A 56318-nucleotide genomic window follows, 5' to 3' on the forward strand; every position below is an offset into this window, starting at 1 on the left:
GATGCGCTGAACCAGCGGATAGGCTTCGGGGTGAACCGCAGACGAATCCAGCGGGTTGTCGCCGTTCATCACGCGCAGGAAGCCGGCGGCCTGTTCGAAGGTTTTTTCGCCCAGGCGCGCGACTTTCTTCAGCGCCGCACGGGTCTTGAAGGCGCCGTGCTCGTCGCGGTGGCTGACGATGTTCTGCGCCAACGTCGCGTTGAGGCCGGAGATACGGGCCAACAGCGCCACGGAAGCGGTGTTGACGTCGACGCCCACGGCGTTCACGCAATCTTCGACCACAGCGTCCAGGCCGCGCGCCAGTTTCAGCTGCGACACGTCGTGCTGGTACTGGCCGACGCCGATGGACTTCGGATCGATTTTCACCAGCTCGGCCAGCGGATCCTGCAGACGGCGGGCGATCGACACCGCGCCACGGATCGACACGTCGAGGTCCGGGAATTCCTTGGAGGCCAGTTCCGACGCCGAGTAAACCGATGCACCGGCCTCGGACACCATGACCTTGGTCATTTTCATGGCTGGGTATTTTTTGATCAGTTCAGCGGCCAGCTTGTCGGTTTCACGGCTGGCGGTGCCGTTGCCGATGGCGATCAAGTCCACTGCATGCTTGGCGCACAGGGCCGCGAGGACCGCGAGGGTCTGGTCCCATTTGTTGTGCGGCACGTGCGGGTACACCGTGGCGTGATCCAGCAGCTTGCCAGTGGCATCGACCACGGCGACCTTGCAACCGGTGCGCAGGCCCGGGTCGAGGCCCAGGGTGGCGCGCGGGCCGGCCGGGGCCGACAGCAGCAAGTCGTGCAGGTTGTGGGCGAACACATTGATCGCTTCGGTTTCCGCGCCGTCGCGCAGTTCACCCAGCAGGTCGGTTTCCAGGTGAGTGTAGAGCTTGACCTTCCAGGTCCAGCGCACCACTTCGCCCAGCCATTTGTCGGCGGCGCGGTTCTGGTTCTGGATGCCGAACTGCTGGCCGATCATGCCTTCGCACGGGTGCATGGTGCCCGGCAGCTCGTCGCCGACTTTCAGCGCGGAGCTGAGGATGCCTTCGTTGCGACCACGGAAAATCGCCAGCGCACGGTGCGATGGCATGCTTTTGAGCGGTTCGTCGTGTTCGAAGTAGTCGCGGAACTTGGCGCCTGCCTCTTCCTTGCCGGCGATGACGCGGGCACTGAGGGTGGCTTCCTGCTTGAGGTAGCTGCGCAGCTTGTCCAGCAGGCCGGCGTCTTCGGCGAAGCGCTCCATCAGGATGTATTTGGCGCCTTCGAGGGCGGCCTTCACGTCCGCCACGCCTTTTTCGGCGTCGATGAAACGTGCTGCTTCGGTTTCAGGGCTCAGGGTCGGGTCGTTGAACAGGCCGTCGGCCAGCTCGCCGAGGCCGGCTTCCAGGGCGATCTGGCCCTTGGTGCGGCGCTTCTGCTTGTACGGCAGGTACAAGTCTTCAAGGCGGGTCTTGGTGTCGGCGAGCTTGATGTCGCGCTCAAGCTGCGGGGTCAGCTTGCCTTGCTCCTGGATGCTGGCGAGGATGCTGATGCGCCGTTCGTCGAGTTCTCGCAGGTAGCGCAGACGCTCTTCCAGATGACGCAGCTGGATATCATCGAGGCTGCCGGTCACTTCTTTCCGGTAACGGGCGATGAAGGGCACCGTGGAGCCTTCATCGAGTAGCGCGACGGCCGCTTCGACCTGTTGTGGGCGGACACCGAGTTCCTCGGCGATGCGGCTGTTGATGCTGTCCATAAAACCACCTGACAAATTGTGAAAGCAGGCTCGCGGGCACAGGGTAAAAGGCTCGGCGAGTCTGGTTGAGCGGCCTGGCCTGCGCCGCTACCTGGATCAACAGGCTTCCCGTTGACCCGTGAAATCGAACAAATACTGCCGGCGCCATGAAAATAAAAAAGCGGCCGCTGCAGTCATGATCAGACGTTGCCTGACACAAAAGGCCGCGCATTATAACCAGCGTTCGGTCATTCGGGGGCATCAGAGGCTGCAGGCACAATGCCTGTATTCCTGGCGGTGAAGGAAAAATCTGCTAACAATGCACACGGTGCGTATAACGACAGCTACGCCATAATGCGCGCCGAGATCAAAGGAGCATCCAATGAGCAGCACTGCAAACATTGCTGAAGGCGAAAAAATTCTTATCGTTGACGACGATCCGGGGCTCAGCAGCCTGCTGGAACGCTTTTTCGTCAGCAAGGGCTACCGCGCCCGCGCCGTTCCGAACACCGAACAAATGGACCGCCTGCTGGCACGTGAAGTGTTCAACCTGGTCGTCCTCGACCTGATGCTGCCCGGCGAAGACGGCTTGACCGCCTGCCGCCGCCTGCGCGGCGCGAACAATCAGATTCCGATCATCATGCTCACCGCCAAGGGCGATGAGCTGAGCCGCATCAAGGGCCTCGAGCTGGGTGCCGACGATTACCTGGCCAAGCCGTTCAACCCGGACGAGCTGATGGCGCGGGTCAAAGCGGTCCTGCGCCGTCAGGCAGCGCCGGTGCCGGGCGCACCGGGCAGCGAAGACGAAAGCGTGACCTTTGGTGACTACGAGCTGTCCCTGGCGACCCGCGAACTCAAGCGCGGCGACGAAGTGCACATGCTCACCACCGGTGAGTTCGCCGTGCTCAAGGCGCTGGTGATGAACGCTCGTCAGCCGCTGACCCGCGATAAACTGATGAACCTGGCCCGTGGTCGCGAGTGGGATGCGCTGGAGCGCTCCATCGACGTGCAGATTTCCCGCCTGCGCCGGATGATCGAGCCTGATCCATCCAAGCCACGCTACATCCAGACGGTTTGGGGCGTGGGTTACGTATTCGTTCCGGATGGCGCTGCCACCAAGTGATCGGCAATTTGTAGGAGCGGGTCTTGCGGCCGATTTGTCCGCAGACTCGCGAACCGCAATATGCGAGCATCGCTCGCTCCTGCAAGCTTTAACGGTTATTCATGAAAACCCCGGTCTGGTTCCCCCAAAGCTTCTTCTCCCGCACCCTTTGGCTGGTGCTGATCGTCGTCCTGTTTTCCAAGGCGCTGACCCTGGTTTATCTGTTGATGAACGAAGACGTGCTGGTGGACCGCCAGTACAGCCACGGCGTCGCCCTGACGCTTCGCGCCTATTGGGCGGCGGATGAAGAGAATCGCGAGAAAATTGCCGATGCCGTGCCGCTGATTCGTGTAGTGGGTGCCGGTGTGCCGGAAGGCGAACACCACTGGCCCTACAGCGAGATCTACCAACGGCAGATGCAGACCGAATTGGGTCCCGACACCGAAGTCAGACTGCGCATGCATTCGCCGCCGGCGCTATGGGTCCGGGCGCCAAGCCTGGGTGACGGCTGGCTGAAAGTGCCACTGTATCCGCACCCTCTGCGCGGTCAGAAAATCTGGAACGTGCTCGGCTGGTTCCTGGCCATCGGCTTGCTGTCGACCGCTTCAGCGTGGATCTTTGTGAGTCAGCTCAATCAACCGTTGAAGCGCCTGGTCTTTGCCGCAAGGCAACTCGGCCAGGGCCGCAGCGTGCGCTTGCCGATCAGCGACACGCCCAGTGAAATGACCGAGGTGTACCGTGCCTTCAACCAGATGGCGGAAGACGTCGAACAGGCCGGCCGCGAACGCGAGCTGATGCTGGCCGGGGTGTCCCACGACCTGCGCACGCCGCTGACCCGTTTGCGGCTGTCCCTGGAGTTGATGGGCGACCACAGCGACCTGACGGACGACATGGTTCGCGACATTGAAGACATGGACGCGATTCTCGATCAGTTCCTGGCCTTCATCCGCGATGGCCGTGACGAGTCGGTGGAAGAGGTGGACTTGACTGACCTGGTGCGCGAAGTTGCCGCGCCGTACAACCAGAATGAAGAAAAAGTCCAGCTGCGCCTGGAGCCGATCCAACCCTTCCCCTTGCGTCGGGTGTCGATGAAGCGGCTGCTGAACAACCTGATCGGCAACGCGCTGCATCACGCGGGCAACGGGGTCGAAGTGGCGGCTTATGTGTCCGGGGACGTCAGCGCACCCTATGTGGTGCTGAGTGTCATGGACCGTGGTGCGGGGATTGACCCGTCGGAGCTGGAAGCGATCTTCAACCCGTTCACTCGCGGCGATCGTGCCCGGGGCGGGAAGGGGACCGGGTTGGGATTGGCGATCGTGAAGCGGATCGCTTCCATGCATGGCGGCAATGTCGAGCTGCGCAACCGGTCCGGGGGTGGGTTGGAAGCGCGGGTGCGGTTGCCGTTGGGGTTGATGTTGCCTAGAGATGCTGTTTAAAAGGTTTAGAACTTCGTTGCGGCGAGCGGCCTCTTCGTCGGAACGCCGCCTGGGGCAAGCCCGCTCCCACATGAATTGCGTCCGCCGCAGATCAACTGTGGGAGCGGGCTTGCCCGCGAAGGCGGCTTCCCTGCCACCCTAAAGATTGAGGGTTAACCCTTACCTTTGGTCCGAGTCATATTCGGCCCACCATTCTTCTCCAGATGCTCAATGATGATCCCCGCCACATTCTTGCTGGTGGTGGTTTCAATCCCCTCCAGCCCCGGCGACGAGTTCACTTCCATCACCAGCGGACCATGGTTGGAACGCAGGATATCCACACCGGCCACAGCCAACCCCATCACCTTGGCCGCGCGTAATGCCGTCATGCGCTCTTCCGGCGTGATCTTGATCAGGCTGGCGCTGCCGCCCCGGTGCAGGTTGGAGCGAAACTCCCCGGGCTTGGCCTGGCGCTTCATCGCCGCAATCACCTTGTCGCCGACGACGAAGCAGCGAATGTCCGCACCGCCGGCTTCCTTGATGTATTCCTGAACCATGATGTTCTGCTTGAGGCCCATGAACGCCTCGATCACCGACTCCGCCGCAGTCGCGGTTTCACACAGCACCACGCCGATGCCCTGGGTGCCTTCCAGCACCTTGATCACCAGTGGCGCGCCATTGACCATCGCGATCAAATCGGGAATGTCGTCCGGGGAGTGGGCAAAACCGGTAACCGGCAAGCCGATTCCGCGGCGCGACAGCAATTGCAGCGAACGCAGTTTGTCCCGCGAGCGGGCGATGGCCACCGATTCGTTGAGCGGAAATACGCCCATCATTTCGAACTGGCGCAACACCGCGCAGCCATAAAACGTCACCGACGCACCGATCCGCGGAATCACCGCGTCGAAACCTTCCAGCGGCCTGCCGCGGTAGTGGATCTGCGGCTTGTGGCTGGCAATGTTCATGTAGGCGCGCAGGGTGTCGATCACCACCATTTCATGGCCACGCTCGGTCCCGGCTTCAACCAGACGACGAGTGGAATACAGACGCGGGTTCCGCGACAGCACAGCGATCTTCATGCAACACCTGTGGAGGAGGTAGATACCGGGAACACCGGCTTGTCTTGAACGTATTTAATGCCCGGATTGACCACCAACTGGCCATCGATCAGGGCTTTGGAGCCGAGTAACAGGCGATACCGCATGGATTTGCGGCAGGCGAGCGTGAACTCTACCCGCCAGACCCGATCACCGAGGGCCAGGGTCGTGCTGACCACATATCGCATCTGCGCGTGGCCATTGGAGCTCTTGATGGTTTTGCGCGTCACCAGCGGTGCTTCGCAGCGCCGGTGACGCAGTTGCACCACCGTGCCCAGGTGCGCAGTAAAGCGCACCCACTGTTCGCCCTCGCGCTCGAATGGCTCGATGTCGGTGGCATGTAGGCTGGAGGTGCTGGCACCGGTGTCGATTTTTGCCCGCAGGCCTGCGACTCCCAAATCCGGGAGCGCCACCCACTCGCGCAGACCAACAACGGTCAAATGGTCAAATGTCTTCAATAGGAAAAAACCGGCGATTAACGCGTCCAGGCGCCAGGTGAAACCTGGGCCAACGCTTTGAATGCGGGCCTGGCGAACCAGTAACCCTGCATCAGAAATATTCCACAGTCCGCCAGGAAATCCCGTTCTCCAGCGCTTTCAATGCCTTCGGCAATGACTGTAACGTCCAACTCCGCACAGATTGTGACAATCCCTCTCACGATAGCCTGACGAACACGATCGCGGTCGACATCGCGGATCAGTGCCATGTCGAGTTTGATCAGGTCCGGTTGGAAATCAGCCAGCAGATTGAGCCCCGAGTAACCGGCACCGAAATCGTCGATGGCGGTCTTGAAGCCGAATTCGCGGTATTCACGCAGAATATTAGTCAAATGGCGATAGTTATCTACGTGCTCGCTTTCCAGGGTTTCGAAAATCAGCCGCTCGATGGGGAAATTGTGTTTTTTTGCCGCCTCCAGGGTGCTGCGAATACACAGCTCCGGACGGTAAACGGCGTTAGGCATGAAGTTGATCGACAAGTGTGTCTGCATATTTAGATTTGCCGCGCCTTCATTGGCGCGGGTCCGGCAGAGCTGGTCGAAGCGGTAACGGTTGTCGTCGGTGACCCGGTCGAGCACCGACAACGCCCCCTCTCCTGCAACACCCCGTACCAAGGCTTCATGGGCGAAAATCGACCGGTCGCGCAGATCGACGATCGGCTGATAGGCGAACGCAAAGTCGAAACCCAGTGCCTCGCTTTGTTGGCAGCCCTGGCAACCGACCTTGGGCGAGGTCAATGAAGACGGAAATATAGTCACTCGATCGCTCCATGCCGGTGATCCGGCCTTGATCACATTCTATCTGGCGGGCCGGGTTCTTGCGCCCGACAGAAACGGTAGTACAGTTCCGACTATGGGCTGAGAGAGGAATTCAAGTGGCACAAAAACAGGAAGAGGACGACAAGGTCCGTCTCGATAAGTGGTTGTGGGCTGCGCGATTTTATAAAACGCGTGCCTTGGCCAAGGCGGCGATTGAAAGCGGCAAGGTGCATTGCCGGGGCGAGCGCTGCAAACCGGGCAAGGAACCGAGGCTTGGTGACGAGTTTCAGATTCGCCAGGGCTTCGAGGAGCGCACGGTGGTCGTCCAGGCGTTATCCATCGTGCGCCGTGGCGCGCCCGAGGCTCAGGCGCTGTACACCGAGACCGAAGTCAGCATCGCCAAGCGCGAAGCGGCGGCGGCCATGCGCAAGGCCGGCTCGCTGGGCATGAGTACCGATGGCAAGCCCAGCAAGAAACAGCGACGGGATTTGTTCAAGTTTCGCGGCAGTAGCAACGACGAGTAATCCTGTTGAATCTGTGTCGTTCGGGTGAAATTTTACGAAGCCCGACCGGCGCAGGTTCCACCTTGCTTGGAACAAACCGCGGATTGTTCATAAAATGCCTGTCTTGGCTGAACGTTGCGCACCACATGGGTGCAACAGAGGCAATTTCAACGCTGTAACCCTATCGCCATTACTTCAGATACCCAGACCTATGACCGACCTGACGGATACCGACTACACCCAACGCTTCATCTTCGATGACAGCGACACCCGCGGCGAGCTGGTAACGTTGGAGCGAAGCTATGCCGAAGTCCTTGCCAAGCACACCTATCCTGAGCCGGTTAAACAACTGCTCGGCGAACTGATGGCGGCAGCGTCGTTGCTTGTCGGCACCTTGAAGTTCGACGGTTTGCTGATTCTTCAGGCCCGCTCCGATGGCCCGGTGCCGCTGCTGATGATCGAATGCTCCAGCGAACGTGAGATCCGCGGCCTGGCCCGTTACGAGGCCGACAGGATCGCCCCTGATGCGACCCTCGCCGACCTGATGCCCAACGGCGTATTGGCGCTGACCGTCGATCCGGCCCAGGGCCAGCGTTACCAGGGCATTGTCGACCTCGACGGTGAAACCCTGTCGGACTGTTTCACCAACTACTTCGTCATGTCGCAGCAAGTGAATACCCGTTTTTGGCTTTACGCCGATGGCCGTCGTGCCCGCGGCCTGTTGCTGCAGCAATTACCCGCCGACCGTCTGAAAGATGAAGAAGAACGCGCCGCCAGCTGGCAGCACATCACCGCGCTGGCCAGCACCCTGACCGCCGATGAATTGCTTGGTCTAGACAACGAAACCGTACTTCATCGCCTCTACCACGAAGAGCAGGTCCGTCTGTTCGATGTGCAGAAACTGCGCTTCCGTTGCAGCTGCTCGCGCGAACGTTCTGCCAATGCCCTGGTCAGTTTGGGACTTGAAGATGCGCAAGCACTGGTCATCGAACACGGTGGCAACATCGAGATCGATTGCCAGTTCTGCAACGAGCGCTACCTGTTCGACGCCGCCGATATCGTTCAATTGTTCGCCGGCGCGGGCGTCGAGACGCCGTCAGATACCCGTCACTAAAACGGTTCAGCGCAGGTAAATTCACTGGTTAGTGCCGGATTAACGCCGTAACGACGGGAGGGCCCTACTATTTTTGGGCTTTTCTGGCATAATCCGGCCCACTTTTTTCGCGGTAGTAGTGCACGACTTTCTACTACAAAACGTTTGGAGCACACTCGGCCAATGGCCGACGGGGAACCTTATGACGCAAGCCAATAACGCCGTGTACACCGATCTGAGTGTTGATGATCTGGTTAAAGAAGCCCTCAATCGCGGTGAAGGCGAGCTTGCCGATACCGGCGCACTGGTTGTTCGCACCGGTCACCGTACCGGCCGCTCGCCAGTCGATCGTTTCATCGTTGAAGAACCGACCACCCAGGACGCCATCGCCTGGGGCCCGATCAACCGCAAGTTCCCGGCCGACAAGTTCGATGCCCTGTGGGCTCGCGTCGAGGCGTTCAACAACGCGCAAGAGCATTTCGTTTCCCACGTGCATGTAGGGGCGTCGGAAGATCACTACCTGGCCGTGAAGATGACCACACAAACTGCCTGGCAGAACCTGTTCGGTCGTTGCCTGTTCATCAATCCGGCCCGGTACAACCCGGCTGGCCGTGACGAGTGGCAAGTGCTCAACGTTGCCAACTTCGAGTGCGTGCCAGAGCGTGACGGCACCAATTCCGACGGTTGCGTGATCCTCAACTTCGCACAGAAGAAAGTGCTGATCGCCGGCATGCGTTACGCCGGTGAAATGAAGAAAGCCATGTTCTCGGTGCAGAACTTCCTGCTGCCGGCCGCCGACGTGCTGCCGATGCACTGCGCCGCCAACATCGGCGAAGCGGGCGACGTGACCCTGTTCTTCGGTCTGTCCGGCACCGGCAAGACCACCCTGTCCGCCGATGAAAGCCGTTACCTGATCGGTGACGACGAGCACGGCTGGGGTGAAGGCGTTGTCTTCAACATCGAAGGCGGCTGCTACGCCAAGTGCATCGACCTGTCCGAGAAGAACGAGCCGGTCATCTGGAAAGCCATCAAGCACGGCGCAGTCCTGGAAAACGTCGTTATCGACGACGCCAAGCACGCCGATTACGCTGATGTCAGCCTGACCCAGAACAGCCGCGCCGCCTACCCGCTGGAGCATGTTGCCAAGCGTTCCGAGAAAAACCTCGGCGGCGAGCCAAACGCGGTGATCTTCCTGACCTGCGACCTGACCGGCGTGCTGCCGCCAGTGTCGATCCTCAGCGAAGAACAAGCGGCCTACCACTTCCTGTCCGGCTACACCGCGCTGGTGGGCTCGACCGAAATGGGTTCCGGCAGCGGCATCAAGTCGACCTTCTCCACCTGCTTCGGCGCACCGTTCTTCCCGCGTCCGGCCGGCGAATACGCCGAGCTGCTGATCAAGCGCATCCGCGGCTTCGGCTCCAAGGTCTACCTGGTCAACACCGGCTGGACCGGCGGCGGCTACGGCGTCGGCAAACGCTTCAACATCCCGACCACTCGCGGCGTCATCGCAGCGATCCAGAGCGGCGCGTTGATCGGTGCTGAAACCGAACACCTCGACACCATCAACCTCGACGTGCCACTGGCCGTACCGGGCGTTGAGACTGGCCTGTTGAACCCACGTAACACCTGGGCTGACAAGGCTGCTTACGATGAGTCCGCTAAAGCACTGGCTGGGTTGTTTGTTGAGAACTTCAAGAAGTTCGATGTGAGCGACGCGATCAAGGCGGCTGGGCCGAAGTTGTAAGGGTTGGTTTGATGTAAGGAAAAGCCGCCTTTAGGGGCGGCTTTTTTGTGGGCGCTAGAAGGGCATACACGAGATTTGTGTCATTGATTACCCGTACCAGGTTTTGTGTTTTTCTTGGTTAGCAAATTGGATAAAGAGTGAGTGTTCCAAGGGAAATCAGCAGCAAGGTCCGAGCTTGGTTGCTGCTGGCAGGAGCGGCGCTGTTTTCCTAGGCATGTGCCATTATTCCTCCATTTTTAAGCGTAAACTGCCAGAATAATGGCACTCTGTATTCGGCCAAGTGCTTCCAAGTCTGTGTATCCGCCGCCGCACTTCGATCGCTTTTGTAGAGCATACCAATGGTCAACGGGTTTTGTTGCCTCGACCCTTCACCCAGCGCAAATATAAAACCTTTTAGGTTGGATGTAGTGATTGGGTCGTAATTGATTAAGTCGATTGCGAATTGTTCAGTGCGAGCGCAGAGGCATACTAGAGTCAAATAAAGAAGTAAAATTTTATTCCTAATAAATATAATAAACCTGGTATTTCTGACAGTGGACAAGACTTAGTTAGCGCTCATAGTAGGTGGCGCCAATGCATCGTTCTATAGAGGAAAAACTCCATGAGTGAAGAAGAAATCAGGAAAGTATTTACAACGCTTGACCTAGATGGTAATGGCTTCATAAGTGCGGCAGAATTACGTCATTTTTTTAGTACCTTGGAAGAGATGCTCACCGATGAAGAGGTCGACAAAAGAATCAAAGAGATGGACCTTGATGGTGATGGACAAATAAATTGTGAAGAATTTATTACCGGGATGATGAGTACATGATGATGAATAATCGCTTCTTGTAGGCAATAAATCCATAGGTTCGCCTAATGCTTAGTTGTGAGAACCAGGTCTATTGATCGGGTTGATGGAGTTTTTTCGACCAGAATTTGAATTATGCGGATTTTCTTTGCAGGCAAGCCCGCGCTGACAAGGCGCGACTTGCCTTTTTTTTGTGTGGTGTTAGGCCGGCGCTTTCCAGTTCAGCATGCGTTGCTGGGCGACTTTTAGCAGGTCGCAGCCGTCCTGGGTCAGGAGGTAGAGCGCGTGGGTGATGTGGGGAATGTCTTCGACGTCGCCTTGCTCGAAGCATTGGCAGTGCAGCGTTCGGAGCAGCTCGCTGGAGGCTCGGATGCGCTGGAGGGCGGCTTCGAGTATGTCTTGCGGGTTGGCTTCTGTGTCGATGATCAGTGGCGGGGAATCGGTGAGGTTGGTTTGGAGTGGGCGGTAGCGATTCGGAAACGGATTCAGAGATTGCATATGAATTACTCGGTTTGTTGTTAGGTAACCGCCAGCACCGTGACCAAACGATGGGAGGCGGACTGTGCGCAGGTTGGTCAACCGAGAACAACAACCCGGCTCGCCCGAAGGCGTCCCGCACACAGCCGCCATAGCAATGCACTGCAAGAACATAGATGTCCGCGGCGCGAATGATGGCACACATGTGTGCGTTGTTCTCAGGTGACCAAACCTGATCGCTGATTTTGCAGCGATGAGGAGACAGTAAATGTTTATATCCAGGTAGCGATAGGCGACAAGGCGTCTGTGGTTGTAGGAAGGGGATGAAGAGTTGATAGGCCGTTGCTGACGGACTATTCGCTTTCGTGTTGTGCAGATTTTTATCTGGTAAACCGCGTTATCGTTCTTCGCGAGCAGGCTCGCTCCCACAGGGGCATCGATCGCCGGTGGTTTTTGGCAATCGCTGTCGTGCCACTTCGAGCAGTTCGTGTCCGTCCTGGGTCAGCAGGTACAGTGCGCTCACGATGTTGGGAATATCGCTCGCGTCGGCCTGCTTGAAGCACAGGCAGTACAGAGTTTCGAGCAGGTCGCTGGCGGCGCGAATGCGTTGGTGGGCGGCGTCGAGGATTTCGTGAGGGTCGGCTTCGGTGTCGATGACCAGCACGGGGGTGTCGCTGTAGCTTGTTCTGAGCGGGCGGTAGCGGTCTGTGAGCGGATCGGGGTTGTTCATCGAGGTCTGTCCTGTGAAAAGTCTGGCGGTCTCGCCGGCAGGCCGACACACTGTTTCAGCCTCGCCGGCAACTATAGAAGGGGGACGCTCCTGGGGACAAGACAGCCGCGATGGACAGGTTTTGTAGGGGGTTTACCGGCCCTTTGGGATTCGGCCTACAGGTTTGCGCGGCTTTTTACAGCACAATCCCTGGGGGTAAAAGATCCCACGGGTTTGTCAGGCGAAGCGCGACACCCCTCGGTACGGCGCGCGCCAGACTGTGTACGACTTTTCTACAGTGTCTGGTCGGGATGGTTGGCCGGGGGCTGGCGTGAGGCCGCTTCAAGGTCCATCAATCCTCTACCGTACGCTTCACTGTTGGCATAGAGGCCAGTCCGATTCGCCGTTGCCAGCAAGCGTTCGCGCACTTGTTGCGCGGTAAGTTCTGGATAGCGGCTGTGCAATGCCGCCAGGGCGCCACTGACCAGCGCGGCAGCTGGTGAGGTGCCTGCGGTCTGTACGTAGTCGCCGTCCTTGCCGGTGGTCAGCAGGCCTTGCCCTGCGCCGGAATCGCCACCCGGCACGGCGATGCACCAGGCTGCCGCCACACCGCAATAGTTGGACTTGGCGTTGATGGCGCTGCCATCGCTTTTCAATGCCACCACAGCGATCCAGCCCTTTTCCAGTTCGGGCAGGGCGAGAGGCAAACCGGGTTCGGCCAGGGGTTCGCGTCTCAGTTCGTTGCCGGTCGGGAACACAAATACCGCGCCGTCCTGGACCAGTTTTCGCGCGGTCACCAACGACTCCGGCATGACCTGGTTATAGCGTGCCTCGTTGATCTCGGTCGCCGGGATGGCATTGGCCCACGAGTTGTTGAGAATGCGCGCGCCCTTATCGAAACCGGCTTGCCAGGATTGTGCAATCTCACTGTCAAAGAAAAATGGCTCGTTGTCGTCGCCGAAACGAAAGGGGATCAGTTGTGCGTTGAACGCAACGCCGTGCATGCCATGGTCATCCTTGTTGGCCGCGAGAATGCCGGCCATCTGGGTGCCGTGACCGATCCGGTCGAAGGTGCCGACCTTGTTCTCGACATAATCGAAGCCCGGATCCCGGACTCTTCCCTGAAAGGCCGGCAGGCTGCTGTTCAGGCCGGAGTCGACCAAAGCGACGGCCACCCCCTGGCCGGTGCCGCCGCGGGCATAAAGGGTTGAAGCGTGAATGACTGCCAGGCCCTTCTGGGCTCGATACTCAGGTGTTTCGAACCGGGTCGGATCGATGGCGGGTTGCACGGGGTTTGTGAGACAGCCACTTAACAGTAATGGCAGCGCCAGCGCAGGGGCGAGTGAAAAGCCGGAGGGTTGAAGCATGATCGTTCCTTGATGGATTTGCGCGCGCATCGCATGTCCTGCCGTGATGAAGTTTCGCGCAGAGTGGTTGATTCGAAGGCAAACCTTACCGGTGGAATCGGGCGCACGGGATGGAGGCAAAGTGCCCCGATTGTTTCGACCTGTGGCGAAGGTTGACCCAGTGGACGCTGTATCATCCCGTATCGTTTTTGCCCCAGACCTTTTCTCGACTCGCTGCGATCGCCGGCTAGGCTGTTGGCATCGCAGCAGTCAACGGAGTGACAGCTTATGCACAACACCCTGGAACAGGTTTTCGGGTATCCACAATTTCGGCCCGGCCAGGAAGCGGCGGTGAGCGCGGTGCTGGCCGGGCGCTCGGCGGCGGCGATTTTTCCGACGGGCTCCGGCAAGTCGCTTTGCTACCAGTTGCCGGCCTTGTTGCTGCCGCACCTGACGTTGGTGGTCTCGCCGTTGCTGGCGCTGATGCAGGATCAATTGGCCTTCCTGCAGCGCCACGGTATCGCGGCGGGCAGTATCGATTCGGCCCAGAGCCGCGAGGATGCCAACGATGTGATGGCCCGGGCGAAGTCCGGCGAGCTGAAGATCTTGATGATTTCAGTGGAGCGCCTGAAAAACGAACGCTTCCGCAATTTCCTGCAGCAGGTGCCGATCTCGCTGCTGGTGGTGGACGAGGCCCACTGTATTTCCGAGTGGGGTCATAACTTCCGCCCCGACTATCTCAAGCTTCCCGACTACCAGCGCCAGTTCAACATCCCTCAGGCGTTGCTGCTGACCGCCACCGCGACGCCCAAGGTGATTGCCGATATGGAGGCGAAATTCGCCATCGCCCCGGACGATGTGGTGACCACCGGCTTCTATCGGTCCAATCTCAATCTGCTGGTGGAACCGGTGCGCGGGCAGGACAAACGTCGGCGTCTTGTCGAGTGGATGAGCCAGCGTCCCGGCCAGCCGAGCATTGTCTACGTCACCCTGCAGAAGACGGCAGAGCACATCGCCGAACACCTGGGTCGCAACGGCATTCAAGCCGAGGCCTACCACGCCGGTCTGCCCCATGAGCAGCGGGAAGCGATACAGAAGCGATTCATGGGCGGACAGTCCAATTGCATCGTCGCCACCATTGCCTTCGGCATGGGCATCGACAAGAGCGACATCCGTAACGTGGTGCATTTCGACCTGCCCAAATCCATCGAAAACTACAGCCAGGAAATCGGCCGCGCCGGGCGTGATGGAGAGCCTTCCGACTGCCTGGTACTGGCCAACCGCGACAGCCTCAACGTGCTGGAAAATTTCGTCTACGGCGATACGCCGGAACTGGACGGCATCCGCTGCGTGCTGGATGAGTTGCAAGCCGCCGCGCCCGAGGGGCAGTGGGAGTTTCTGCTGGGGCCGTTGGCGGATCAGAGCAACATCCGTCAGTTGCCGCTCAAGACCTTGCTGGTGCAGTTGGAACTGCGTGGGATCATCGCGCCGCGTTATGCCTATTACGCCGAATACCGTTTCAAATATTTGCAGGAGCCCGAGTTCCTGCTGGCTCGTTTCGAGGGTGAGCGCAGGGATTTCGTCGCGGCGATCGTCCAGACTTCCAACCGTGCACGGAGCTGGGCCACGGTGAATTTCGATGCGCTGTACCAGCAGTATCAAGCCGAGCGCAATCGAGTGGTCAAGGCGTTGGATTATTTCCAGGAGAAGGGTTGGGTAGAACTTGAAAGCAAGCAGATGACCGATGTCTACAGCCTGCTGCAAACGGATTTCGACAGCGAGGCACTGAGCGCCGAGCTGCACGCTTGTTTCACTCAGCATGAACGCACGGAAATCGCGCGGATTCACGCCATGCTCGAGCTGTTCGCCACCGACCATTGCCTGGGTTATCGCCTGGCGGCGTACTTCGGTGACGAGAATGCGCCGCGCCAATGCGGACATTGTTCGGTGTGTCACGGGCAGGTGGCTCGACTGCCGGCACCACCGGCGCTACCGGCGCTTGTGGATAAAAACTTCGAGGCGTTGTGCGGTAATTTTATCCACAGGCATGAGCAGTACACCGGCAGTGCGCCATCGGCCGAGCGTGTGACGCGGTTTTTGTGCGGGATCAGCGTCCCGCTGTTTACCAAGCTCAAGGCCAGGTCCATTTCGGGGTTCTCGGCGCTGGAGGACTATCCCTATGCCGAAGTGCGGGAATGGGCCGAGATGCACCTTTGAGGGCTGTCTTTGGTCAACTTGCTCGTGAAGAACGATATCGCGGTTGCGCCTTAAACCCGCAATCCAACTCAAGGAACCGACACTGATGTCCACCCCGATGCCCCAACGCACCGACTACCTCCACTTCCAGCCCATCACCACCCGTTGGCATGACAACGATGCCTATGGCCACATCAACAACGTCACCTACTACAGCTTCTTCGACACGGCGGTGAATACCTATCTGATCGAAGTCGGCGGCCTGGATATCCATGACGGCGAAGTCGTGGGTTTTGTCGTCAGTTCGGCTTGCGATTACTTTGCCTCCATTGCTTTCCCTGACCGGATCGAGATCGGTTTGCGCGTGGGCAAGTTGGGCAACAGTTCGGTTCAGTATGAGCTGGCTGTGTTCAAGGCCGGGGAGGCGGAGGCTTGTGCGGCGGGGCGTTTTGTTCATGTGTTCGTGGATCGGACGTCGAATCTGCCGGTGGCGATTCCTGCCGCGCTGCGCGGGTCGCTGGAGCAATTGGTGGTTTGAGGGGCAAAAAAAATCGCAGCCCTCGGGCTGCGATTTTTTGATCTACCTGCCAGTGGAGCCGTTCAGGCCTCAGTGACGACGGTAGTGCTTGTGATGTTTGCGATGCCCGTAGGCATGGCCACGACCCGGGTGGCCGTCCCGGGAGTAGCGACGATCATCGCCACGATAAGAGCGACGACGATCATCATCGTCGTCATCGCTCTTGTTGCCCATGTAGTTACCCAGCGCGCCACCGGCACCGCCACCTGCTGCGGAGCCGATCAGGCTGCCAGTGGTGCCGCCCATGCTGCGGCCGACCACGTTACCGCCTGCTGCGCCCAACGCACCACCAATGGCGGCTTCGCCACGGCTGCGTTTGTCTGCGCCAACTGCGCTACCACCCGCGCCGCCCAGGGCCGCGCCAATGGTGGAACCTGTACTGCCGCCTAACGATTGACCGACGACCGAGCCCAGAACCCCGCCCAATGCGCCGCCCACACCTGCTTCGGTGGTGCCGCCGGCAGAAGCGAAGCCACTGACCAGGCCAAGGGACAACAAGAGAATCGAGGAGAACTTCATAGAGAAACCTCAAGGGGATGACGACGCGATCCTGAGGCTGTGTCATGGTTGTTACAATCGAAATCCGACGAGTAACACGACTTCAACACATTTCTCTAAGTTACTGTTTTTTAGGCGGAACTTAATGGTTTTTCGCGGGTCTTTAGTTACTTCGGAATGGCCGTTTTTGTGAAAAAACGGCCTTTTTTGTGGGCGATTGGAAAGTAATTGATCCGGAAGATCCGTTGAATGCTCTATCGCTTTCGCGAGCAAGTCGAATCGTCGCACCGTCGCTCCCACAGTTAACCGAGCTCTTCCAGAAGGAACGCAATCGAAGGTGGGAGCGGCGGTGCGACGATTCGACTTGCTCGCGAAGGCGTCAGATCAGGCTAAGCATCAAGCCGATTTGGCCATGATAAGCCCAGTCTCACTCGCCGCTTCCAACCGGATAGCCACAAACTTCGACGTCGGCGTCTGGCTGCCATCCCCGATGCTTTCCAGCGGCACCAGCGGATTGACCTCCGGATAGTAAGCCGCCGCTTGCCCGGCAGGAATATCAAACGCCAGCAGCGTAAAGCCTTTCACCCGGCGTTCGCGGCCATCATCCCAGATCGAAACAATGTCTGCCTTCTGCCCTGGCTTGAACCCCAGGCGAATGATGTCGGCCTCGTTCACAAACAACACGTCCCGCTGACCCTTGACCCCGCGATAACGGTCATTGAGGCCATAAATGGTGGTGTTGTACTGATCGTGGGAGCGCATTGACTGCATGATCAGGTCCGGCAACACCCCGGTGGCACGCGTGCGTTCGTGCACCAGATCCCTGGGCAAACTGTTCGGGCGGAAATTCGCCCGTCCGGATGGCGTAGCCCAGCGACGGGCAGCGGCGCTGTTGCCCAGGTAGAAGCCGCCTGGATTACGGATTTTCTCATTGAAGTCGCCAAAGCCTGGAATGGTGTCGGCGATCAGGTCGCGGATACGGCTGTAGTCGGCCACCAGCCAGTGCCAGTCCACCGGTTGGCTGCCCAGGGTCGCGGCAGCGATACCCGCGATGATCGCCGGCTCCGAGCGCATCTGGTTCGACAGTGGCTGCAACTGACCGTTTGAGGAGTGGACCATGCTGAACGAGTCTTCCACGGTCACCGCTTGCGCGCCTTCGGTCTGGATATCGATGTCGGTGCGGCCCAGGCACGGCAGGATCAGCGCGTTCTTGCCATGAGCCAGGTGGCTGCGATTGAGCTTGGTGCTGATCTGTACGGTCAGGTCGCAATTGGCCAGGGCCTGGAAGGTGCGGTTGCTGTCCGGCGTGGCTTGGGCGAAGTTACCGCCCAGGCCGATGAACACCTTCGCACGGCCATCGGCCATGGCGTGAATCGCCTCGACCACGTTGTGGCCGTTTTTCCGGGGCACCGTAAACTTGAAGCGCCGCTCCAGCGAATCGAGGAACGCCACCGGCGGGCATTCATTGATGCCCATGGTCCGGTCGCCCTGCACGTTACTGTGGCCACGCACCGGGCACAGACCGGCGCCCGGTCGGCCGATGTTGCCGCGCAGCAACATCAGGTTGGCGATTTCCTGGATGGTCGCCACCGAATGGCGATGCTGGGTGATGCCCATCGCCCAGCACATGATCACGTTCTTGCCCTTGGCGTACATGCGAGCGGCTTGCTCGATCTCCACCAGCGTCAGGCCGGACTGCTCGACGATTTGCGCCCAGGAGGTGCCGTCGATGACGCTGAGGTAGTCCAGCACGTTGACGCTGTGTTCATTGAGGAAATCGTGATCAAACACGGCGGGTTCGCCGGCCTTCTGGGCGTCGCGCTCCCATTGCAGCAAGAATTTGGCCATGCCGCGCAGGATCGCCATGTCGCCACCGAGGGCCGGGCGGAAGTAGGCGGTGTTGGTCGGCTTGTCGCCGTTGGTGAGCATTTCGATCGGGTGTTGCGGGTGCTGGAAGCGCTCCAGTCCCCGCTCTTTCAGTGGGTTGACACAGACCACTTGCGCGCCGCGTTTCACTGCTTCGCGCAAAGGTTCGAGCATCCGTGGATGGTTGGTGCCGGGGTTCTGGCCCCATACGAAAATCGCATCGGCGTGTTCGAAGTCGTTGAAGGTCACGGTGCCTTTGCCGACGCCGACACTTTGCGCCAGCGCCACGCCGCTGGCCTCGTGGCACATGTTCGAGCAGTCGGGGAAATTGTTGGTGCCGTAGGCGCGCACGAACAGTTGATACAAGTACGCCGCTTCGTTGCTGGCTCGGCCCGAGGTGTAGAACTCGGCCTGATCCGGGCTCGACAACCCTTGCAAGTGATTACCGATCAGCGCGAACGCCGCTTCCCAGCTGATCGGCTTGTAGCGATCAGTCTCGGCGTCGTAGCGCATCGGCTCGGTCAGACGGCCCTGGTATTCCAGCCAATAGTCGCTCTGCTCCAGCAACTGGCTGACGCTGTGTTTGGCGAAGAACGCTGCATCGACACGCCGTTTGGTCGCTTCCCAGTTGACCGCTTTGGCGCCGTTCTCGCAGAACATCACCAGGCCCTTTTCCGGAGAATCGCCCCACGCGCAACCGGGGCAGTCGAAGCCGCCGTTCTGGTTGGTCTTGAGCATTATCCGCAGGTTTTTCAGGGCATTGTCGCTGGTCAACCAGGCCTGGGCCACGCTGATCAGTGCGCCCCAGCCACCGGCCGGGCCTTTGTAGGGCTTATAGCGGGGGACGGGTTTCTGGTCGGCTTGACGATGTTGACTCACGCTTGATTCTCCAATGCCGGGCTGTAGACCCGGGGCGCGCTTTTTTGCGGCAGGTGGATGAGATTGAGGTTATGGCGGCGGGCCCATTGCACGGCAAGGCCCGTGGGCGACGACAGGCTGACCAGGGTCTGGATGCCGGCGCGCAGTACTTTCTGGATCAATTCGAGACTGCAACGACTGGTGACAATAGCCAGGCCACCTTCAGTCGTGATCTTCTGCCGGATCAGCCCGCCAATCAGCTTGTCGAGGGCGTTGTGCCGGCCGATGTCTTCACGGCCCAGCAGCAATTCGCCCTTGGCGTCCATGAACACCGCCGCGTGCACCGCGCCGCTGTATTGACCGAGGGGCTGGAACGCGCCGATGCGTTGGCGCAGACCGTCGAGCCATTCCACTGGCGGCAGAGGGGCGCCGGGTAAAACCTTGAGGTCGGGCAACGCCTGTTCGACCGCTTCTACACCACAGAGCCCGCAACCGCTGGTGCCCGCCAGTTGCCGACGCTGCTGCTTGAGATTCCAGAAGGCTCTGTTGGCGATAGTCACTTGCGCGTACTGCGCCGAACCCGAGCCGCTGAGTTGCAAGTCGTAGATGTCGCAGACGTCTTCGATGATGCCGCTGCCAAGGCTGAAGCCGACGATGAAATCCTCGAGGTCCGATGGCGTCACCAGCATCACCGCTTGGCTGATGCCGTTATAGGCGATCGCCAGCGCGACTTCCTCGGCCAGCGCAGTGCTGTCCGATTCGGCGCTTTGCGTTTCGGTTTGGCGCAGGTTGCTGTAGCTGTAGGTCTGGCTGGCAGCGGGCGCGGGCGTTTCGAGGGCAGGCGCCGCGCAATCAGGGCGCTTGGCGTTCATGGGCATCACCGACGGTTTGGTCAGCTTTAAGCCTATGCGCGTCAACTTGTCGCGTCTAATCGCTATTACTGATCTGCCGATAGATGCCGTCGATCAAGAGGCTGCCGACGATTTCTGATAGATCGCGAAACAGGCCTCTGCCAACGCCGAACGTGGCGCGCTGCGACGCATGATCAGCCCCAATTTGCCGAGGGTCTGCGCGTTTTCGATGGGCTGCAGGCGCAAATGATCAGTGAGGTTTTCCAGGCCGCCCTCCAACGGCATCACGGCGCAGCACAAGCCCCCGTGCACGGCTTGTATCAGTTGATGCACGGCGTCGGTCTGTAGCAATGGCTGTGGGTTCAGGCCACGGCTGTGGAAATTGTGGTCGATGGATTGGCGAAAATGCATGCCGCTGGTGAGCATGCCCAGTGGCAATTCGATCAACGATTCCCAGCTCAACGCGGCTTCGCCGAAGGTGTAGAAGCGTTGATCGTAGAGCAGACCCATGCGGGTTTCATTGAACGCCAGGGAATCGAAGCGCTCACCGTCCAGGCGTTCCAGGTACGAGACGCCGATGTCCAGGCGATTGTTCGCCAGTTGTTCGAGGATTTGTTCGGAGCTCAGGGATGAGAGTTCGAAGCGCAGGTTCGGGTGCTCGGCGTGCAGTTGTTGCATCAATGGCAGCGGATCGAAGCTCGATAATGGCACTACGCCCAGCCGCAGCGTACCGACCAGGTTGCCGCGACAGGCAGCCGCTTCGGCCTGCAAGCCGTCGCAGGCGGCCAGTACGGTGCGTGCCCATGCCAGCACCCGTTCGCCCGGAGCGGTGAAGCCTTCGAAGCGCTGGCCACGGTTGACCAATGGCAACTGGAGTTCTTCTTCGAGGCTGCGCAGGCGCATGGACAGGGTCGGCTGAGTGATGTGGCAGCGCGCCGCGGCCTGGCCGAAATGGCGGGTTTCGTCGAGGGCGATGAGGAATTTCAGCTGCTTGATGTCCATCTTCGCTCCAGTGCGCGGTGAGGCTCCGGATTCTAGCGCTTGGGGGGAAGCGGCGTCATTGGTCGGGTGGCAATCGAGGGTTACAACCTTGGTCTAGGCTTTTGGGTCTGGAACCTAAAACCCAAGGAGAGTGCACCATGAGTATTTTTAGCTTTGTGAAAGAAGCAGGCGAAAAGCTTATCGATCTGCTGACGCCGGGCAATGCCAATGCCAGCGAGCAGTTGAAGGAGCACATCAGTAAGGTCGGCCTGGGTAACCCGAATGTGCAGGCGACAGTGGATGGCGACAAGGTCACCGTGACGGGTGAAGTCGGCAGTCAGGAAGAGAAGGAAAAGATTCTGTTGGCGGTGGGCAACATCGCCGGCGTGGGGAGCGTCGATGACCAGATTACGGTGACCGGGCCGGTGGTGAAGGCTGCTACCTTTGTCACGGTTGTGAAGGGCGACACCCTTAGTGCGATTTCCTTGCGCGTGTATGGCGATGCCAACAAGTATCAAAAAATCTTCGAGGCCAATAAGCCGATGCTCAAGGATGTGAACAAGATTTATCCGGGGCAGTCGTTGCGGATTCCTGAGTAAGGCTCAAGTCTGTGTGATGGCCTTCGCGGGCAAGCCTCGCTCCTACAGAGCGTGGCTTGCCCGTGATGCAGGCGACTCTGTCTAAAGCCCTGCAATGAGCTCCCGATAATCCCCAACCGCCGCAAACTCGGCCGTGTCCTTCGGTCCCTTGCGGCTGTCCGGCTCACTCACCGCCAACAAATGCGCCACACCAAAATCCCGTGCACTGCGCAGGATCGGCAAGGTGTCGTCGATAAACAGGCTGCGCCCCGGGTCAAAACCGATGTCCGCCTGCAAGGCATCCCAGAACTGCGGGTTTTCCTTGGGGAAACCGTATTCGTGAGAGCTGATCAAACGCTCGAAGTACGGTGCCAGTTCGATTTTTTCCAGCTTCAGTGACAGTGAATCGCGGTGGGCGTTGGTGATTAGCACCACGCGCTTGCCGGCCTGCTTGATCGCCGCCAGGAACGTGTCCGCATCCGGGCGCAGGGCGATCAGGTGGGCGGTCTCCAGTTTCAGCTCGCGCACCGACAGCTTCAGTTCGGCGCTCCAGAAATCCAGGCAGTACCACTGCAACTGGCCGGCATGGCGTTCGAACAGTGGCTGCAATTCCATTTCGGCCATGGCCCGGCTGACCCCGTGCAACTCGGCGTAGCGCTGGGGCAGGTGCTCCAGCCAGAAATGATTGTCGAAGTGCAGGTCCAGCAGCGTGCCGTCCATGTCCAGCAGAACGGTGTCGATGTCGTGCCAGGGCAGCAGGGACATAAAAAACTTCTCCAGCGGTAAAAAAGATATCCGGGGTAAACAATCAGGATAGGCCGGGTATAGTAACCCGCTATCACCCAGGAGCCGCTCATGCGCCAGAAACCCACCATCCTCGCCCGCGAGATCGTCGCCACCAGCCGTTTATTCTGCGTCGAAGCGTTGCAGTTGCGCTTTTCCAACGGTGTGGAGCGCACTTATGAGCGACTGGTCGGGAAGGGCGCCGGGTATGGCGCAGTGATGATCGTGGCGATGCTGGATGCGGACCATGCAGTGCTGGTCGAAGAGTATTGCGGTGGCACCGATGAATACGAGTTGTCCCTGCCCAAGGGCTTGATCGAGCCGGGCGAAGACGTGCTGGCGGCGGCCGAGCGTGAGCTCAAGGAAGAGGCCGGGTATGGCGCGCGGCAACTGGAGCATCTGACCGAGTTGTCGTTGTCGCCCGGGTACATGAGCCAGAAGATTCAGGTGGTACTGGCCACCGATCTGTATGAAGAGCGTCTTGAAGGCGACGAGCCTGAGCCAATGGGTGTGGACAAGATCAACCTGCGTGAATTGTCGTCGTTGGCGCAGAACCCGCGATTCACAGAAGGGCGTGCCTTGGCGTCGCTGTATCTGGCCCGTGATCTGCTGACTCAGCGCGGGGTATTTTTGCCATGAATTTCCCTCATCCGCTGATGGCGCCTGTGGTCGAGCTGGCATTGAAGGCCGGGGAATCGATCCTGCCGTTCTGGCGCATAGGCACCGCGGTGACCGCCAAGGCTGACGACTCGCCGGTCACTGCCGCAGACCTGGCAGCCCACCATCTGATTCTGGCCGGGCTGACCGCGCTGGATCCGACGATTCCGGTGTTGTCTGAAGAAGACGCCAACATCCCGCACAGCGTACGCGCTGGCTGGCAGCGCTGGTGGCTGGTGGACCCGTTGGACGGAACCAAGGAGTTCATCTCGGGCAGCGAAGAATTTACCGTCAACATCGCGTTGATCGAACAGGGGCGGGTGGTGTTTGGCGTGGTGTCGATGCCGACCAACGACCGCTTTTATGTCGGTGGCGCAGGGCTGGGTGCCTGGCGGGGCGACAAGGGGCGCGAGCCGGCGCCAATTCAGGTGCGTGACGTGCCCGCTACGGGCGAAGCGTTCACGGTCGTGGCCAGTCGTCGGCATTCGAGTCCGGAGCAGGAGCGTTTGCTGGCCGGGTTGAGCGATAGCCTGGGTGAGCTGCAATTGGCCAATATCGGCAGTTCGCTGAAGTTTTGTTTGTTGGCGGAAGGGGCGGCGGATTGTTACCCGCGCCTGGCGCCGACTTCGCAGTGGGACACGGCCGCGGCGCAGGGCGTATTGGAAGGGGCTGGCGGTGAGGTACTGGATTTGCGCGGTCAGCCGTTCTGCTATCCGGCGCGGGAGTCATTGTTGAATGAGTATTTCCTGGCGCTGCCGGCCAAGGCTGCATGGCGGGAAAAACTGCTGCAGCTGGCACGCTCCTGACGCGGACGAGACAACTTGCCCAAATGCCAGCCAGCTCCCACATTTGGTGTTGTGGCATTGCGATTTACCGGTGCAGAACGTACTGCCCGGTAAACCTCACCGCATCCTCCTCACTCCCCGCATTCACAACCCTTGAATGCAACGTCAACCGCGCCCGGCCATACCGCTCATACGTCGCCAGAAACTTCTTCCAGAGCGCCGCACTCGGCGCCTGGCAAATCGCGATGGCATCGCGGGTCACCGGCAGCGGATAGCTGATGTGCCCTTCCTGAATCACGATATGCCCGTCCTCGACGCCGGCTTCACGCAGGCGCAAATGCAGCCAGCCCCAACCGGCCAGCACCGCGCCGCAATACAGGCTGCCACCGAACATGGTGCTCTTGTGGTTGACGTTGGCTTCCAGCGGCAGGTGCAGGCGCAGTTGCTGGTCATGCCAGTCGAGTACTTTGAGACCCATGTCCCGCGTCAGGGGAATGTCGTGGTGAAGGATCGATTCCAGGTGACGGCTGTCGCGGTTCATTAACGGGCCTCAGGCATGAAGATGATGGTTTGACGATAGCTCAGTCGAGCTCCTCGTTGGTGGTGTGGGCCGCGCTGTCGGCGAAGTTCAGCCCGTGCTTGCGCAGTTTGTCGTGCAGGGTTTTGCGCGGAATGCCCAAGGCTTCGGCGAGGCTGCGCACGGAACTGTGAGAGCGTGCCAGTTCCGCAGCAATCAGGCTCTTTTCAAAGTGTTCAACTTGCTCGCTGAGACCGCCGCCGATCACCTCTACCGTACTGCCGGCAGCCGCGTCAGGCGCGCTGTTGTCCAGCGCAAGTTCCAGGCCCAGGGCAAAGCGTTCCGCAGCGTTCTGCAGTTCACGCACGTTGCCAGGCCAGGTGTGGCGCAGCAGCAGGGCACGTTGTGCCGGTTGCAGTTCATGGGGGGGCAAACCATGGCGGGCGCTGGCTTCATCGGCAAAATGCTGGAACAGCATCAGCGCATCTTCACCGCGCTCACGCAGGGGCGGAATGCGCAGCGGCGCAACGTTCAGGCGGTAATACAGGTCGGCACGGAAGCGCCCCTGATCGGCGGACTGGCGCAGGTCTTCCTTGGTCGCGGCGATGATGCGGATGTCCAGCGGGATCAGCTGGTTGCCGCCCAGGCGCTCGACCACGCGCTCCTGCAGCATGCGCAGCAATTTCACCTGCACGTCCAGGCTCATGCTTTCGATTTCATCGAGGAACAGGGTGCCGCCGTTGGCGAATTCGAACTTGCCGATCCGGCGCTTCTGCGCGCCGGTAAAGGCGCCAGGCTCATGGCCGAACAGCTCGCTTTCAACCACCGACTCGGCCAGGGCCCCGGCGTTGATCGCCACGAACGGACCGTTACGCCGACTCGAGAGGTCATGCAGCGCCCTGGCCACCACTTCTTTGCCGGCACCGGTTTCGCCGAGGATCAGCACATCGGCCTTGGTCGCCGCCAATGCCCCGATCTGTTCGCGCAGGCGCAGCATCGGCGCCGATTGCCCGACCAGTCGCGCGCTCAGCTCATTACGATCACTCAGCGCCAGACGCAGGCTACGGTTGTCCAGCACCAGTCGGCGCAAGGCCAGCGCGCGACGCACGCTGTCGAGCAGTGCGTCACTGGCGAAGGGTTTTTCCAGAAAATCATAAGCCCCGGCGCGCATGGCCTGCACCGCCAGCGGCACATCGCCGTGCCCGGTGATCAGCAGCACCGGCAGCTCCGGGTCCTGGGCGTGAAGCTCGGTCAGCAGTTCGATACCGTCCATGCCGGGCATCCGGATGTCACTGACGACCACGCCGGGCCAGTCGCGCTCCAGTTGCCCGGCCAGGCCCTTGGCTTCGGCGAGCGGCAGGATCTTCAGCCCGGCCAGATCCAGGGTCTGGCTCAGGGCCTGGCGCAAGTGGGGATCGTCGTCGATCAATACCACCTGGGTGCGGTTATCGATGGTCATGCACTTCGGTCCTCGGACGGTTGCAGGCTCACGCCCGGTGCGCCTGGGCGCAACTTCAGGGTAATCAGGGCGCCGCCTTCCTTGTGGTTGGAGAACGACAGTTCCCCGCCAAAGGCGCGCATGAGGGTTTCGCAGATCGCCAGCCCCAACCCAAGACCCTGGGTGCGGGTCTTGGTGGTGTAGAACGGCTCGCTGGCGCGACCCAGTGCCTCCAGGCAGAAGCCGGGGCCGTTGTCGCGAATGTACAGCGTGACACCGTCGGCGGTGGATTGGGCACTTATCCAGAGTTTACGCGGCGGGCCTTTTTCCGTCAGGGCATCGAGGGCATTGGCCAACAGATTGCCCAGCACCTGGCGCAGACGGGTTTCCCCGGCCTCAACCCACAGGGCGGCGGCCGGCAAGTCGCGGATCAGTTCGACTTCCATGCTGCGGCGGCGCTTGGCCAGCAGTGCCAGGGCATCGTCCAGCGCCGGTTGCAGGGCGACGCTTTCCGGGGCGTGGCGATCACGTCGGGCGAAGGCGCGCAGGTGAGCAATGATCGAGGCCATGCGCCCGGTCAGTTCGCTGATCAACTTGAGGTTGCCCCGGGCATCGTCGGTGCGCTGGTGGTCCAGCAGGACTTCGGCGTTCTCCGCGTAACTGCGGATCGCGGCGAGCGGTTGATTGAGTTCGTGGCTGATGCTCGCCGACATGGTGCCCAGCGCCGACAACTTGCCGGCCTGCACCAGATCGTCCTGGGCGCGAACCAGTTCCTGTTGGGCCTGTTCGCGCTCGAGCACTTCCTCTTTCAATCGTCGGTTGAGGCCTTGCAGGTCGCTGGTCCGCTCGGCGACCCGGCCTTCCAGTTCGTGCCGGGCCTTGGCTTCGAAAGCGATCCGCTCCAGGTAGTGACGTCGGCGCTGCATCATCAGGCCGAGCAACAGCATCAACACCAACAGTGTCGCGCCACCGATGGCGACCACGGTGCGCACCGGGCGATCGATCAGGGTTCGTGGGGCGAGGATGCTGACGTTCCAACCGGTTTCTTCGATCTGTTGGGTCTGAGTCAGCCAGGCGGCGGGGTTGAGATTCAAGGGTTTTGGATCGCGGGTCGGGTAGGGTTGAATCGCAATGATGGCCTTGCGTTCTTCTTCACTCAATGGCCGGGTCGAACGGAATCGCCACTCAGGCCGCGAGGTGATGATGACCACGCCGTTATGGTCCGTCAGCAGCAGTTGCTCCGGGGTGTTGCCCCAGAGGCTTTCGGTATGGTCCAGGTCAACCTTGACCACCAGCACGCCGAGAATTTTCTCGCCATTGCGCACTGCCGCGGCAAAGAAGTAACCGCGTTTGGCCGACGTGGTGCCCAACCCGAAAAAGCGCCCGAGCCGTCCAGCCATCGCTTCGCTGAAATAGGGCCGGAAGGAAAAGTTACGCCCGACGAAACTGTCGTGTTTATCCCAATTGGACGCGGCCAGGGTCTTGCCGGTGGTGTCCATCAGGTACATGACTTCGGCGCCGGTCTGGGCGCTGATGTTTTTCAGCAAGCGGTTGGCGTTGCCCTGGGTGACGCTATCGTCCGGTGCGCCGAGGACGGCTCGCAGGGCCGGCAGCTCGCCGAGGATCTGCGGCAGCACTTCATAGCGGTGCAGGGTGCCCAACAGGTTGGCGACGTAGAGATCGAGGGTCTGACGGTTCTGTCCGGCCAGTTCGCTGCGGTAATAGCGCTCTGCCAGATGCTCCAGCGGCCACAGCAATGGCGCCAGGCACAGCGCGAGCAGCGCCAGGCTGCGCCAGCGGGGTCTGCGAGGTAGGGTCGAAGTCATGAGCATCAAGCGCCTGTGGGTACAGGCGCATTATGCCTAGGCTTGCGGGCGCAGTCTGCGCGTCGTTGGGGGTTGCGTATCGGTCCCGGCAATGGCGATATAGGCGCCTGATAAAATTAAAGGGGTCGTTGTATGCCGCTCGCCACGTTGATTCATCGTGCCAGTTTGCCCAGTCCGCAAGTATCCATGGAGCAAGCGCTGGCGTTGCTTGAAGGGCATTACGGGCTGAGCGGCAGGTTGCAGGCCCTCGGCAGCCAGCAGGACCTCAACTATCGCGTTGACAGTGACCAGGGGCCATTCGTCCTGAAAATCTGCCGTGGCGATTATTCGGCGCTGGAGCTGCAAGCCCAGCATGCAGGGCTCAGGCATCTGGCTGGACATCCCGAGGTGCAGGTGCCGCGGGTTATCCCTGCGAACAATGGTGCAGATCTGCTGACCCTGGACGTCGGCGGCCAATCGGTGCATGTGCGCCTGCTCGATTTCATCGAAGGCCAGTCACTCACGCACCTGGATCATCTGCCCGGTTCGGTGGTGGCCGGGTTCGGTCGACTGTGTGGCGAAATGGCAATGGCACTGGCCAATTTCGACCATCCGGGTCTCGAACGCACGCTGCAATGGGACGCCCGGCATGCCAACGCGTTAATCGCCCATTTGTTGCCAATCATCAAGGACGATCGGCAACGCGCGCTGATCGCCGATGTGGCCGAACGTGCCGAGCGCCATTTACAGCCGCTTGTGGATAAGTTGCCGGTGCAGGCCATCCACATGGACATCACCGACGACAACGTGGTCTGGCAGCGTGATTCGCAACGCCAATGGCAAATGCGGGGCGTGATCGATTTCGGCGACCTGGTTCGCACCTGGCGCATCACCGATCTGTCGGTGACGTGCGCAGCATTGTTGCATCACGCTGGTGGCGACCCTTTCTACATCCTGCCGGCGGTCCAGGCCTATCACCGGGTTAATCCGTTGCAGCCTGCAGAGCTGCGGGCGCTCTGGCCGCTGATAGTCGCGCGGGCGGCGGTGCTGGTGCTCAGCGGCGAGCAGCAGGTCAGTATCGATCCGGGTAATGAATACAGTCGCGACAACCTGACCCATGAGTGGGAAATCTTCCGCGTGGCCACCTCGGTGCCGTTGGCGTTGATGGAGGCGGCGATTCTTGCCGCGGTCGGTCAGGGCCTGCCGGGTATCGACAGCGAAGGTTTTGCGCCGCTGCTGCCGGGGCTGGTGGGTCGTGAGTTTGCCTTGATCGATTTGGGCGTTCTCAGCCCGCATTTCGACGCGGGTAACTGGGAGCAGGCAGGAATCGACCAGCGTCTGTTGGCCGAAGCGGCTGCGACTCACGGTCTGGCGGCCAGCCGTTATGGGCAATACCGGCTGTCTCGCACCCGGCCGGACAGTGCCATTGAACCGGACACGTTCCCGTTGCACGTCGAGTTGCAAGTGCCCCATGGCTCTGCTGTGGAATCGCCGTTTGCCGGCGTGGTGCATCAGCCTGCGCCGAACCTGTTGCAACTGGACGGCCCGCAATTGAGCGTGCGGTTATGGGGCGTGACGCCGTCGCTGCACACCGGTGCGGCGCTGGTCAAAGGCCAGGTGTTGGGTTCGGTCAGCGGGCCGTTGGTGGTGCAGTTGTGCCGAGGCACATCGTTTGATGCGCCGCTTTTTTGCTCGCCATCGCGCGCCGCTGCCTGGCAGGCGTTGTGCCCGTCGCCGGCGGCGTTGCTGGGGCTGGCCTGCGATGCACAAGACGAACTCGATTCGGCGACATTGCTGGCGCGCCGCGACGCCAGCTTCGCCCGCACGCAAAAACACTATTACCTCGACCCGCCGCGCATCGAACGCGGCTGGCGCAACCACCTGATCGACATGCAGGGCCGGTCTTACCTCGACATGCTCAACAACGTCGCGGTGCTGGGCCATGGTCACCCGCGCATGGCCGCGGTCGCCAGCCGTCAGTGGTCGCTGCTCAACACCAACTCGCGGTTCAACTACGCGGCGATTGCCGAGTTCTCCGAACGCTTGCTGAAACTGTCCCCGGACTCCATGGACCGCGTATTCCTGGTCAACAGCGGCAGCGAGGCCAATGACCTGGCGATTCGCCTGGCGTGGGCCTACAGCGGCGGGCGCGACATGCTCAGCGTGCTGGAGGCTTATCACGGCTGGACAGTGGGCGCGGACGCGGTCTCGACCTCGATCGCCGACAACCCCAAGGCGTTGAGCAGCCGTCCCGACTGGGTACATCCGGTGACCGCACCGAACACTTATCGTGGCGAATTCCGCGGCGCCGGAAGTGCACCGGACTACGTGCGTAGCGTCGAACACAACCTGGCAAAAATCGCCGGGCAGAACCGTCAGCTCGCCGGTTTCATCTGCGAGCCGGTGTACGGCAACGCCGGCGGTATCTCGCTGCCACCGGGCTACTTGCAACAGGTCTACGGGCTGGTTCGCGCCCAGGGCGGCGTGTGCATCGCCGACGAAGTGCAGGTCGGTTACGGGCGCATGGGCAACTTCTTCTGGGGCTTTGAAGAGCAGGGCGTGGTGCCGGACATCATCACCATGGCCAAGGGCATGGGTAACGGCCAGCCCTTGGGCGCAGTCATCACCCGCAGGGAGATCGCCGAAGCGCTGGAGGCCGAGGGGTATTTCTTTTCGTCGGCTGGCGGTAGCCCGGTCAGCTGCCAGATCGGCATGGCGGTGCTGGATGTGATGGAGGAAGAAAAGCTGTGGGAAAACGCGCAGGTCGTGGGCGGGTATTTCAAGCAGCGTCTTGAGGGGCTGATCGATAGTCATCCGCTGGTGGGCGCGGTGCATGGGTCCGGCTTTTACCTGGGCGTCGAGCTGATTCGCAACCGTGAAACCCTGGAACCGGCGACTGAAGAAACCACGGCACTGTGTGATCGTCTCCGGGAGTTGGGCATTTTCATGCAGCCGACCGGCGATTACCTGAACATCCTCAAGATCAAGCCGCCGATGGTCACCTCGCGCCAGAGTGTGGATTTCTTTGTCGACATGTTGGCGAAGGTGCTTGCGGAAGGTCTGTAAACACCCGACCCCTGTAGGAGCTGGCTTGCCAGCGAAAAACGCCAAGGCACCGCGTTCAAGCAGAAAACACGCGTTATCGTTGACGGCCATCGCGAGCAAGCTCGCTCCTACAGGGGAGATGTGTAAGTCGATTATTATCGGTTTATTTTCCTGATAAAAAGACGGAAGGAAGTGATATGGCTTTTAAAGCCGATATTTATCGGATATAAAGTCGTCGTCGCCCCGGTGTGCCTCGCCACACCCGGTGCTCCCATTTCTGTCATCGGTCGACGCCACACTCGACCTTCAAGCATTTGCTCAGGAGCCGATTCATGAGCCGTATCGTTACCGTCGCCGCTACCCAGATGGCTTGTTCCTGGGACCTTGAAGCCAACATCGAGACCGCCGAGAAGCTGGTCCGTGAGGCTGCGGCCAAAGGCGCGCAGATCATCCTGATCCAGGAGCTGTTCGAGGCTCCGTACTTCTGCCAGAAGCCGAACCCGGATTACCTGCAACTGGCGACGACCGTTGAAGACAATGTCGCGATCAAGCATTTCCAGAAAGTCGCCAGGGAACTGCAAGTGGTGTTGCCGATCAGCTTCTATGAATTGGCGGGTCGCGCACGTTTCAACAGCATCGCGATCATCGATGCCGACGGCAGCAATCTCGGGATTTATCGTAAAAGCCACATCCCGGACGGCCCTGGCTATCACGAAAAGTACTACTTCAATCCGGGTGATACCGGCTTCAAAGTCTGGAACACCCGTTACGCGAAAATCGGTGTGGGTATCTGCTGGGACCAGTGGTTCCCCGAATGCGCCCGCAGCATGGCGCTGCAAGGCGCGGAAATCCTGTTCTATCCGACCGCCATCGGCAGCGAGCCACACGACAAGACCATTTCGTCCCGTGACCACTGGCAGCGTGTGCAACAAGGCCATGCCGGCGCCAACCTGATGCCGCTGATCGCCAGCAATCGAATCGGCAACGAAGAGCAGGACGGCTACGACATCACGTTCTACGGCTCGTCGTTCATCGCCAACCAGTTTGGTGAAAAAGTTCAGGAGCTCGACAAAACCGAAGAAGGTATTCTGGTGCACAGTTTCGACCTCGACGAGCTTGAGCATATCCGTAGCGCGTGGGGGTCTTTCCGTGATCGTCGCCCAAACCTGTATGGCGCGCTGAAAACCCTCGACGGTTCCCTGGAGTCCTGATCGCCATGACCACTTTGAACAGCACCCCTCGCGCTGATGGCTTTTACATGCCGGCCGAATGGGCACCACACACCCAGACCTGGATGATCTGGCCCGAGCGCCCGGACAACTGGCGCCTGGGCGGCAAGCCGGCGCAAGCCGCTCACGTAGCGGTGGCCAAAGCCATCGCGCGCTTCGAACCGGTGACCGTGGCGGTGTCCGCCGGCCAGTACGAAAACGCTCGCTCCCGTCTCGACGTACCGAATATTCGTGTGGTCGAGATGTCCAGCGATGACGCCTGGGTTCGCGACACCGGCCCGACGTTCGTGATCAATGACAGCGGCGAAGTCCGTGGAGTGAACTGGGACTTCAACGCCTGGGGCGGTTTCGACGGTGGCCTGTATTCGCCGTGGAATCGTGATTCGCAGGTCGGTGGCAAGATCCTCGAGATCGAGCGCAGCCAGCGCTACCGTACCGAGGGCTTCGTGCTCGAAGGCGGCTCGATTCATGTCGATGGCGAAGGTACGCTGATCACCACTGAAGAATGCTTGCTCAACCGCAACCGCAATCCGCACATGAGCCGCGCAGAAATAGAAGCGGTGCTCAGCGCGAATCTGGCTGTGGATAAAATCATCTGGCTGCCGGACGGGTTGTTCAACGACGAAACCGATGGTCATGTGGATAACTTCTGCTGCTACGTGCGTCCGGGGGAAGTGCTGTTGGCCTGGACCGACGACCCGCAAGATCCGAACTACCCGCGCTGCCAGGCCGCCATGAAAGTGCTGCAAGGCAGCACCGATGCCAAGGGTCGCCCATTCACGGTGCACAAGATGCCGATTCCGGGGCCACTGTATGCGACCGAAGAAGAGTGCGCGGGTGTCGATCCGGTGGACGGCACTCAGGAACGTAATCCGACGGTTCGACTGGCCGGTTCCTACGTGAACTTTCTGATCGTCAACGGTGGCATCATCGCGCCGAGTTTCGACGATCCATTGGATGGCCCGGCAAAAGAGCTGTTGCAGGCGCTGTTCCCACAGCACGAAGTGGTGATGGTACCGGGTCGCGAACTGTTACTGGGTGGCGGCAATATCCACTGCCTTACCCAACAACAGCCTGCCCCACACCAGGAGTGAGTGCGGTTGTAACAGCTTGAGTTACATACCAAATCGACCAGGCTAGGCATTTTCCCCGGCGCCTGGCAACGAGCCCGCAGCCCATCAGGACTGCGGGCTTTTTTGTCTCCGCCCATCGATGAGTCCGAGACCTTGGCACAGCTCTTGTATCTTTTCTGTTGTAAATCAAGGAGGGGAGGGCTGCGATGTTCTGTCATAAACCTTGGATAAGTTAGCCGCTCACGAACCAGGAGAGCGCGTGGAAATGAACGCCGAAGTGAATGTAGTGGGCGAGCGGGCGTTGCATCCCCTGGCGGTAAACAGCGAATCGCTCCAGATCCTGGCGCACTGGTTGAAGTCCAATGGAATGCGTTCGATCGAAGACACTGATCCGCGCCGGACGATGATCGAGCGCTACCCCGCTGGTTTGTTCAGCGAAGCGGAGCTGGAAGCGTTGTGGGATGTGATGGAAGGATAAAAGAACAACAAAGGATTGATAAAAGCGCTGCCGGGATGGCGGCGCTTTTTTATGGGTGAGAAGTTTTTAGGGTGTGGTTTTTATCTGTGATCGACGTTGATCTTAGACGTTATAGATCACGTCAGCCCGGAGTACGTGGTTCACCCGGAGGGATCTGCGCTGTAGTCGTTGCCAAATACATATTTTCAAATAGATAGTTTGTAACCCTTTATATGACTGATCGGCACGACTGCGTTGAAGGTAAAACGATTTAAATCGGACAGACAGTCACCGCAGATAAATCTTTTCTTCGACGATTTCCGCCTATTCACAGACGATTCATGAAATTGACACACTGTTGACGGCGCGGCTACGATTCGCCCAACGCCTGTGGCTAACCGCCATGACTCATAAAATTACAATAAGGCCCGCCGCGACTCGTCGTGGGCGGGCCTTATTGTTTTAAGGTGAAAAAAGAGCGCAAAAGCGCCATTTCAGCCGTTGGACACAGCGCGTACCAACCCGTAATAAGGAAAAGAACAAAATGTTGAACAAGCGAATCAGCCTGATCGCTCTGGGGATGTTGAGTGCCACACAGGCCATGGCTAACGACCAGGCCGAATCCAAGGGTTTTGTTGAAGACAGCAGCCTCAAAGTGCTGCTGCGCAATGCCTACATGAATCGCGACTACAAAGACGGCAACCCGGACAAAGCCGAATGGGGCCAAGCGGCCATAGGTACCTTCTCGTCCGGTTTCACCCAAGGCACCGTGGGTGTGGGCGTGGATGCTTTCGGCCTGTACGCATTGCGTCTGGATGGCGGCAAAGGTCGCAGCGGCGCACAGGGTATCGACTTCTTTAAAAAGGGCGACAGCGGCAGCGCGGCAAATGACCTGTCCAAGGGTGGGGCGGCGGTCAAATTCCGTCTCTCCAGCACAACGCTGACCTACGGCGACCAGATGCCGGCTCTGCCGGTGCTCAATTACGACAACTCGCGCCTGCTGCCGGAAAGCTACACCGGCACCCTGATCACCTCCAAGGAGATCAAGGGCCTGGAGCTGAACGCCGGTCGCTTCACCGCCGAATCGCGCAAAAGCGCGGAGGGCCGTGACAGCGGTGGCTTGAAATCGATCAACGTGCTGGGTGGTAGCTACCAGTTCACCGAGCAGTTCAAGGCAGCGTTGTACGCCTCCGACGTCGAAGACGTGCTGAAGAAGCAATACGTGAACGCCAACTATGCGTTCCCGATCGACAAGGATCAGTCCCTGAGCCTCGACTTCAATGGCTACCGCACCAAGCTGGACGATTCCTACGTCCGCGAAAGCGGCGCCACCGGCGATGACAACAAGATCTGGAGTCTGGCCGCCACCTTCGCCACCGGTCCACACTCGTTCACCCTCGCGCATCAGCGCAGCACGGGCGACAGCAACCTGGGCTACCCCTACGGCGGCTACCAGAAAGGTCAAGGTCGCGTCGGCGATGGCGGCAACACCATCTACCTGGCGAACTCCTACTGGTCCGACTTCAACGCCGAAGACGAACGCAGCTGGCAGCTGGGCTACGGTCTCGACTTCACCACCTTCGGTGTTCCAGGCCTGACCTACAACGTCGCCTATGTGCGTGGCAGCAACATCACCACGTCCACCAGCGAAGGCGGCACCGAGCGCGAAATCTTCAACCAGTTCAAGTACGTCGTGCAAAGCGGCGCGGCCAAAGACCTGAGCGTGAGACTGCGCAGCTCGGTCCTGCGCGTGTCGCAGAAATCCAGCGAATACAACGTCAGCGGCAACGAAGTACGGGTGTTTGTGGATTATCCGATCAACGTTTTCTGATGATCGGTTGCGGTATCGAGGCCTGATTCAAGGCTGAGGAAGAAAAAAGCCCCGATTGGTTCGGGGCTTTTTTGTGGGTGCGATTCAGAGCTCGGCGCTGTCAGAAATTTCCTAGCTATCACCGGCAAGCCGGGCTCCTACCAAAAGTGATCACAGCGCACATGTCGTCAAAATCCCGTTTCGGTAACACGTGTCGCCAACATGTCGTCCGCGGCGACATGTTCCCAAGACGTGTCGCAAAAAGTGGAAAATTGCGACACGTTAAGGCCTCATGTCTACACTGGCGACATGAGTGAAGCCTCTCTCTGCTCAAAAAACATACAAAATGATCAGGAACGCATCCATGACCGAACCGCTTCTGCCATGGCAGGCCGACAGGCCCTACAACCAACTGCCGCTGCTACCGCCAGCAATCGAGCTGGAAACACGTGCAGTCCTCAAAAAATGCATTGAGGCACGCACCGCGCTGGCCGAGTTGAAACAGGCAGCAGAGCTGATTCCGAACCAAACGGTCCTGATCAATACCATTCCCCTGCTGGAAGCCAAAGACAGCTCGGAAATAGAAAGTATCGTCACTACCACGGACTTACTGTTCCAGCATGCTCAAGATACTGAAAACCATGCGGACCCGGCGACCAAGGAAGCATTGCGTTATCGAACAGCGCTGAACCAAGGCTTTCTATCCTTGGCCCAACGCCCGTTGTCCACCAACACCGCCGTAGAAATCTGCCGCACCCTGAAAGGCGTGAAACTGGATATCCGCCGCACGCCAGGCACTCAGCTCGCGAATGACCGCACCGGTGAAGTCATCTACACCCCGCCCGAAGGGGAGGAGCACTTGCGCGACCTTCTCGCCAACTGGGAGCGCTTTCTTCACAACGAAACCGAGCTCGATCCCCTGGTTCGCATGGCTGTCGGGCATTATCAGTTTGAAGCGATCCATCCCTTTATCGACGGGAACGGTCGTACAGGACGGGTCCTCAACACCCTGTTTTTGATCCAGGAAGGCCTCCTGAACCTGCCGATCCTCTACTTCAGCCGCTACATCATTGCCTACCGTGCCGATTACTACCGGCTCTTGCTGGAAGTTACGACCAAACAAGCCTGGGAACCATGGCTGTTGTTCATGCTAAGCGCGGTAGAAGAGACCGCTCGCTGGACGACGGCCAAGATTGCGGCCATCCGTGCATTGTCCGAACACACCATGCAGTTTGTGCGTGAGCAACTGCCGAAAACCTACACGCGCGAACTGGTGGATGTGATTTTCGAGCAGCCTTATTGCCGTATCAGCAATGTGGTCGAAAAGAAAATTGCTCAGCGTCAGGCTGCATCTCGTTACCTGAAAGATCTGGTAGAGATTGGCGTATTGGAAGAGATTCAGGTGGGCAAGGAGAAGCTTTTTATCCATCCGAAGCTGATGCAATTACTCATTCGCGACAGCAACGAATTCAGGCATTACGTTGGTTGAGAGGTGATTTGTTGAACTCCAGAAAGCCCCGATCAATTCGGGGCTTTTTCATACATGCGATTCGCCTATGGAGCGAGGTTGCTGGCTCGGTTGTTACATGGTGCGTCGAGCACCTTCACCACATCATCGATGATCGCCTTGCTCATATCCTGCAAATAATGCGACGCCCAGGCATGCCGGTCGGTGTCGCGAACCATGGCGGCGTCTGATGCCAGAAGCTTGGCGACATGGAGCAGGTCGGAGGCGTGGGAGAGGGCCTGGATGACTGGGACACCGGCGTTGATGCGGAACAGCGGTTCGTTGGCGTGGTAGGAGAAGTGGGTGAGGCCGATGGTTTTCAGGTCTTGGGGGTTGGTCATTGTGCACCTCCGCTTTTTGGACGGTTGTGGACGTGAGCCTTTGTACCAGTAGCGAGAATTTGCAGTGGATTGCAGATATTCATAACGAGAACTCCGATTGGTTCCTGCATCGATTCGAGTTCTCAGGCCCGGTCGCTGAATTGGCAGCGACGGACTGAAGGTAGCTTGAGGGAGATGGATGCGCAATCGTGGCTAGGTGGTGGCGTGGGTTGGAGACCTGAGTGATTTTTATGCCTGGGCAATAATTATTGGCCAGCCATAGTTTGCATAACCCAAAGGCCTGCTGATGGCCTAGTCGACTTGCTGAAGGAGATATCAGGAATGGACGTTGAACTGGATCAGTTTCAAAAGGATTTATTGGAATCTGTACGCGAAATGAATGAGCGCCAAGCCCATCCTATCGCTGAGGTTAGGCCATTAATGCAGGAGCGATTTGACCCAAACATGTCGTCGTCTGCGACACGTGCTCATAACGTGTCGCAGAAATTGAAAAAATGCGACACGTAACAAAACGGACTACATCAGAAGGGGCTGAGTCCTACAGTAAAGTCGTACAACATCTAGCAGGCGTTAGCTTGTGAAATAACGATCTGAGGCGTGGCCCCGGCATCGTTGGACGGCAATGTAAAAGTGGCGCGAAAGCCCAGTTTATCCAGCATGTCCATCATTGCATCGATCGTGAATTTCTCGATCTTCCCAGTGGTGAGCTCTGAAATGCGTGATTGGGTCACGTTCAACCTGGTTGCGGCCGCACTCTGGTTAAGACCAAGGGTTTTGATGCAGTCAGTGATGAACACCGAAAGCTCCATCTTCAGCGCGATTTTACTGGCGACTTCTTTTCCATGCGTGACATGGAATGGACTGTCGAAAAATTGAATGGCCATGAATGTCTCACTCCTTTGAGTTATCTAAAATTTTCGATAAATGCAGGCTATTCGATTGATCCTTTATAGGCAAACGAGTAGTGCTTGCGCGACAGCATCCATTACACCAAGTAACTAATGATGTTCCCGCCCCCATCTTTATCCCCCGCAGCCAACCTCATACATTGAGCTCCAACACCTACCCATCACCCCGATGAGCAGGTCACTGGAGATCTTCCTCATGCCTTTCGTAAGCGTACGCATCACCCGCGATGGCGTTACCTCTGAGCAGAAAGCTCAGGTGATCGCTGAAATCACTGAAACACTGGAACGCGTGCTCAAAAAGGATCCGCACCTGACCCACATCGTGATCGAAGAAGTCGACACCGATAACTGGGGCTACGCCGGCATCACCACCACCCAATACCGCAAGCAACTGGCTGAAGGGGAGGGCAAGTCGTGACGCCGTCGGTCTCCATCGATTTCATCTCCGACGTGGTGTGCCCTTGGTGCGCCTTGGGTGCAACGGCACTGGAGCAGGCGATCGAGAAGGTGGCGGGTGAAGTTTCGGTCGAGCTGACCTACAAGCCCTTCGAGTTGAACCCGGACATGCCGGCGGAAGGCGAGAAAGCGGTCGAGCACTTGATGCGCAAATACGGGCGCACCGCCGAAGACGTCGCCGCTGGCAAGGCGATGCAGATCGAACGTGGCGCGACCATCGGTTTCACGTTCGATCTGGAGAAGCGCACGCACTTCTACAACACGTTCGATGCTCACCGGCTGATGGTGTGGGCGCTGCAGGAAGGGCGGCAGGTCGCACTCAAGAAGATCCTGTTGCGCGCTTACTTCACCGACGGCCAGAACCCGAGCGATCGCGAGACGCTGGTTCGTCTGGCCACTGAAGCAGGACTGGATGCGGCGGCGGCTCAAGAGGTGTTGGCGTCCGGAGCGTTCGCCAAAGAAGTGCGTGAGCTTGAAGCGTTTTACCACCAGCACGGCATCAATTCGGTACCGGCCATGATCCTCAACGGTCGTCATCTGGTGTCCGGTTCGCAGTCGGTCGAGTACTACGAACAGATGTTGAGACAAATGGCGAAGGTCCCCGCTGAAGCCTGATTACTTGTGTTTTCAAACCATCATTTATGAGTAGAGGTTCATCATGAGCAATTCGAAAAAAGTCATCGTTATCACTGGCGCCTCTCAAGGTCTCGGCGCAGGCATGGTCAAGGCTTTCCGTGATCTGGACTACAAGGTCGTCGCCACCTCACGTTCGATCAAACCGTCTACCGACCCGGATATCCTCACCGTGGCGGGCGACATCGGCAACCCGGAAGTCGCCCAGCAAGTGATCCGTGAAACGATCGAACGTTTCGGCCGCATCGACACCCTGGTCAACAACGCCGGGATCTTCGTCGCCAAGCCATTCACCGAATACACTGCTGAAGACTACGCCAATGTGCTCTCGGTGAACCTGAATGGCTTCTTCTACATCACTCAACTCGCGATTACCGAGATGGAGAAACAAGGCAGCGGTCACGTGGTGAACATCACCACGAGCCTGGTGGACCACGCCATCGACGGTGTGCCATCGGTACTGGCTTCGCTGACCAAGGGTGGCCTGAACGCGGCAACCAAATCGTTGGCCATCGAATACGCCAAGCGCGGGATTCGGGTGAATGCGGTTTCTCCTGGCATCATCAAGACGCCGATGCATGGTGAAGAAACTCATGAGGTGCTGGGGAATCTTCACCCGGTTGGACGCATGGGTGAGATCAGTGACATTTCTCAGGCGGTTGTGTATCTGGACAGTGCCAATTTTGTTACCGGTGAAATTCTGCACGTTGATGGTGGGCAGAGCGCGGGTCACTGAGATCTGATTTTCCAAACCCCAGAAACAACAAAGCCCTCGTATTTCTACGAGGGCTTTGTTTTGTATGGTGCCGGCACCAGGAGTCGAACCCGGGACCTACTGATTACAAGTCAGTTGCTCTACCAACTGAGCTATACCGGCGTGTTGGGCGACGATTATAGCGATTGGAATGGTTCTGTAAACCCCTGAATTCAGACTATTTTTGCGCAGGCGTCAGGCCAGGCCCGCGAGTGCTTGCGCGGGACTGGCCAAGGCAATTGCTTTAACGCCTCAGACGCCGTTCTTGACGGCGTTGATCAGGTCCTGGCTCAGCACCTGCGCGGGCGCCACTTGCACGCTTTGGGTGTAGAACGGCGGCAGGTTCTGGGCCAGTGTCGACAAGGTTTGTGCGGTGGTGTTGCCCGGCAGCAAGACGTATTGCAGGTTGGACGGATAGCTCTGTGGCACCGGGCCTTCCATGGTCGAGCCGTAGGCGCCGAAGGTCATCACGGCCTGCGGTGTGGTGGGGTCGGGGGCGTAGAGGAAGACGAAGGTGCCGTACTTCGGATGGGTCAGGTATTGCTCGGCCTGGGCGCGAACGGTCGGGTCGGGGTCGTTCATCAGGGTCCAGCGCAGGAGGGCGTAGTTGCGGGTGGTTTCCATGAAGGCGGTGCGAATCGGTGACAGATTTTCGACGCCGGCCTGGCACACCAGCAGGTTGCCGAACGGGTCGATGAGGGCTACCGAGTTGAATACCGTGCCTTGCTGCGCGGTCTTCAATAGCGCCGGGGCGAGTTCTGCGCCGGGGTCGCGGGGGTTGGCGGATTGGACGGTCAGGGCGCACGGGCTCAGTGCGGTCAGTGCCTGGCGCACTTTGCTGTTGGCCGGCAGGTTTGCCGGGTTTTGCAGTTGATCCGGCGGCAGGCCGCTGTTGTTGCTGGCTTCGCGCACGGTGTTGACGCTGGCGGAGAAGATCGAGCTGGTGAGGAAGTAGGCCGCCGAATCGATGGTCTCGCCACCGAACACCGGCCTGTTGGAGCCCTGATAGGCGCGGCTGACCGGCGCCGCAATCGCGTAATAGCCCCAAGTGTCTTGCGCCTGTTGGCGGATCTGCGGCGGTAGCGACGGGAAGTTGAATTGGCTGTTGTAGTTGATGCCGGCGTAGTCATCGATCGCACTGACGGCGACGTTGAAGCCTGCGGTCAGCAGCGAACCGGCGCACATGGCGCACGGGTCCAGCGTAGTGACGACGGTCAATTGGCTGGGGGGCGGCAGGTTCAGTGGCGCGACGTTTTCGTAGTACCAGTCCACCAGTTGTCGTTCACCGTGGGCGGTCGGGTCATGGGGCAGGAAGTAGGTGGTGCCGCTGCCGGGAAAGGGCATCAGCACGTTGTTATGCAGCGCGGCGATGACTTCACCGGTGGCATTGTTGATGATGGCGCCGCCCACGGCGAAGGTTTGCTGCAGCGCCGCCTCGATGGCCTGGTTGGCGACGGTATCGACGGCTTCCTGTGCACTGTTCAATGTGCTCATGTTTTTCCCAGCTCCTTGCTGATTGAGCGTCAGACAATTCTGGCGCTTGGCAAAGATAGTTGAGGATTTGCGGGGTGGTTATGTTCATTTGACGTAGCGCTTATGCACAACGGGATCTTTCCTGCACCTGTTTAGAGGCAAAATTGCGGATCCGTTCTCGTTTGCTCGCAAATGCCTGTTTTACAGGTTTTTTTACGGGTGTACGAAATTTGAACAGTTGTGTTTCAGTCCCGAAACAGCCGGATATATTGGATCCATGAAAACTTCATCCACAGAGTTATCCACAGGCTGAGGCGTTTATGAGCGCTCTGCGAGAAGCAGGAAATTGCGCGGCGTGAGTGCGGTTTCACAGAAGGTGCCAAGGCGAACGGTGTATGCCTGCTCGGAGAGGAAAAGTGCCCGATCGAGGTTCAGCCACAGTTCTAATGGGCGTCGGAAAAGTCCGCGCAGCAACTCCAGGTTGCGCACTTCGGTCAGCCGCTGCCATCCGGCCGCCTCCAGGGCTGACCAGTCCTGCTGTCCGATTGTGGATAAGTCTTTAAGCGCGGCCAAATGATGGCAGTATTCGGCGAAGGATCTATCCAGCCAGGCACTGGGCAGGGAAGGGGTGGGCAGGTATTCGTCGATGCCGCGCAGTTGCCGTTGCAGCAAGTCGAAGGCCAGGCGTCGGGCCATTGAGGTGTCGCGCTGGCGTCGGACGCGGGCGCCAGCGGTGACGGTTTCGCTCATCGGCAGCGAAAGATCATCGAGTGACAGCCGCAGGTTGGCGTCCTGGGCCGCGACGGATAACGGCTGATACTGGCTGACACTGATCCGGTTGTAGCAGCAGGGCGCGATGGCCATCTGTTTGCAACCTGCGGTACTGGCGAGCTGCATCAGGCGCACATGCAGATCACCGCAGGCGTGCAGCGCTACTGGCGTGATTTCCGCATTCAATAAGGCGGCGACACCCGGCGCGAGTACGTCTTGCTCGACATGAAGCGCATGCAGTTGATGGCGCTGGCTGAGGGCCTGGCCGCTGGCGATCAGTGCCGGGTCGTATTCCAGGCAGGTGAGTTGTTGGCCGGGTCGCAGCAAGCGTCGCCCCAAATGGCCCTTGCCAGCGCACCAGTCCAGCCAATGTCGCGGGGGAGAGGCAAAGGCGAGCCGACTGGCGAACGCTTCAATTTGCTGCCATTTACGCCCTGGCACATCGACATTCAGGCGATGTCCGGCCGTTTCAAGCGCATGGGCCGGCAATTCGCCTACCGCACTCAGATCAAGGGACAATCGTGCAAGGGTTGCAAACGGCTCCGGCGCATCCAGCAAACAGGGTTGGTTATGGCTATTTTCCGCCTCTTCCAGCGACCGCGTCCGTAGCCAAAGCGCCAACTCCGGGTAGGACGTTTCCCAGGGAAGTTGCAGATGAGTAAACGGCCGAGGTTTCCAGAGCGCCTGGTGCTCGACCAGAAACGCATCCAGCGCCGCGAAACGGGCGAGCAAGTCCTCGCCCGTCAGCACGCGGGCATCAGCGCCCCTGGCAGGCATCGACGCGCAGCCAGCGCTCCAGCAGCTTGAAGCCGCGAACCAGCACATAAGCCATCAGCAGGTAGAACATGCCCGCGGCGAAGAAGATCTCCACCGGCAGATAGGTCCGGGCGATGATGGTGCGGGCCATGCCGGTGAGTTCCAGCAGAGTCACGGTGCTCGCCAGGGCACTGGCCTTGAGCATCAGGATCACTTCGTTGCTGTAGGCCGGCAGGCCGATACGCGCGGCCCGGGGCAGGATGATGTAGAACAGCGCCTTGGCCCGGGACATGCCCAGCGCCCGCGCCGCTTCGATCTCGCCCGGTGGAATCGCCTGGATCGCACCGCGCAGGATCTCGGCGATGTAGGCGGCGGTGTGCAGGGTCATGGTCGCGGTGGCGCACCAGAACGGATCGCGCAGATACGGCCACATGGAGCTGTTACGGACCGCGTCGAACTGCGCCAGGCCGTAGTAGACCAGGAACAGCTGAACCAGCAGCGGCGTGCCACGGAAAAAGAAGATGTAGCCGTAGGGAATTGCCCGCACGTACCAGCGTCGCGAAGAACGGGCGATGCCCAGCGGAATCGCCAGCAACAACCCGGCGATCACGGCAATAGCTACCAACTCGAGGGTCAGGGTCGCGCCCTGGGCCAGTTTCGGTAGCCACTTGATGATGACTTCCCAGTTCATTGGGTGCTCCTCGCGAAGCCGCGAGCGGCGCGTCGTTCCATAAAGTGCATACCGGTCATGGCCAGAATGGTCAGGCCCAGGTACATGAAGGCGGCCACCATGTAGAAGGTGAACGGTTGCTTGGACACGGTCACGCCGATCTGTGCGTGACGCATGATTTCTTCCAGGCCGATGACCGACACCAGTGCGGTGTCCTTCATCAGGATCATGAACAGGTTGCCCAGACCCGGCAGGGCGATGCGCCACATCTGCGGCATGATCAGCCGGGTGAAGATGCGAAACTTCGACAGGCCCAGTGCCATGCCGGCTTCACGGTGACCTCTGGGGATCGCCAGAATCGCACCGCGGAACACCTCCGTGGCATAGGCGCCGAAGCACAGCCCCAGCGCAATCACCCCGGCGGCGAAGGCGTTGAGTTCGAGATCGGGGTTGCCGAAAAACTCGCCCAGGGCACGCATCAGGTTGACGGTGCCGAAGTAGATCAACAGCACCCAGAGCAATTCCGGGATGCCACGCACCAGGGTCGAATAGGTACCGCCAAGCCATTGCAACGGCTTGTAGGGAGAAGTCTTGGCCAAGGCGCCGAGCAGACCGAGCACCAGCCCCACGCACAAGGCGCAGAGTGCCAGTTTCACAGTCATCAGCGCGCCAGCGGCGAGCGCCGGGCCGAATCCGTAGAGATCGATAGTCATGGATGTCTTTTCAAATCGCGGCAGGCAATGCCAGGGACGGGCGCCGTCAGCGAACGGTGCCCGTCAGGCAAGTCAGGATCAATAGATGCTGAACGGGAAGTACTTGTCGTTGATCTTCTTGTAGGTGCCGTCAGCGACGATTTCTTTCAGGGCGGTGTTCAGCCTGGTGCGAATTTCGTCACCTTTACGTACCGCGATACCGATCTTGTCGCTTTCTTCCACCGGGTCGCCCTTGAATTCGTAAGAGCGGCCGGCGTCGCTTTTCAGCCATTCGTAGTTGACGTACTTGTCGGCCAGGATGCCGTCCAGACGACCGGAAGTCAGGTCGAGGTAGGCGTTTTCCTGGGTGTCGTAGAGTTTGACGTCAACGCCTTCCATGTTGTCTTCAAGCCAGGTGCCGGCGAGGGTCGCACGTTGGGCGCCGATCACTTTGCCTTGCAGGGAATCCTTGTCGGTTTTGAAGTCGACGTCTTTCTTGGCGATGAATTGCAGTTTGTTGGAGTAGTACGGGTCGGTGAAGTCCACCGCTTGCTTGCGCTCGTCGGTGATCGACATCGAGGAGATCAGGAAGTCGAACTTCTTGGCGTTCAGGGCCGGGATGATGCCGTCCCAGTCGGACGTGACCACGGTGCACTCGACTTTCATCTTGGCGCACAGGGCGTCGCCGATTTCCTTGTCGAAGCCGACGACATTGCCACTGGCATCTTTGTTGTTGAATGGCGGGTAGGCCGCTTCGATGCCCATCTTCAAGGTCTCGGCGGCGGCACCGGCGCTGAAGGCCAGGGTGACGGCGGCAGCCAGGAAGATCTTTTTGTAGTTTTGCATGTGGGTAGCTCCGTTAGCGGTTGCTGGACATGAATTGTTTGCAACGTGCCGAAAGCGGGTTTTCAAACACCTGCTGTGGCGATCCTTGCTCTTCTACCAGGCCCTGGTGGAGGAACACCACTTCGCTGGAAACCTGACGGGCGAATCCCATTTCATGGGTGACCAGCAACATGGTGCGGCCTTCTTCGGCCAATGCACGGATGACATTAAGTACTTCCTGGACCATTTCCGGGTCAAGGGCGGAAGTGGGTTCGTCGAACAGAATCACCTTGGGCTGCATCGCCAGTGTGCGGGCGATGGCCGCGCGTTGTTGCTGACCACCGGAGAGTTGCGCGGGGTAGGCGTGGCGCTTGTCGGCAATGCCGACCTTGGCCAGCAGGGCTTCGGCGACTTCGATGGCTTCGGCCTTGCTTTGGCCGAGCACGCGGCGGGGGGCTTCGATGATGTTGTCGAGCACGCTCATGTGCGGCCACAGATTAAAGTTTTGAAACACAAAACCGATCTCGCTGCGCAGACGATTGATCTGCTTGCTGTCGGCAGCGACGAGTTCGCCGTTCTTCGCAGCCTTGAGCTTGAGTTCTTCTCCGGCCACCAGGATCTGGCCCTGGTGCGGGTTTTCCAGCAGGTTAATGCAGCGCAGGAACGTAGACTTGCCGGAACCGGACGAACCCAGGATCGAGATCACATCGCCGTCGCGGGCGGTCAGCGAGATGCCTTTGAGCACCTCAAGCTGTCCGTAGCGTTTGTGCAAGTTGCGGATTTCAAGCGCGGGCGCGGCCTCAGCCATGTGCGTTCCTCATAATGTTTCGCTCCTGCTGTTGGTGGCCTTCCTGGCGAGGCGGCCAAGCTAGCATAGCGTCTGAACGGCAGCCAACAGCGCTGCGAGCGGTAAACGGGTGGTGTGTGGCAGGTTGTCGCATCGGTGCAGCAGACTGTCGCGCTGCTATCAACCGAACAACCGTTTGAACCCTGCTTCTACGTGAAAAGTGCGGTGGGTCCCGCAAAAAAGGGCGCGATGTTGCCAGCTTTGACCGGGAGGTGGAAGCGCTAACCGCCCAAACGTTGCGGATCTGCACTTTTAGTGTGCGTCACCTCTTTTTCGAGTGTGTTTCCGGTGCGCTGTTTCGTTCTTGAAATGGGTCGCAGGGTAACGTTCTGGCGAAGTGCCATGCATATCAATGACTTGCGATAACTTCGCACTCTCGCTACAGGCCCCGGATTTGGGGAGTTTGTAACATTTTGGCGCAATTATTGCGTGCAGAATAAGGAACGCTCCGTTGGTTTCTTTTTACAAGAAGGAACGTCCGACGGGATGTACGCATTCGCTTTTCCTTACAAAGGTAGTTTCAATGAGCAGTTCCCCAAGCTCCAATGGCCTCGAACAGGGGCTCAAACCGCGTCATGTGACCATGCTGTCGATCGCCGGGGTTATCGGTGCCGGCCTGTTCGTCGGCTCCGGCCACGCCATCGCCGCGGCAGGCCCGGCTGTGCTGTTGGCCTACGCGGCCGCCGGTACCCTGGTGGTGCTGGTGATGCGCATGCTCGGCGAAATGGCTGTCGCTTCACCGGACACCGGCTCCTTCTCCACCTATGCCGATCGTGCGATCGGTCACTGGGCCGGTTTCACCATCGGCTGGCTCTACTGGTGGTTCTGGGTGCTGGTCATCCCGCTGGAGGCCAACGCCGCCGCAACCATCCTGCATGCCTGGTTCCCCAACGTGGCGATCTGGGCGTTCACCCTGGTCATCACCTTGCTGCTGACAGTGACCAACCTGTTCAGCGTGAAGAACTACGGTGAATTCGAGTTCTGGTTCGCCCTGGTCAAAGTCCTGGCGATCATCGGTTTCATCGTCCTCGGCGTTCTGGCGATCTTCGGCTTCCTGCCGACCAGCCAGGTCAGCGGCGTCTCCCACCTGTTCGATACCCAGGGCTTCCTGCCCAACGGTATGGGTGCGGTGTTGGCCGCGATGCTGACGACCATGTTCTCCTTTATGGGTACCGAAATCGTGACCATCGCGGCCGCGGAATCGAAGAACCCGGGCCAGCAAATTTCCAAGGCCACCAACTCGGTGATCTGGCGGATCGGCTTGTTCTACCTCGTGTCGATCTTCATCGTCGTGGCGCTGGTGCCCTGGAATGACCCGGTACTGGCCGCTGTCGGTTCCTACCAGACCGTGCTTGAGCGCATGGGCATCCCGAATGCCAAGCTGATCGTCGACATCGTGGTATTGGTTGCCGTGACCAGCTGCCTGAACTCGGCGCTCTACACCGCCTCGCGCATGCTGTTCTCCCTCGGCAAGCGCGGCGATGCCCCGGCCGTGTCCACGCGCACCAATGGCAGCGGCACGCCGTACTGGGCCGTCATCCTGTCCACCGCCGCCGCCTTCCTCGCGGTATTCGCCAACTACGTGGCGCCAGCCGCGGTGTTCGAGTTCCTGCTGGCCAGCTCCGGCGCCATCGCGTTGCTGGTGTATCTGGTGATCGCGGTTTCCCAGCTGCGCATGCGCCAGAAGCGCGTGATTGCCGGTGAGAAGATTGCCTTCCGGATGTGGCTGTTCCCTGGCCTGACCTACGCGGTGATCGTGTTCATCGTCGGCATCCTGACGATCATGCTGTTCCAGGAAGCCCATCGCGTGGAGATCCTGGCGACCGGTCTGCTGAGCCTGTTGGTCGTGGCTACCGGTTTGCTTGTGGCTCGCCGTCGCAAGCTGCAGAAGCTGGGTGCGGTGGTGCTGAACTGATTCGTACCCTGTGACGCAAAACGGCCGCTGTCAGTGATGACAGGCGGCCGTTTTTGTTTTTGAAGGGGAGGGCGGTTACTCGCCCTTTTCTTCCTGCGCATCCAGCGTCTGGCGATAGCTGTCCAGCGCTTTGCCGAAGTCGGTGATGAATTGTGGATCGGTCAGCCAGGCCTGGGCCGCATCGCGATCCATGCCGTCGGCCCACATGCGGTAGTCGATCAGCATGTCGGCAGCCAGGTGGGTGGCGGCCATGGCTTCGTTGTCGGCGTTTTCCATGTCCAGCAGGTCTGGATGGTCGCTGATGATGTCGGCGAGGTTCGACAGCAGGGTCTGCAGCATGACGTCGCGGCTGGTGGCTTCCGCGTCGCGCATTTTGCTGAACATCGCCAGGGTGTATTCCGGGATCGGCTCGCCGATCTCGCCCAGGTCATCGTCCAGTGCGGCAGGTTTTCGGCCGTGGATGTTGATTTGTCTGGCTTTGATCTTGGCGCGTTTGGCGCGTTTCTGTTGCTTGTTCAGGGAGGCCATGGGAACTCAGTTCGGTTTCTGTTGGTTTTGGGCTGCGATGATTTCGGACGCGGCCACGTAATCTGCCTGGAAGGCCGGGGATTCGATCCACGCCAGGGCGCTGGCTTCATCCGCTTCGGTGGACCATTGGCGGTACTCGATCAACGCGCCGATGATGAAGTCGGTCGCTGTTTCTTCGCCTTCCTGCTCGAGCACCAGCGCGAGCAGCGGGTGTTCAAGAAAGGCCGCGCACATGGCCTGCTGGCTGATCTTTTGCGCCTCGATCATTTCTTTGAACAGGTCGGTCAGGTCCACCGACTCGAAGTCGATGCGATCGTCGTTCGGGTCCAGCTCGACCGGCGCGGCGGCCCGTTGGGTGCGGTTCTGCTTGGCCTTGGCTTTGGCGCGGGTGGCGCGTTTTTGCTGCTTGTTGGCGGAGGCCATGGGCGTCGTTCCGTATTTCGTTGAGTGGGCAAGTCGATCAGCTGCGTGGCACTAGCCGCCCGGGGATATCGGGGGCCAGTTCACCGCTTTGCAGCCAGGACAATGCAATGGGCCATAGTGTGGCTTGGTATGGGCTGCGAAAAAAGGCGAAATGTCCGACTTCTTCTTCGCCAATGTCTTCGGGGGCGATTCGCAGGTGGGTGTTCGTGCTGTTGCTGAAGTATCCGAGCAGGCGTTCTATGGCCGGGATTGTGCCGTAAGGATCGTCGCTGATGCTGATGGCCAGGGTTTTGGCTGTCACTAAAGCGAAGGGTAGCCCGCCGGTTTTAGCGCTGATCGTACGACCGCTGGGGCGTGTTTCGTACTGCGCGGTGGGCGTGCTCCAGTCGCGAACCACGGCGGCGGGCGTGTCTTCCAGCCAGCCGAGGCGTTTTCCGGGGAAGTAGCCAAAGATTCTTGTGAGCAGCGGCATCACCACATGCCACTTGCCGAACATCCGCCAGCGATGAGCGGGCGCATAGTCGCGCCAGTAAGCAAATTGCGCACCCACGGTCACCAGGCGCCGGATCAGGTGCCCAGAGGCTCCCAGGCCCGCGGCACAGCCTCCAAAGCTGTGGCCGACGACATCGATGGGCTGGCCGGGGAACTCCCGCTGAGCGCGCTTGAGCATCGCCTCGAAATCCAGCGCACCCCAGTCGGACCATGAAGCGTCCAGATCCTTTAATGATGCAGGGCGCGATTCGCCGATGCCGCGGTAGTCATAAGTGATGACGTCGAAGCCATTGGCGAACAGATAGTCGGCAAAGCGCGAGTAATGTCGGCAGCGAACCGAGGTGGCGGCGTTGATGATGACGATCGGGCGCGCGATGTCCTGAGGGGCGTGCCGCCAAGTAAAGCCGCCGAGGATGAACCCGTCTGCGGCAGGCTCCCTGAACGCTTCGCCAGCAATGGCGGTGTGCGGCGACAACACGATTTGAGAGGGCGCCAGCGGTGGCATGTCCTGCAAGTTCATCGGCTTCGGACCTTTGCGGGTGGCTGCCAACGATAGTCCTCGCGCAGCTTATGGACAATCCATCCGTGTCGAGCCGGGTGCCTGATCGAGCAGTCGCTCTTCAATGGCTGCCCGCTCCCGATCCAGTTCCGCACGCAGCTCTTCTTCGCTCGGCAGCACTAGCTTGTACTTGCTCGCGAACAGTTGTTCGTTGCCTTCCAGCACTGAATAACGCACCACCGACTCGTCTTTTTGCGCGCAGAGAATGATGCCGACGGTAGGGCCATCCTCCGCTCCTCGTTTCAGGTCGTCGTACATTCGCACATACATGTCCATCTGGCCGACATCCTGGTGAGTCAGCTCGCCGCGCTTGAGATCGAAGATAACGAAGCACTTGAGCAGGTAGTTGTAGAACACAAGGTCGATGTAGAAATCTTTGCTGTCAGTGCTGATGCGTTGTTGGCGGGCGATGAAGGCAAAGCCTTTGCCCAGCTCGAGAAGGAAGGCCTGGAGCTGATGGATCAATGCCTGTTCGAGATGGGTTTCCTGGGTCAAGCCCGCGTTGGGCATTCCAAGAAACTCGAGTATTACCGGGTCTCTGATAAAATCACGTGGGTGTGCCTTCATGTTCTGGATGTGGGTGGCGGCTTCGTGTTCGACGGCAGGTCGGTCGCGGCTTGTCAGCAGGCGCTCGTAGTAGAGGGTGTTGATCTGGCGTTCGAGGGCGCGAGACGACCAGTTTTGGATGGCTGATTCATTCATGTACCAATGGCGGGCGTGTTCGCTATCGACGCGCAGCAATCGGCGATAGTGAGTCCAGCTCAATTCGGAACGCACTGCGTTCCAAATCGGGAAGGTCTGATAAAAATCGCGCATATACCGCAGGTTTCGCTCATCAAATCCTTTTCCGAAATCGGTGGTAAGAACTTTCGCCAGTGTTGGTAGCAATCGCTTGCCGTATGCCGCCCGCCGAGCCCCCTCCTGCTCGAACTCCACGATATGCCTGCCGATCTGCCAGCAGGTTTGCACCTGGACCGTATCGACCGCTCGCAGCACCTTCTGACGTGCATCGCGGATCAATTCGCCAAGATTGCCAAGTAGCGAGGCGAGTTGGGGGTCTTGAGTGTTATCGGGCCTGAGTGCGCTCATGAAGTCTTCCGCAAATGGATGAACAGGCAGAAGAGGATTGCAGAGGCGGGTAGGTCGACGATGTCGGGCGCGGCTGATAATCGGGAAGGAAAACCCGATGTGTACTGCAGGATCGCTCCGAAGGCAGTCCCTGCTTAAGCAATACAGCCTGTAGTCCATTTCGTAGTGTGCTCAAGGCGGAGCGGCGTGACACAGCGGATGTTGGCAGCGGTGGCGCGCGCAATCTGGTTTTTCACTGGAGCGATGGTGAATAGCTGCGTTGTTGAGACAAAGCGATTTCGTTGGCGCTCAAATCCGCAAACAGCAGGCTGTTTGCGGAGTGCCGCGGGCTAGGGTTTGCGGTTTGCCTAAGCGCGATGGATGGTTTGCTGAAGAAACACCTTGGGGAGGATGAGTCAGCGGATGCTGCGGATGTTGCCTTTGTTGCCTTTTACGGTGACGGAAACTTTTTTGAAGATGAAGTAGTTTTCTTCGTTCACTTCATAGCGAGGGGCGACGATCAGGTCGGCGCCGGAAGATTTGACCGCTTTGTAGGCCGCTGCCGATTTGACTGCGCTGACGGGATCCAGGCCAAGGCTACCCAAGCCACCGCTCTCGCCGCCATAGCTGACGCCATCGGCGAACTGGGAATCACCGCCAAACTTTAGGAAGCCGAACAGGACGTTGACCGAAGACTGGCCGGAGATGGCGTCACCGACAGCGATGTCCGCTTTCAGGTCTGCTTTGACGGTACTGTCGATCGGCGAGGATGGCTGGCTGTTGTTGTAGCTGACGCAGCCGCTGGCTGTGGCAATGATGGTCGACAGAGCGAGGAACTTCAAAAGCGTATTCAAGAACTGTTTCCTTACTTTGAAATGCAGGCAAATTTGCTGCTGCATTAGTTTCGCTTTGTAAGGGCGGACACTCCATGAGACACATCCTGAAGCGATGTATGAAGGCTTGGATACGACTGGAAGGAAAAGGACGTGGCGGATGTAGGAATATTCAGTGGTGCCAGGGCTTGCTTAATCCCGGGCATAAAAAAACCCTGAATCTTGCGATTCAGGGTTTTCGGTATTTGGTGTCAGAGGCGGATACAACCCGTTGGTTGCAGGGCTAGTAATTTGGCGTCTCACCCCGTAAAGCTCGTTCAGCAGGCAGGCTTTCTCAAGGAGACGGAGGTTGTGCGTGCGCTGGTCACCGCCACCCGGTGATCATAACGAAGCCAAAGAGTGAATAACCGCAACACGCAATGGGTTGGTTTCCACGCTCAGCAGCTTGATGGCCAAAGCGCAGCAGACCACGATCAACATGGGTTTAATCAACCGTGGACCGACCCGAACAGCGGCTCGTGCCCCCAATTGAGCGCCGATGAAGGCTGCTAACGCCATGGCTATGGCAATCGGCCAGATAATCACACCTTTGGTAATGAAGACCGACAGAGAGCCCAGATTGCATGAGGCATTGGCAAGTTTGGTAAAGCTCATGGCCCGCATCATGCCGAGGCCGCAGAGAAGGACAAACCCGACAATAAAGAAGGAGCCTACACCGGGGCCAAATATACCGTCGTAAAAGCCCAGGATGGGGGCCACGGTAAACGAAAAAAGCATGATACCGATTTTCTTGCGCCGATCTTCATTGGCCAGCTTTGGAGAGAACGCAAAATAGATGGCCACCAGAATCAGCATAATGGGCACGCAAACTTCCAGATAGCGCTTATCAATAGAACTGACCAGCAAGGCACCACTGGCGCCGCCAATAAATCCGCAGATAACCAGGAATCGGCCTTCGCGCCACTCGATCAGTCCTTTGCGAGCAAAGGTTACAGTTGCCGAAATAGTTGCCGAAGCGGCCTGGAACTTGTTCGTTGCAATCGCACTGATGGGGTCTACCCCAGCCAAAAACAGTGCAGGCAAGGTTATCAGTCCACCACCACCTGCAATCGCATCAAAGAAACCGGCGCAAAATGCGACGAGCGCCAACATGCCAATTACATCCCAAGACATCCAATTCCCTCATTTGTAATTATTGGGCAGTTCATCCACATGACTGTCCATCCAACTGTCTGAATGTGTAACAAAAATCAGCCCTGCAGCCGCAAGGGGTCCTCTGAAATAACAATAGGAGAAGAAAATTTCGACAGCCCAAAAATGCGAACCAGAACACGTCTGTTGTCTTTGATGACATCGCGGCAGTGCAAGGCCCGGATGTTATTGATAACCATCGCCGACTCTTGCGTCAGCGTGTACTCGACTGGAGTTGCCTCGCCTACACCCTGGCAAAGGGCGGCGTATGCCGTTTTGACAAAATTCGAGGCGTTGTCGTTGACCGAAAAACGGTATGAATTGAAGCGGGCCGCGAAACCGACCTTGTCATCGAACTCCAGAATCGAAACATTACGACCATCCTCTCCCTTGCCACTGACGAAGGAGTCACTGCGGGTGAACTGAAAATTCCCTGTGGTCAGCGCGAGGCAGTTGGTTACTCCGATTTTTTGCAGTACGGGTGGAAGCGGAATTACGGAGGTCGGTTCCAGGCTTGGGTTCCACAGGGCCGAGAGTATAAGCGACGATGGTGAGGGGGAGTGCCCGTCTTGCGCGTTTACGGCGCACCAGTAAGGCGCTTCGGTATGTGGGCCGAGCGCCAGGCCGGAGTGGGAGCTCAGTTCCTTGATGTCCGGCTCGGCAGGGATTTTGGTCAGTCCGCCACCCTTGAAGTTTGCCACCAGTCGAACCAGTTTTCCTTCGTTGTCCATGTCGTAAGCAAAGGAGCTGTTATCCACCAGCTTCAACAAAATTTGATTGCGGGCGGCTAGGCAAAGGACATCATGTCGACTTTCCAGGGATGCCAGGTCCGGAAGTTCATCGGGTGGACGGGTATCGGTGATCTTTTGTAATCCATCAAAAATCAGTAGAGAAACAAGACCATCGGAATAAGCGCCAAGCAGTTCGCATTGATCCTTCGAGAATGAGAATTTTAACTCTGTGGCGGCCAGATAAGCTTTGGACTTGGCTCCCGAGGCTTGCGGTCCGCCAATGGCAGCCAGTTCTTCAGAGTATCTGTGAAGCAATTTTGATTGTTGAGTATCAAAGCTGAATGTTCTGACTTCCTGTTCAGCAAAAGACTCGGCGGTTTCGATACGTTGTTTAATTGCTTCCATCATTGTGATGTTCATGTTGTATCGGCCCCTTATTTTTTTAATGAGGGCGGTTGGCTGTTTCGATAATGCATCTCGCTTCGAGAGGAAGCACTGGACCGCTGTCGAATGGGTAGAGGATTAAATATTTTAGGTGTGCGCAGGGAGCTGTAACGCGACAGTCCAAGCGTCGTTGAATGCCCAGTAATGTTTGGTACCGATATTTTGGCGACTTGAAACAACAGTGGAGGCTCTTTACTTAAAGCTTGTCCTTCATCAACTACTATTATGGGTGTGATTTAAATCTCCCTGAAGTCCGATCTATAATAGATAGACGATTTACTAAAAAGCCGGGAGAGCCTATCATCAAAATAACGGGCGGCAAATTTTTGGTTGTTTCATAAAAATACAACCGTGATGATTTTATTGAAGAAGAGAATCTATTGATATCCCTTCCAGAAGACTTGTGTGCAGGGCGATCCGAGCGCTAACCAAGATGCCTCTTAAATACTTCCTGAGGGTTGGACGAAGCGCTTGGGAGATTGCAGGCCGCTTTCCATAACCAGTCCCTGCCATGCTCTCCAGCGTTTCCAGGCCTCTCAAACGCTGGGCACATACCCAATATCCTTGAGTGCATCCCATAACATGCGCTTGCGATCGGAATCCATGATCACCGTGGCGTAGCAGTGCCCCTTATGCAGCGCGAACCCGTCCAAGACCAGGCGCCTGCCTCACGAAGGTCGAAGGTGGCCGCGTTTCGCTCCAGCCGTCGTTTGTCGACGATCCATGATCGACTGCATCGAAGATGGCAGCCGGAATCGAGCCGGATCAAATCCCGGGCATAAAAAAACCCTGAATCTTGCGATTCAGGGTTTTCGGTATTTGGTGCCCAGAGACGGAATCGAACCGCCGACACGGGGATTTTCAATCCCCTGCTCTACCGACTGAGCTATCTGGGCAACGGGGCGCATTAAACGGGTTTTTCAGGGGGTCGTCAAGCAAGTTTTCATAAAAAATTTAATTATTACCGTCGCTTACGATCCGACCCCCGAGAAATCAGGGTTATTCGGCCGGTGGAACGTAGCCGTCAGCCTTGGCGTAATCCTCGCCGGAAAAGAACTTGTCCATCTCGCCCTGGAGATATTTGCGGTCTTCGGCGTTCATCATGTTCAGGCGTTTTTCGTTGATCAGCAGGGTCTGGTGTTTTTGCCAGTCGGCCCAGGCCTTGGCCGAGACGTGGTCAAAAATGTCCTGGCCTTTGGCGCCCGGGAATGGAGCGCGCTCCAGGGCGGGCAATTCTTCTTTGTACTTGCGGCACATGATGGTGCGGGTCATGACGACTCTCCTGCGTTCAATACGGCGGCCGCGCGTTCGAGCAAGGTTTTGACCGGGGCGGCAAGGCCCAGGCGCGGCGGGGTGGCGAGGTTATACCAGAGCCAGTCGGCCTCGGCCACGTGATGGCCGGCCTCCTGGACCTGAACTAGCCAGGGTTCGATAGCCAGTTGGAAATGGCTGAAGGTGTGTATCAGGCTCGGCAATGCCTGTTGGCTGCCCAGTGCCAGCGAGTGCTGCGATGCCAGATGTTGCAGGTCGTCGAGGTCGTCGAGTTCCGGCAGGCTCCAGAGGCCGCCCCACAGGCCCGTGGAAGGGCGCCGGTAAAGCAGGATCGCGCCTTCGCCGTTGGCGAGCATCGGCATCAGCGTGCGCTTCTGTGGGATGGCCTTGCGCGGCTTCGGGATCGGGTAGCGGGTCTCGAGGCCGAGCATGTGCGCTTCGCAACCCTTTTCCAGCGGGCAGAGCAGGCAACTCGGCTTGCTGCGGGTGCAGAGCGTGGCGCCCAGATCCATCATCGCCTGGGTGTAGGCATTGACCCGATCATGGGGTGTAAAGCGCTCGGCATTGGCCCACAGCTGTTTCGAGACCTTGGGCTCGCCCGGATAACCCTCTTGCGCGGTAAAGCGCGCCAGCACCCGTTTGACGTTGCCGTCGAGGATCGGCGCCCGCAGGCCCATGCTCAGGCTGGCGATGGCGCCCGCCGTGGACAGGCCGATGCCCGGCAGGTCCGTCAGTTTTTCCACGTCCCGGGGAAACTCGCCGCCATAGTCGGCGACAACGATCTTCGCGGTCTTCTGCAAGTTGCGCGCGCGGGTGTAGTACCCGAGCCCGGTCCACAGGTGCAGTACTTCGTCCTCCGGTGCGGCGGCCAGGGCTTCGACCGTCGGCAGCGACGCCATGAAGCGGTCGAAATAATTCAGCACCGTACTGACCTGGGTTTGCTGCAACATGATTTCCGAGACCCACACCCGATAGGGGGTGATG

At 58.9% G+C, this 56318-nt stretch carries 54 protein-coding genes and 2 tRNA genes (2 of these 56 running past the window's edge); 22 read left to right on the forward strand and 34 right to left on the reverse strand.

The features are described from left to right. Window positions 1-1731, reverse strand: partial view of a Tex family protein gene (locus PMA3_RS00790; protein WP_064675388.1) — the 5' portion only. 594 nt of this gene lie to the left of the window's left edge; only the first 1731 of its 2325 coding nucleotides appear in the window; the start codon lies at window positions 1729-1731; its stop codon lies beyond the left edge, outside the window. A gap of 361 nt (window positions 1732-2092) precedes the next feature. Between PMA3_RS00790 and ompR the strand changes: the two genes are divergently transcribed. Beyond that, on the forward strand, window positions 2093-2833 hold the full coding sequence (gene ompR, locus PMA3_RS00795) for an osmolarity response regulator transcription factor OmpR (protein WP_064675389.1): 741 nt from the start codon (window positions 2093-2095) through the stop codon (window positions 2831-2833). Between the two features lie 101 nt (window positions 2834-2934). Continuing rightward, on the forward strand, window positions 2935-4248 hold the full coding sequence (locus PMA3_RS00800; RefSeq protein ID WP_064675390.1) for an ATP-binding protein: 1314 nt from the start codon (window positions 2935-2937) through the stop codon (window positions 4246-4248). Between the two features lie 152 nt (window positions 4249-4400). On the opposite strand, the gene rimK is transcribed toward PMA3_RS00800, so the two are convergent. Genes rimK through rimA form a run of 3 tightly spaced genes read right to left on the reverse strand, consistent with a single transcriptional unit; the run spans window position 4401 to window position 6579 of the window. After that, window positions 4401-5306: a 30S ribosomal protein S6--L-glutamate ligase gene (gene rimK, locus PMA3_RS00805; protein WP_064675391.1), complete on the reverse strand. Its 906-nt coding sequence runs from the start codon at window positions 5304-5306 to the stop codon at window positions 4401-4403. Continuing rightward, entirely contained in the window at window positions 5303-5782 is a 480-nt protein-coding gene (rimB, locus tag PMA3_RS00810) for a retropepsin-like aspartic endopeptidase RimB (RefSeq protein ID WP_064675392.1), read from the reverse strand. Before rimB ends, rimK begins: the two co-directional genes overlap by 4 nt. Window positions 5783-5799: 17 nt before the next feature. Further along, complete coding sequence (rimA, locus tag PMA3_RS00815) at window positions 5800-6579, reverse strand: S6 modification regulatory phosphodiesterase RimA (protein ID WP_064675393.1); 780 nt, start codon at window positions 6577-6579, stop codon at window positions 5800-5802. 116 nt (window positions 6580-6695) lie between these two features. Here rimA and PMA3_RS00820 point away from each other — a divergent pair, with 116 nt between their 5' ends. From PMA3_RS00820 to PMA3_RS00835, 4 genes are all read left to right on the forward strand, one after another. Further along, window positions 6696-7103: an RNA-binding S4 domain-containing protein gene (locus PMA3_RS00820; RefSeq protein WP_064675394.1), complete on the forward strand. Its 408-nt coding sequence runs from the start codon at window positions 6696-6698 to the stop codon at window positions 7101-7103. Window positions 7104-7293: 190 nt separating this feature from the next. Then, window positions 7294-8196: an Hsp33 family molecular chaperone HslO gene (hslO, locus tag PMA3_RS00825; protein WP_064675395.1), complete on the forward strand. Its 903-nt coding sequence runs from the start codon at window positions 7294-7296 to the stop codon at window positions 8194-8196. Between the two features lie 181 nt (window positions 8197-8377). Then, complete coding sequence (locus PMA3_RS00830; protein ID WP_064675396.1) at window positions 8378-9919, forward strand: phosphoenolpyruvate carboxykinase; 1542 nt, start codon at window positions 8378-8380, stop codon at window positions 9917-9919. Window positions 9920-10520: 601 nt separating this feature from the next. Then, window positions 10521-10730, forward strand: a complete 210-nt coding sequence (locus tag PMA3_RS00835) for an EF-hand domain-containing protein (protein WP_064675397.1) — start codon at window positions 10521-10523, stop codon at window positions 10728-10730. Between the two features lie 180 nt (window positions 10731-10910). Here PMA3_RS00835 and PMA3_RS00840 read toward each other — a convergent pair whose 3' ends face one another. The 3 genes from PMA3_RS00840 to PMA3_RS00850 form a co-directional block, all read right to left on the reverse strand. Further along, window positions 10911-11207: a hypothetical protein gene (locus PMA3_RS00840; RefSeq protein WP_064675398.1), complete on the reverse strand. Its 297-nt coding sequence runs from the start codon at window positions 11205-11207 to the stop codon at window positions 10911-10913. 376 nt (window positions 11208-11583) lie between these two features. Next, the gene (locus tag PMA3_RS00845) at window positions 11584-11916 is read right to left on the reverse strand and encodes a hypothetical protein (protein WP_064675399.1); all 333 of its coding nucleotides are present in this window, start codon (window positions 11914-11916) and stop codon (window positions 11584-11586) included. Window positions 11917-12188: 272 nt separating this feature from the next. Further along, complete coding sequence (locus PMA3_RS00850) at window positions 12189-13262, reverse strand: S8 family peptidase (protein ID WP_064675400.1); 1074 nt, start codon at window positions 13260-13262, stop codon at window positions 12189-12191. 267 nt (window positions 13263-13529) lie between these two features. Between PMA3_RS00850 and PMA3_RS00855 the strand changes: the two genes are divergently transcribed. Next, window positions 13530-15458, forward strand: coding sequence for a RecQ family ATP-dependent DNA helicase (locus PMA3_RS00855; protein WP_064675401.1), 1929 nt, complete (start codon window positions 13530-13532; stop codon window positions 15456-15458). 85 nt (window positions 15459-15543) lie between these two features. Beyond that, window positions 15544-15975 carry an acyl-CoA thioesterase gene (locus PMA3_RS00860; RefSeq protein WP_064675402.1) on the forward strand — a complete coding sequence of 144 codons (432 nt, stop codon included), beginning with the start codon at window positions 15544-15546 and terminating at the stop codon, window positions 15973-15975. Between the two features lie 69 nt (window positions 15976-16044). On the opposite strand, the gene PMA3_RS00865 is transcribed toward PMA3_RS00860, so the two are convergent. The 4 genes from PMA3_RS00865 to PMA3_RS00880 form a co-directional block, all read right to left on the reverse strand. Beyond that, window positions 16045-16533 carry a glycine zipper domain-containing protein gene (locus PMA3_RS00865; RefSeq protein WP_064675403.1) on the reverse strand — a complete coding sequence of 163 codons (489 nt, stop codon included), beginning with the start codon at window positions 16531-16533 and terminating at the stop codon, window positions 16045-16047. Window positions 16534-16908: 375 nt separating this feature from the next. Further along, a complete protein-coding gene (locus PMA3_RS00870; protein ID WP_064675404.1) occupies window positions 16909-19257 on the reverse strand; it encodes an FdhF/YdeP family oxidoreductase in 2349 nt (782 codons plus the stop codon). After that, window positions 19254-20108: a formate dehydrogenase accessory sulfurtransferase FdhD gene (fdhD, locus tag PMA3_RS00875; protein WP_064675405.1), complete on the reverse strand. Its 855-nt coding sequence runs from the start codon at window positions 20106-20108 to the stop codon at window positions 19254-19256. Before fdhD ends, PMA3_RS00870 begins: the two co-directional genes overlap by 4 nt. Before the next feature lie 93 nt (window positions 20109-20201). Beyond that, window positions 20202-21089 (reverse strand): LysR family transcriptional regulator, encoded by an 888-nt coding sequence (locus PMA3_RS00880; RefSeq protein WP_064675406.1) that lies wholly within the window; start codon window positions 21087-21089, stop codon window positions 20202-20204. Window positions 21090-21226: 137 nt separating this feature from the next. Between PMA3_RS00880 and lysM the strand changes: the two genes are divergently transcribed. Next, complete coding sequence (gene lysM, locus PMA3_RS00885) at window positions 21227-21667, forward strand: peptidoglycan-binding protein LysM (protein ID WP_017335932.1); 441 nt, start codon at window positions 21227-21229, stop codon at window positions 21665-21667. Between the two features lie 81 nt (window positions 21668-21748). On the opposite strand, the gene yrfG is transcribed toward lysM, so the two are convergent. Beyond that, window positions 21749-22411, reverse strand: coding sequence for a GMP/IMP nucleotidase (gene yrfG, locus PMA3_RS00890; RefSeq protein WP_064675407.1), 663 nt, complete (start codon window positions 22409-22411; stop codon window positions 21749-21751). 90 nt (window positions 22412-22501) lie between these two features. Between yrfG and nudE the strand changes: the two genes are divergently transcribed. After that, window positions 22502-23068, forward strand: coding sequence for an ADP compounds hydrolase NudE (gene nudE, locus PMA3_RS00895; RefSeq protein WP_064675408.1), 567 nt, complete (start codon window positions 22502-22504; stop codon window positions 23066-23068). Then, complete coding sequence (gene cysQ, locus PMA3_RS00900; protein WP_064675409.1) at window positions 23065-23892, forward strand: 3'(2'),5'-bisphosphate nucleotidase CysQ; 828 nt, start codon at window positions 23065-23067, stop codon at window positions 23890-23892. The genes nudE and cysQ overlap by 4 nt, the downstream gene beginning before the upstream one ends. A gap of 64 nt (window positions 23893-23956) precedes the next feature. Here the strand turns inward: cysQ and PMA3_RS00905 are convergent, their stop codons facing one another. From PMA3_RS00905 to PMA3_RS00915, 3 genes are read right to left on the reverse strand one after another with little or no spacing between them, the layout of a single operon-like run. Continuing rightward, window positions 23957-24412, reverse strand: coding sequence for a thioesterase domain-containing protein (locus tag PMA3_RS00905; RefSeq protein WP_064675410.1), 456 nt, complete (start codon window positions 24410-24412; stop codon window positions 23957-23959). A 40-nt stretch (window positions 24413-24452) separates the two neighbouring features. Then, entirely contained in the window at window positions 24453-25847 is a 1395-nt protein-coding gene (locus tag PMA3_RS00910) for a sigma-54-dependent transcriptional regulator (protein WP_064675411.1), read from the reverse strand. Continuing rightward, window positions 25844-27652, reverse strand: coding sequence for a sensor histidine kinase (locus tag PMA3_RS00915; protein WP_064680591.1), 1809 nt, complete (start codon window positions 27650-27652; stop codon window positions 25844-25846). The genes PMA3_RS00910 and PMA3_RS00915 overlap by 4 nt, the downstream gene beginning before the upstream one ends. 132 nt (window positions 27653-27784) lie before the next feature. On the opposite strand from PMA3_RS00915, the gene PMA3_RS00920 reads away from it, so the two are divergent. From PMA3_RS00920 to fic, 6 genes are all read left to right on the forward strand, one after another. Beyond that, window positions 27785-30697: an aminotransferase gene (locus tag PMA3_RS00920; RefSeq protein ID WP_064675412.1), complete on the forward strand. Its 2913-nt coding sequence runs from the start codon at window positions 27785-27787 to the stop codon at window positions 30695-30697. Between the two features lie 311 nt (window positions 30698-31008). Then, window positions 31009-31887 (forward strand): N-carbamoylputrescine amidase, encoded by an 879-nt coding sequence (gene aguB, locus PMA3_RS00925; protein WP_064675413.1) that lies wholly within the window; start codon window positions 31009-31011, stop codon window positions 31885-31887. 5 nt (window positions 31888-31892) lie between these two features. After that, the gene (gene aguA, locus PMA3_RS00930) at window positions 31893-32999 is read left to right on the forward strand and encodes an agmatine deiminase (RefSeq protein WP_064675414.1); all 1107 of its coding nucleotides are present in this window, start codon (window positions 31893-31895) and stop codon (window positions 32997-32999) included. Between the two features lie 244 nt (window positions 33000-33243). Beyond that, window positions 33244-33456, forward strand: a complete 213-nt coding sequence (locus PMA3_RS00935; RefSeq protein ID WP_064675415.1) for a hypothetical protein — start codon at window positions 33244-33246, stop codon at window positions 33454-33456. Between the two features lie 523 nt (window positions 33457-33979). Then, window positions 33980-35266 (forward strand): OprD family porin, encoded by a 1287-nt coding sequence (locus PMA3_RS00940; RefSeq protein WP_064675416.1) that lies wholly within the window; start codon window positions 33980-33982, stop codon window positions 35264-35266. A 343-nt stretch (window positions 35267-35609) separates the two neighbouring features. Then, the gene (gene fic, locus PMA3_RS00945) at window positions 35610-36734 is read left to right on the forward strand and encodes a protein adenylyltransferase Fic (protein ID WP_064675417.1); all 1125 of its coding nucleotides are present in this window, start codon (window positions 35610-35612) and stop codon (window positions 36732-36734) included. Between the two features lie 65 nt (window positions 36735-36799). Here the strand turns inward: fic and PMA3_RS00950 are convergent, their stop codons facing one another. Further along, entirely contained in the window at window positions 36800-37093 is a 294-nt protein-coding gene (locus PMA3_RS00950; RefSeq protein WP_064675418.1) for a DUF3077 domain-containing protein, read from the reverse strand. A gap of 321 nt (window positions 37094-37414) precedes the next feature. Between PMA3_RS00950 and PMA3_RS00955 the strand changes: the two genes are divergently transcribed. Next, entirely contained in the window at window positions 37415-37600 is a 186-nt protein-coding gene (locus PMA3_RS00955) for a hypothetical protein (protein WP_064675419.1), read from the forward strand. Window positions 37601-37653: 53 nt separating this feature from the next. Here PMA3_RS00955 and PMA3_RS00960 read toward each other — a convergent pair whose 3' ends face one another. Then, complete coding sequence (locus tag PMA3_RS00960) at window positions 37654-37977, reverse strand: helix-turn-helix domain-containing protein (protein WP_064675420.1); 324 nt, start codon at window positions 37975-37977, stop codon at window positions 37654-37656. A 220-nt stretch (window positions 37978-38197) separates the two neighbouring features. Here PMA3_RS00960 and PMA3_RS00965 point away from each other — a divergent pair, with 220 nt between their 5' ends. From PMA3_RS00965 to PMA3_RS00975, 3 genes are read left to right on the forward strand one after another with little or no spacing between them, the layout of a single operon-like run. Further along, a complete protein-coding gene (locus PMA3_RS00965) occupies window positions 38198-38419 on the forward strand; it encodes a tautomerase family protein (RefSeq protein ID WP_064675421.1) in 222 nt (73 codons plus the stop codon). Further along, entirely contained in the window at window positions 38416-39072 is a 657-nt protein-coding gene (locus PMA3_RS00970; RefSeq protein ID WP_064675422.1) for a DsbA family oxidoreductase, read from the forward strand. Before PMA3_RS00965 ends, PMA3_RS00970 begins: the two co-directional genes overlap by 4 nt. A 43-nt stretch (window positions 39073-39115) precedes the next feature. Next, the gene (locus PMA3_RS00975; RefSeq protein ID WP_064675423.1) at window positions 39116-39826 is read left to right on the forward strand and encodes an SDR family NAD(P)-dependent oxidoreductase; all 711 of its coding nucleotides are present in this window, start codon (window positions 39116-39118) and stop codon (window positions 39824-39826) included. A 65-nt stretch (window positions 39827-39891) separates the two neighbouring features. Here PMA3_RS00975 and PMA3_RS00980 read toward each other — a convergent pair. From PMA3_RS00980 to PMA3_RS01010, 7 genes are all read right to left on the reverse strand, one after another. Continuing rightward, window positions 39892-39967, reverse strand: a tRNA-Thr gene (locus tag PMA3_RS00980). Between the two features lie 129 nt (window positions 39968-40096). Beyond that, window positions 40097-41338 (reverse strand): nucleoside deaminase, encoded by a 1242-nt coding sequence (locus tag PMA3_RS00985; RefSeq protein ID WP_064675424.1) that lies wholly within the window; start codon window positions 41336-41338, stop codon window positions 40097-40099. A 297-nt stretch (window positions 41339-41635) separates the two neighbouring features. Next, window positions 41636-42865: a methyltransferase gene (locus PMA3_RS00990; protein ID WP_064675425.1), complete on the reverse strand. Its 1230-nt coding sequence runs from the start codon at window positions 42863-42865 to the stop codon at window positions 41636-41638. Continuing rightward, the gene (locus PMA3_RS00995) at window positions 42846-43535 is read right to left on the reverse strand and encodes an ABC transporter permease (RefSeq protein ID WP_064675426.1); all 690 of its coding nucleotides are present in this window, start codon (window positions 43533-43535) and stop codon (window positions 42846-42848) included. The genes PMA3_RS00990 and PMA3_RS00995 overlap by 20 nt, the downstream gene beginning before the upstream one ends. Further along, the gene (locus tag PMA3_RS01000; RefSeq protein ID WP_064675427.1) at window positions 43532-44227 is read right to left on the reverse strand and encodes an ABC transporter permease; all 696 of its coding nucleotides are present in this window, start codon (window positions 44225-44227) and stop codon (window positions 43532-43534) included. Before PMA3_RS01000 ends, PMA3_RS00995 begins: the two co-directional genes overlap by 4 nt. A 78-nt stretch (window positions 44228-44305) precedes the next feature. After that, complete coding sequence (locus tag PMA3_RS01005; protein ID WP_064675428.1) at window positions 44306-45052, reverse strand: ABC transporter substrate-binding protein; 747 nt, start codon at window positions 45050-45052, stop codon at window positions 44306-44308. 13 nt (window positions 45053-45065) lie between these two features. Continuing rightward, the gene (locus PMA3_RS01010) at window positions 45066-45839 is read right to left on the reverse strand and encodes an ABC transporter ATP-binding protein (protein ID WP_064675429.1); all 774 of its coding nucleotides are present in this window, start codon (window positions 45837-45839) and stop codon (window positions 45066-45068) included. Window positions 45840-46401: 562 nt separating this feature from the next. On the opposite strand from PMA3_RS01010, the gene gabP reads away from it, so the two are divergent. Next, window positions 46402-47793 carry a GABA permease gene (gene gabP / locus PMA3_RS01015; RefSeq protein ID WP_064675430.1) on the forward strand — a complete coding sequence of 464 codons (1392 nt, stop codon included), beginning with the start codon at window positions 46402-46404 and terminating at the stop codon, window positions 47791-47793. 75 nt (window positions 47794-47868) lie between these two features. Here the strand turns inward: gabP and PMA3_RS01020 are convergent, their stop codons facing one another. The 10 genes from PMA3_RS01020 to mutY form a co-directional block, all read right to left on the reverse strand. After that, on the reverse strand, window positions 47869-48321 hold the full coding sequence (locus PMA3_RS01020; protein WP_064675431.1) for a hypothetical protein: 453 nt from the start codon (window positions 48319-48321) through the stop codon (window positions 47869-47871). A gap of 6 nt (window positions 48322-48327) precedes the next feature. After that, window positions 48328-48744 (reverse strand): hypothetical protein, encoded by a 417-nt coding sequence (locus PMA3_RS01025; RefSeq protein WP_064675432.1) that lies wholly within the window; start codon window positions 48742-48744, stop codon window positions 48328-48330. 37 nt (window positions 48745-48781) lie between these two features. Further along, a complete protein-coding gene (locus PMA3_RS01030) occupies window positions 48782-49756 on the reverse strand; it encodes an alpha/beta hydrolase family protein (protein WP_064680592.1) in 975 nt (324 codons plus the stop codon). Between the two features lie 48 nt (window positions 49757-49804). Then, entirely contained in the window at window positions 49805-50884 is a 1080-nt protein-coding gene (locus PMA3_RS01035; RefSeq protein WP_064675433.1) for a PDDEXK nuclease domain-containing protein, read from the reverse strand. A 395-nt stretch (window positions 50885-51279) separates the two neighbouring features. Next, on the reverse strand, window positions 51280-51762 hold the full coding sequence (locus PMA3_RS01040; protein ID WP_064675434.1) for a hypothetical protein: 483 nt from the start codon (window positions 51760-51762) through the stop codon (window positions 51280-51282). Window positions 51763-52077: 315 nt separating this feature from the next. After that, a complete protein-coding gene (locus PMA3_RS01045) occupies window positions 52078-52869 on the reverse strand; it encodes a TSUP family transporter (RefSeq protein WP_064675435.1) in 792 nt (263 codons plus the stop codon). A gap of 77 nt (window positions 52870-52946) precedes the next feature. Beyond that, entirely contained in the window at window positions 52947-54026 is a 1080-nt protein-coding gene (locus PMA3_RS01050; protein WP_064675436.1) for a hypothetical protein, read from the reverse strand. 856 nt (window positions 54027-54882) lie between these two features. Continuing rightward, window positions 54883-54958: transfer RNA gene (locus PMA3_RS01055), tRNA-Phe, on the reverse strand. A gap of 103 nt (window positions 54959-55061) precedes the next feature. Then, window positions 55062-55334, reverse strand: coding sequence for an oxidative damage protection protein (locus PMA3_RS01060; protein ID WP_064675437.1), 273 nt, complete (start codon window positions 55332-55334; stop codon window positions 55062-55064). Then, window positions 55331-56318, reverse strand: partial view of an A/G-specific adenine glycosylase gene (gene mutY, locus PMA3_RS01065; protein ID WP_064675438.1) — the 3' portion only. It continues 80 nt past the right edge of the window; the window shows 988 of its 1068 coding nt (coding positions 81-1068); its start codon lies off the right edge, out of view; it ends in the stop codon at window positions 55331-55333. The genes PMA3_RS01060 and mutY overlap by 4 nt, the downstream gene beginning before the upstream one ends.

The sequence above is a fragment of the Pseudomonas silesiensis genome, assembly GCF_001661075.1.
Taxonomy (GTDB): domain Bacteria; phylum Pseudomonadota; class Gammaproteobacteria; order Pseudomonadales; family Pseudomonadaceae; genus Aquipseudomonas; species Aquipseudomonas silesiensis.

What these genes read in the sequence shown, in the direction of transcription:
- PMA3_RS00995 (WP_064675426.1), bottom strand. Translation starts at nt 43,535, where the DNA reads ATGAACTGGGAAGTCATCATCAAGTGGCTACCGAAACTGGCCCAGGGC.
- PMA3_RS00830 (WP_064675396.1), top strand. Translation starts at nt 8,378, where the DNA reads ATGACGCAAGCCAATAACGCCGTGTACACCGATCTGAGTGTTGATGAT.
- aguB (WP_064675413.1), top strand. Translation starts at nt 31,009, where the DNA reads ATGAGCCGTATCGTTACCGTCGCCGCTACCCAGATGGCTTGTTCCTGG.
- PMA3_RS01020 (WP_064675431.1), bottom strand. Translation starts at nt 48,321, where the DNA reads ATGGCCTCCCTGAACAAGCAACAGAAACGCGCCAAACGCGCCAAGATC.
- PMA3_RS01040 (WP_064675434.1), bottom strand. Translation starts at nt 51,762, where the DNA reads ATGCAGCAGCAAATTTGCCTGCATTTCAAAGTAAGGAAACAGTTCTTG.
- PMA3_RS00960 (WP_064675420.1), bottom strand. Translation starts at nt 37,977, where the DNA reads ATGGCCATTCAATTTTTCGACAGTCCATTCCATGTCACGCATGGAAAA.
- nudE (WP_064675408.1), top strand. Translation starts at nt 22,502, where the DNA reads ATGCGCCAGAAACCCACCATCCTCGCCCGCGAGATCGTCGCCACCAGC.
- PMA3_RS00935 (WP_064675415.1), top strand. Translation starts at nt 33,244, where the DNA reads ATGAACGCCGAAGTGAATGTAGTGGGCGAGCGGGCGTTGCATCCCCTG.
- PMA3_RS00845 (WP_064675399.1), bottom strand. Translation starts at nt 11,916, where the DNA reads ATGAACAACCCCGATCCGCTCACAGACCGCTACCGCCCGCTCAGAACA.
- hslO (WP_064675395.1), top strand. Translation starts at nt 7,294, where the DNA reads ATGACCGACCTGACGGATACCGACTACACCCAACGCTTCATCTTCGAT.
- ompR (WP_064675389.1), top strand. Translation starts at nt 2,093, where the DNA reads ATGAGCAGCACTGCAAACATTGCTGAAGGCGAAAAAATTCTTATCGTT.
- PMA3_RS01045 (WP_064675435.1), bottom strand. Translation starts at nt 52,869, where the DNA reads ATGTCTTGGGATGTAATTGGCATGTTGGCGCTCGTCGCATTTTGCGCC.
- aguA (WP_064675414.1), top strand. Translation starts at nt 31,893, where the DNA reads ATGACCACTTTGAACAGCACCCCTCGCGCTGATGGCTTTTACATGCCG.
- cysQ (WP_064675409.1), top strand. Translation starts at nt 23,065, where the DNA reads ATGAATTTCCCTCATCCGCTGATGGCGCCTGTGGTCGAGCTGGCATTG.
- PMA3_RS00800 (WP_064675390.1), top strand. Translation starts at nt 2,935, where the DNA reads ATGAAAACCCCGGTCTGGTTCCCCCAAAGCTTCTTCTCCCGCACCCTT.
- PMA3_RS01025 (WP_064675432.1), bottom strand. Translation starts at nt 48,744, where the DNA reads ATGGCCTCCGCCAACAAGCAGCAAAAACGCGCCACCCGCGCCAAAGCC.
- rimK (WP_064675391.1), bottom strand. Translation starts at nt 5,306, where the DNA reads ATGAAGATCGCTGTGCTGTCGCGGAACCCGCGTCTGTATTCCACTCGT.
- PMA3_RS00905 (WP_064675410.1), bottom strand. Translation starts at nt 24,412, where the DNA reads ATGAACCGCGACAGCCGTCACCTGGAATCGATCCTTCACCACGACATT.
- PMA3_RS01060 (WP_064675437.1), bottom strand. Translation starts at nt 55,334, where the DNA reads ATGACCCGCACCATCATGTGCCGCAAGTACAAAGAAGAATTGCCCGCC.
- PMA3_RS00920 (WP_064675412.1), top strand. Translation starts at nt 27,785, where the DNA reads ATGCCGCTCGCCACGTTGATTCATCGTGCCAGTTTGCCCAGTCCGCAA.
- PMA3_RS01030 (WP_064680592.1), bottom strand. Translation starts at nt 49,756, where the DNA reads ATGAACTTGCAGGACATGCCACCGCTGGCGCCCTCTCAAATCGTGTTG.
- PMA3_RS00985 (WP_064675424.1), bottom strand. Translation starts at nt 41,338, where the DNA reads ATGAGCACATTGAACAGTGCACAGGAAGCCGTCGATACCGTCGCCAAC.
- PMA3_RS00955 (WP_064675419.1), top strand. Translation starts at nt 37,415, where the DNA reads ATGGACGTTGAACTGGATCAGTTTCAAAAGGATTTATTGGAATCTGTA.
- PMA3_RS00855 (WP_064675401.1), top strand. Translation starts at nt 13,530, where the DNA reads ATGCACAACACCCTGGAACAGGTTTTCGGGTATCCACAATTTCGGCCC.
- lysM (WP_017335932.1), top strand. Translation starts at nt 21,227, where the DNA reads ATGAGTATTTTTAGCTTTGTGAAAGAAGCAGGCGAAAAGCTTATCGAT.
- PMA3_RS00940 (WP_064675416.1), top strand. Translation starts at nt 33,980, where the DNA reads ATGTTGAACAAGCGAATCAGCCTGATCGCTCTGGGGATGTTGAGTGCC.
- PMA3_RS00860 (WP_064675402.1), top strand. Translation starts at nt 15,544, where the DNA reads ATGTCCACCCCGATGCCCCAACGCACCGACTACCTCCACTTCCAGCCC.
- PMA3_RS00865 (WP_064675403.1), bottom strand. Translation starts at nt 16,533, where the DNA reads ATGAAGTTCTCCTCGATTCTCTTGTTGTCCCTTGGCCTGGTCAGTGGC.
- PMA3_RS00915 (WP_064680591.1), bottom strand. Translation starts at nt 27,652, where the DNA reads ATGACTTCGACCCTACCTCGCAGACCCCGCTGGCGCAGCCTGGCGCTG.
- fic (WP_064675417.1), top strand. Translation starts at nt 35,610, where the DNA reads ATGACCGAACCGCTTCTGCCATGGCAGGCCGACAGGCCCTACAACCAA.
- PMA3_RS00840 (WP_064675398.1), bottom strand. Translation starts at nt 11,207, where the DNA reads ATGCAATCTCTGAATCCGTTTCCGAATCGCTACCGCCCACTCCAAACC.
- PMA3_RS01050 (WP_064675436.1), bottom strand. Translation starts at nt 54,026, where the DNA reads ATGATGGAAGCAATTAAACAACGTATCGAAACCGCCGAGTCTTTTGCT.
- PMA3_RS00990 (WP_064675425.1), bottom strand. Translation starts at nt 42,865, where the DNA reads ATGCCTGCCAGGGGCGCTGATGCCCGCGTGCTGACGGGCGAGGACTTG.
- PMA3_RS00880 (WP_064675406.1), bottom strand. Translation starts at nt 21,089, where the DNA reads ATGGACATCAAGCAGCTGAAATTCCTCATCGCCCTCGACGAAACCCGC.
- PMA3_RS01010 (WP_064675429.1), bottom strand. Translation starts at nt 45,839, where the DNA reads ATGGCTGAGGCCGCGCCCGCGCTTGAAATCCGCAACTTGCACAAACGC.
- PMA3_RS01000 (WP_064675427.1), bottom strand. Translation starts at nt 44,227, where the DNA reads ATGACTATCGATCTCTACGGATTCGGCCCGGCGCTCGCCGCTGGCGCG.
- PMA3_RS01005 (WP_064675428.1), bottom strand. Translation starts at nt 45,052, where the DNA reads ATGCAAAACTACAAAAAGATCTTCCTGGCTGCCGCCGTCACCCTGGCC.
- PMA3_RS00965 (WP_064675421.1), top strand. Translation starts at nt 38,198, where the DNA reads ATGCCTTTCGTAAGCGTACGCATCACCCGCGATGGCGTTACCTCTGAG.
- PMA3_RS00910 (WP_064675411.1), bottom strand. Translation starts at nt 25,847, where the DNA reads ATGACCATCGATAACCGCACCCAGGTGGTATTGATCGACGACGATCCC.
- PMA3_RS00975 (WP_064675423.1), top strand. Translation starts at nt 39,116, where the DNA reads ATGAGCAATTCGAAAAAAGTCATCGTTATCACTGGCGCCTCTCAAGGT.
- gabP (WP_064675430.1), top strand. Translation starts at nt 46,402, where the DNA reads ATGAGCAGTTCCCCAAGCTCCAATGGCCTCGAACAGGGGCTCAAACCG.
- PMA3_RS00835 (WP_064675397.1), top strand. Translation starts at nt 10,521, where the DNA reads ATGAGTGAAGAAGAAATCAGGAAAGTATTTACAACGCTTGACCTAGAT.
- PMA3_RS00950 (WP_064675418.1), bottom strand. Translation starts at nt 37,093, where the DNA reads ATGACCAACCCCCAAGACCTGAAAACCATCGGCCTCACCCACTTCTCC.
- PMA3_RS01035 (WP_064675433.1), bottom strand. Translation starts at nt 50,884, where the DNA reads ATGAGCGCACTCAGGCCCGATAACACTCAAGACCCCCAACTCGCCTCG.
- yrfG (WP_064675407.1), bottom strand. Translation starts at nt 22,411, where the DNA reads ATGTCCCTGCTGCCCTGGCACGACATCGACACCGTTCTGCTGGACATG.
- PMA3_RS00850 (WP_064675400.1), bottom strand. Translation starts at nt 13,262, where the DNA reads ATGCTTCAACCCTCCGGCTTTTCACTCGCCCCTGCGCTGGCGCTGCCA.
- fdhD (WP_064675405.1), bottom strand. Translation starts at nt 20,108, where the DNA reads ATGAACGCCAAGCGCCCTGATTGCGCGGCGCCTGCCCTCGAAACGCCC.